The 56,292-nt window shown below is 67.4% G+C and carries 52 protein-coding genes, 1 tRNA gene and 1 rRNA gene (1 of these 54 only partly in view); 29 read left to right on the top strand and 25 right to left on the bottom strand.

The features are described 5' to 3' along the window. Nucleotides 1-706, bottom strand: the 5' portion of a protein-coding gene (locus FBX97_RS18435; protein ID WP_185748653.1) for a sensor histidine kinase. The gene continues 1,181 nt to the left of window position 1, outside the view; only the first 706 of its 1,887 coding nucleotides appear in the window; it begins with the start codon at nt 704-706; the stop codon falls past the left edge of the window. Nucleotides 707-1,015: 309 nt separating this feature from the next. Here FBX97_RS18435 and FBX97_RS18430 point away from each other — a divergent pair, with 309 nt between their 5' ends. Further along, nucleotides 1,016-1,297 carry a hypothetical protein gene (locus FBX97_RS18430; RefSeq protein ID WP_141834826.1) on the top strand — a complete coding sequence of 94 codons (282 nt, stop codon included), beginning with the start codon at nt 1,016-1,018 and terminating at the stop codon, nt 1,295-1,297. Between the two features lie 40 nt (nt 1,298-1,337). Here the strand turns inward: FBX97_RS18430 and FBX97_RS18425 are convergent, their stop codons facing one another. Both FBX97_RS18425 and FBX97_RS18420 read right to left on the bottom strand, forming a co-directional pair. After that, on the bottom strand, nt 1,338-4,373 hold the full coding sequence (locus tag FBX97_RS18425) for a sensor histidine kinase (RefSeq protein WP_141834823.1): 3,036 nt from the start codon (nt 4,371-4,373) through the stop codon (nt 1,338-1,340). An 83-nt stretch (nt 4,374-4,456) separates the two neighbouring features. Further along, nucleotides 4,457-5,086, bottom strand: coding sequence for a response regulator transcription factor (locus FBX97_RS18420; protein WP_255517544.1), 630 nt, complete (start codon nt 5,084-5,086; stop codon nt 4,457-4,459). 146 nt (nt 5,087-5,232) lie between these two features. Here FBX97_RS18420 and FBX97_RS18415 point away from each other — a divergent pair, with 146 nt between their 5' ends. Continuing rightward, nucleotides 5,233-6,189 carry an MBL fold metallo-hydrolase gene (locus tag FBX97_RS18415; protein WP_141834817.1) on the top strand — a complete coding sequence of 319 codons (957 nt, stop codon included), beginning with the start codon at nt 5,233-5,235 and terminating at the stop codon, nt 6,187-6,189. 66 nt (nt 6,190-6,255) lie between these two features. On the opposite strand, the gene FBX97_RS18410 is transcribed toward FBX97_RS18415, so the two are convergent. From FBX97_RS18410 to FBX97_RS18400, 3 genes are read right to left on the bottom strand one after another with little or no spacing between them, the layout of a single operon-like run. Beyond that, the gene (locus tag FBX97_RS18410) at nt 6,256-7,095 is read right to left on the bottom strand and encodes an alpha/beta fold hydrolase (protein ID WP_141834814.1); all 840 of its coding nucleotides are present in this window, start codon (nt 7,093-7,095) and stop codon (nt 6,256-6,258) included. Nucleotides 7,096-7,125: 30 nt separating this feature from the next. Beyond that, nucleotides 7,126-8,979 (bottom strand): amidohydrolase, encoded by a 1,854-nt coding sequence (locus tag FBX97_RS18405; RefSeq protein WP_141834812.1) that lies wholly within the window; start codon nt 8,977-8,979, stop codon nt 7,126-7,128. Nucleotides 8,980-9,004: 25 nt separating this feature from the next. Next, nucleotides 9,005-9,631: a response regulator transcription factor gene (locus FBX97_RS18400; protein ID WP_141834804.1), complete on the bottom strand. Its 627-nt coding sequence runs from the start codon at nt 9,629-9,631 to the stop codon at nt 9,005-9,007. A gap of 156 nt (nt 9,632-9,787) precedes the next feature. Here FBX97_RS18400 and FBX97_RS18395 point away from each other — a divergent pair, with 156 nt between their 5' ends. The 7 genes from FBX97_RS18395 to FBX97_RS18365 all read left to right on the top strand — a co-directional run bounded on the left by FBX97_RS18395 (nt 9,788) and on the right by FBX97_RS18365 (nt 19,969). Then, nucleotides 9,788-10,492 (top strand): YoaK family protein, encoded by a 705-nt coding sequence (locus tag FBX97_RS18395; RefSeq protein ID WP_141834802.1) that lies wholly within the window; start codon nt 9,788-9,790, stop codon nt 10,490-10,492. 97 nt (nt 10,493-10,589) lie between these two features. After that, nucleotides 10,590-11,276 (top strand): hydrolase, encoded by a 687-nt coding sequence (locus FBX97_RS18390; RefSeq protein ID WP_141834799.1) that lies wholly within the window; start codon nt 10,590-10,592, stop codon nt 11,274-11,276. Between the two features lie 80 nt (nt 11,277-11,356). Then, entirely contained in the window at nt 11,357-11,644 is a 288-nt protein-coding gene (locus FBX97_RS18385) for a XapX domain-containing protein (RefSeq protein WP_141834796.1), read from the top strand. 26 nt (nt 11,645-11,670) lie between these two features. Further along, complete coding sequence (locus tag FBX97_RS18380; protein ID WP_141834794.1) at nt 11,671-12,087, top strand: response regulator transcription factor; 417 nt, start codon at nt 11,671-11,673, stop codon at nt 12,085-12,087. Then, the gene (locus FBX97_RS18375; protein ID WP_141834791.1) at nt 12,084-17,627 is read left to right on the top strand and encodes an AAA family ATPase; all 5,544 of its coding nucleotides are present in this window, start codon (nt 12,084-12,086) and stop codon (nt 17,625-17,627) included. The genes FBX97_RS18380 and FBX97_RS18375 overlap by 4 nt, the downstream gene beginning before the upstream one ends. 111 nt (nt 17,628-17,738) lie before the next feature. After that, nucleotides 17,739-18,746 (top strand): MBL fold metallo-hydrolase, encoded by a 1,008-nt coding sequence (locus FBX97_RS18370; protein ID WP_141834788.1) that lies wholly within the window; start codon nt 17,739-17,741, stop codon nt 18,744-18,746. Continuing rightward, nucleotides 18,743-19,969 carry a YbfB/YjiJ family MFS transporter gene (locus tag FBX97_RS18365; RefSeq protein WP_255517543.1) on the top strand — a complete coding sequence of 409 codons (1,227 nt, stop codon included), beginning with the start codon at nt 18,743-18,745 and terminating at the stop codon, nt 19,967-19,969. Before FBX97_RS18370 ends, FBX97_RS18365 begins: the two co-directional genes overlap by 4 nt. A gap of 3 nt (nt 19,970-19,972) precedes the next feature. Here FBX97_RS18365 and FBX97_RS18360 read toward each other — a convergent pair whose 3' ends face one another. Next, complete coding sequence (locus FBX97_RS18360) at nt 19,973-21,430, bottom strand: catalase (protein ID WP_304599197.1); 1,458 nt, start codon at nt 21,428-21,430, stop codon at nt 19,973-19,975. A gap of 207 nt (nt 21,431-21,637) precedes the next feature. Here FBX97_RS18360 and FBX97_RS18355 point away from each other — a divergent pair, with 207 nt between their 5' ends. After that, nucleotides 21,638-23,011: an HD-GYP domain-containing protein gene (locus tag FBX97_RS18355; protein WP_141834782.1), complete on the top strand. Its 1,374-nt coding sequence runs from the start codon at nt 21,638-21,640 to the stop codon at nt 23,009-23,011. Nucleotides 23,012-23,149: 138 nt separating this feature from the next. Beyond that, complete coding sequence (locus FBX97_RS18350) at nt 23,150-24,523, top strand: HD-GYP domain-containing protein (RefSeq protein ID WP_141834779.1); 1,374 nt, start codon at nt 23,150-23,152, stop codon at nt 24,521-24,523. Between the two features lie 137 nt (nt 24,524-24,660). Here the strand turns inward: FBX97_RS18350 and FBX97_RS18345 are convergent, their stop codons facing one another. Beyond that, nucleotides 24,661-25,089: an organic hydroperoxide resistance protein gene (locus tag FBX97_RS18345; protein WP_141834776.1), complete on the bottom strand. Its 429-nt coding sequence runs from the start codon at nt 25,087-25,089 to the stop codon at nt 24,661-24,663. A 177-nt stretch (nt 25,090-25,266) separates the two neighbouring features. Further along, on the bottom strand, nt 25,267-26,139 hold the full coding sequence (locus tag FBX97_RS18340; RefSeq protein ID WP_141834774.1) for a CAP domain-containing protein: 873 nt from the start codon (nt 26,137-26,139) through the stop codon (nt 25,267-25,269). A gap of 100 nt (nt 26,140-26,239) precedes the next feature. Between FBX97_RS18340 and FBX97_RS18335 the strand changes: the two genes are divergently transcribed. The 7 genes from FBX97_RS18335 to FBX97_RS18305 all read left to right on the top strand — a co-directional run bounded on the left by FBX97_RS18335 (nt 26,240) and on the right by FBX97_RS18305 (nt 33,556). After that, on the top strand, nt 26,240-28,312 hold the full coding sequence (locus tag FBX97_RS18335; RefSeq protein ID WP_141834771.1) for a M13 family metallopeptidase: 2,073 nt from the start codon (nt 26,240-26,242) through the stop codon (nt 28,310-28,312). 122 nt (nt 28,313-28,434) lie between these two features. Then, on the top strand, nt 28,435-29,100 hold the full coding sequence (locus FBX97_RS18330; protein WP_141834768.1) for a response regulator transcription factor: 666 nt from the start codon (nt 28,435-28,437) through the stop codon (nt 29,098-29,100). Next, the gene (locus FBX97_RS18325) at nt 29,090-30,448 is read left to right on the top strand and encodes an ATP-binding protein (protein WP_141834765.1); all 1,359 of its coding nucleotides are present in this window, start codon (nt 29,090-29,092) and stop codon (nt 30,446-30,448) included. Before FBX97_RS18330 ends, FBX97_RS18325 begins: the two co-directional genes overlap by 11 nt. A 58-nt stretch (nt 30,449-30,506) precedes the next feature. After that, nucleotides 30,507-30,911: a YgiW/YdeI family stress tolerance OB fold protein gene (locus FBX97_RS18320; RefSeq protein ID WP_141834763.1), complete on the top strand. Its 405-nt coding sequence runs from the start codon at nt 30,507-30,509 to the stop codon at nt 30,909-30,911. Nucleotides 30,912-31,036: 125 nt separating this feature from the next. Further along, on the top strand, nt 31,037-31,366 hold the full coding sequence (locus FBX97_RS18315; protein WP_185748652.1) for a CzcE family metal-binding protein: 330 nt from the start codon (nt 31,037-31,039) through the stop codon (nt 31,364-31,366). Nucleotides 31,367-31,396: 30 nt separating this feature from the next. Next, nucleotides 31,397-32,362: a LysR family transcriptional regulator gene (locus tag FBX97_RS18310; RefSeq protein WP_141834756.1), complete on the top strand. Its 966-nt coding sequence runs from the start codon at nt 31,397-31,399 to the stop codon at nt 32,360-32,362. A 57-nt stretch (nt 32,363-32,419) separates the two neighbouring features. Then, the gene (locus FBX97_RS18305; protein ID WP_141834753.1) at nt 32,420-33,556 is read left to right on the top strand and encodes a branched-chain amino acid ABC transporter substrate-binding protein; all 1,137 of its coding nucleotides are present in this window, start codon (nt 32,420-32,422) and stop codon (nt 33,554-33,556) included. Nucleotides 33,557-33,574: 18 nt separating this feature from the next. On the opposite strand, the gene FBX97_RS18300 is transcribed toward FBX97_RS18305, so the two are convergent. Further along, nucleotides 33,575-34,486, bottom strand: coding sequence for a DUF4886 domain-containing protein (locus FBX97_RS18300; RefSeq protein WP_141834750.1), 912 nt, complete (start codon nt 34,484-34,486; stop codon nt 33,575-33,577). A gap of 61 nt (nt 34,487-34,547) precedes the next feature. Beyond that, nucleotides 34,548-35,525, bottom strand: coding sequence for a PEP-CTERM sorting domain-containing protein (locus FBX97_RS18295; protein ID WP_141834747.1), 978 nt, complete (start codon nt 35,523-35,525; stop codon nt 34,548-34,550). A gap of 286 nt (nt 35,526-35,811) precedes the next feature. On the opposite strand from FBX97_RS18295, the gene FBX97_RS29630 reads away from it, so the two are divergent. Further along, nucleotides 35,812-36,534 (top strand): hypothetical protein, encoded by a 723-nt coding sequence (locus tag FBX97_RS29630; RefSeq protein ID WP_185748651.1) that lies wholly within the window; start codon nt 35,812-35,814, stop codon nt 36,532-36,534. 125 nt (nt 36,535-36,659) lie between these two features. Then, a complete protein-coding gene (locus tag FBX97_RS18285; RefSeq protein WP_221631841.1) occupies nt 36,660-37,184 on the top strand; it encodes a YgjV family protein in 525 nt (174 codons plus the stop codon). A 39-nt stretch (nt 37,185-37,223) separates the two neighbouring features. Here the strand turns inward: FBX97_RS18285 and FBX97_RS18280 are convergent, their stop codons facing one another. The 5 genes from FBX97_RS18280 to FBX97_RS18260 all read right to left on the bottom strand — a co-directional run bounded on the left by FBX97_RS18280 (nt 37,224) and on the right by FBX97_RS18260 (nt 39,349). Then, entirely contained in the window at nt 37,224-37,598 is a 375-nt protein-coding gene (locus tag FBX97_RS18280) for a hypothetical protein (protein WP_141834744.1), read from the bottom strand. Between the two features lie 127 nt (nt 37,599-37,725). Further along, nucleotides 37,726-38,232, bottom strand: coding sequence for a host attachment protein (locus FBX97_RS18275; RefSeq protein WP_141834742.1), 507 nt, complete (start codon nt 38,230-38,232; stop codon nt 37,726-37,728). Nucleotides 38,233-38,445: 213 nt separating this feature from the next. After that, entirely contained in the window at nt 38,446-38,718 is a 273-nt protein-coding gene (locus FBX97_RS18270; protein ID WP_141834739.1) for a DUF4242 domain-containing protein, read from the bottom strand. Between the two features lie 145 nt (nt 38,719-38,863). Further along, nucleotides 38,864-39,202: a zinc ribbon domain-containing protein YjdM gene (locus tag FBX97_RS18265; RefSeq protein ID WP_141834736.1), complete on the bottom strand. Its 339-nt coding sequence runs from the start codon at nt 39,200-39,202 to the stop codon at nt 38,864-38,866. A gap of 71 nt (nt 39,203-39,273) precedes the next feature. Then, a tRNA-Phe gene (locus FBX97_RS18260) sits at nt 39,274-39,349 on the bottom strand. A gap of 131 nt (nt 39,350-39,480) precedes the next feature. Here FBX97_RS18260 and FBX97_RS18255 point away from each other — a divergent pair. From FBX97_RS18255 to FBX97_RS18240, 4 genes are all read left to right on the top strand, one after another. Continuing rightward, nucleotides 39,481-40,734 carry an FAD-dependent monooxygenase gene (locus FBX97_RS18255; protein ID WP_141834733.1) on the top strand — a complete coding sequence of 418 codons (1,254 nt, stop codon included), beginning with the start codon at nt 39,481-39,483 and terminating at the stop codon, nt 40,732-40,734. 30 nt (nt 40,735-40,764) lie between these two features. Further along, nucleotides 40,765-41,487 (top strand): DsbC family protein, encoded by a 723-nt coding sequence (locus tag FBX97_RS18250; RefSeq protein ID WP_141834730.1) that lies wholly within the window; start codon nt 40,765-40,767, stop codon nt 41,485-41,487. A 46-nt stretch (nt 41,488-41,533) separates the two neighbouring features. Next, nucleotides 41,534-42,115, top strand: coding sequence for an NTP transferase domain-containing protein (locus FBX97_RS18245; RefSeq protein ID WP_255517542.1), 582 nt, complete (start codon nt 41,534-41,536; stop codon nt 42,113-42,115). Nucleotides 42,116-42,193: 78 nt separating this feature from the next. After that, nucleotides 42,194-44,014 (top strand): M61 family metallopeptidase, encoded by a 1,821-nt coding sequence (locus FBX97_RS18240; protein ID WP_141834724.1) that lies wholly within the window; start codon nt 42,194-42,196, stop codon nt 44,012-44,014. 34 nt (nt 44,015-44,048) lie between these two features. Here the strand turns inward: FBX97_RS18240 and FBX97_RS18235 are convergent, their stop codons facing one another. The 7 genes from FBX97_RS18235 to rpe form a co-directional block, all read right to left on the bottom strand. Beyond that, nucleotides 44,049-44,573: a TonB C-terminal domain-containing protein gene (locus tag FBX97_RS18235; RefSeq protein WP_185748650.1), complete on the bottom strand. Its 525-nt coding sequence runs from the start codon at nt 44,571-44,573 to the stop codon at nt 44,049-44,051. A gap of 58 nt (nt 44,574-44,631) precedes the next feature. Further along, complete coding sequence (gene trpC / locus FBX97_RS18230; RefSeq protein ID WP_141834718.1) at nt 44,632-45,432, bottom strand: indole-3-glycerol phosphate synthase TrpC; 801 nt, start codon at nt 45,430-45,432, stop codon at nt 44,632-44,634. Nucleotides 45,433-45,441: 9 nt separating this feature from the next. After that, complete coding sequence (gene trpD / locus FBX97_RS18225; RefSeq protein ID WP_141837033.1) at nt 45,442-46,482, bottom strand: anthranilate phosphoribosyltransferase; 1,041 nt, start codon at nt 46,480-46,482, stop codon at nt 45,442-45,444. A gap of 6 nt (nt 46,483-46,488) precedes the next feature. Further along, the gene (locus tag FBX97_RS18220; protein WP_141834715.1) at nt 46,489-47,052 is read right to left on the bottom strand and encodes an aminodeoxychorismate/anthranilate synthase component II; all 564 of its coding nucleotides are present in this window, start codon (nt 47,050-47,052) and stop codon (nt 46,489-46,491) included. A 1-nt stretch (nt 47,053) separates the two neighbouring features. Beyond that, nucleotides 47,054-48,550: an anthranilate synthase component I gene (gene trpE, locus FBX97_RS18215; protein ID WP_141834712.1), complete on the bottom strand. Its 1,497-nt coding sequence runs from the start codon at nt 48,548-48,550 to the stop codon at nt 47,054-47,056. Between the two features lie 201 nt (nt 48,551-48,751). Beyond that, nucleotides 48,752-49,450 carry a phosphoglycolate phosphatase gene (locus FBX97_RS18210; RefSeq protein ID WP_141834709.1) on the bottom strand — a complete coding sequence of 233 codons (699 nt, stop codon included), beginning with the start codon at nt 49,448-49,450 and terminating at the stop codon, nt 48,752-48,754. Next, nucleotides 49,450-50,133 (bottom strand): ribulose-phosphate 3-epimerase, encoded by a 684-nt coding sequence (gene rpe / locus FBX97_RS18205; RefSeq protein ID WP_141834706.1) that lies wholly within the window; start codon nt 50,131-50,133, stop codon nt 49,450-49,452. The genes FBX97_RS18210 and rpe overlap by 1 nt, the downstream gene beginning before the upstream one ends. A gap of 152 nt (nt 50,134-50,285) precedes the next feature. On the opposite strand from rpe, the gene apaG reads away from it, so the two are divergent. After that, nucleotides 50,286-50,660 (top strand): Co2+/Mg2+ efflux protein ApaG, encoded by a 375-nt coding sequence (apaG, locus tag FBX97_RS18200; protein ID WP_141834703.1) that lies wholly within the window; start codon nt 50,286-50,288, stop codon nt 50,658-50,660. A gap of 1 nt (nt 50,661) precedes the next feature. Here the strand turns inward: apaG and FBX97_RS29625 are convergent, their stop codons facing one another. Beyond that, a complete protein-coding gene (locus FBX97_RS29625; protein WP_185748649.1) occupies nt 50,662-50,814 on the bottom strand; it encodes a hypothetical protein in 153 nt (50 codons plus the stop codon). A 12-nt stretch (nt 50,815-50,826) separates the two neighbouring features. Here FBX97_RS29625 and FBX97_RS18195 point away from each other — a divergent pair, with 12 nt between their 5' ends. Further along, complete coding sequence (locus tag FBX97_RS18195) at nt 50,827-52,047, top strand: murein transglycosylase A (RefSeq protein ID WP_141834700.1); 1,221 nt, start codon at nt 50,827-50,829, stop codon at nt 52,045-52,047. A gap of 7 nt (nt 52,048-52,054) precedes the next feature. Here FBX97_RS18195 and FBX97_RS18190 read toward each other — a convergent pair whose 3' ends face one another. Further along, on the bottom strand, nt 52,055-53,272 hold the full coding sequence (locus tag FBX97_RS18190; protein WP_255517541.1) for an MFS transporter: 1,218 nt from the start codon (nt 53,270-53,272) through the stop codon (nt 52,055-52,057). Between the two features lie 167 nt (nt 53,273-53,439). Here FBX97_RS18190 and FBX97_RS18185 point away from each other — a divergent pair, with 167 nt between their 5' ends. From FBX97_RS18185 to FBX97_RS18175, 3 genes are all read left to right on the top strand, one after another. After that, the gene (locus tag FBX97_RS18185) at nt 53,440-54,216 is read left to right on the top strand and encodes an enoyl-CoA hydratase (protein ID WP_141834697.1); all 777 of its coding nucleotides are present in this window, start codon (nt 53,440-53,442) and stop codon (nt 54,214-54,216) included. Nucleotides 54,217-54,221: 5 nt separating this feature from the next. After that, the gene (locus FBX97_RS18180) at nt 54,222-55,781 is read left to right on the top strand and encodes a phospholipase D family protein (RefSeq protein WP_141834694.1); all 1,560 of its coding nucleotides are present in this window, start codon (nt 54,222-54,224) and stop codon (nt 55,779-55,781) included. Between the two features lie 431 nt (nt 55,782-56,212). Next, nucleotides 56,213-56,292, top strand: a 16S ribosomal RNA gene (locus FBX97_RS18175); the annotation flags it as partial.

The following is a 56,292-nucleotide window of genomic DNA, read 5'->3' as shown; positions in this document are numbered from 1 at the left end:
CCTGCAGGGCCGCGGCATGCTCGCCGCGATACATGGTGGCCTGCAGGCGGGTAATCCAGACGCCGAACCGTGCGCGCTGCGCGGCCGGCACCGGCATCTCGACGGCGGGCAGGGGCTGCTCCTGCGCCAGGCCGCGCAGCAGCAGCGCGCGGGCCGCCAGTTCGGCGTGCAGTGCGGCGACATGGGCGTCCGCCGGCGGCAAGCCGGCCGCCCGTTCCACATGGCGCGTCATCTTGGGCAAGGCCATGCCCGCGATGAGACCGTTGCCGGCCAGGTACAGATGGGCGCAGGCGGGCCCGGTCTCGGCTTCGCACAGCGCGGCAAGGTCGGCGGCAGCCTGCTCCGGCGCGCCGCCGAACGGGCCGATCAGCGCCGCGTGCAGGGTCTGCACCGTGTGCCGGGTACGTTCGCCGAGCCTGGCCGCGATCTCGCGTGCCGTCCCGGCCAGCGCCCGCGCACCGGTGCCTTCGCGGCCGAGCGCCAGGGCGGCCAGCAGGAGCAGGGCCACCGGCGTCGCGCCGCGCAGGCCGCGGCCGAGCGCACGCTCGGCTTCGGCCGCGATGGCAGCATAGGGGAAGGCATCGGTGGGTGCGGACAGCGCCGCCTCGAGCACGGCATCGAAGCCCTGCATGGTATCCGCGCCGCAGACCGGCAGGGTCTGCCAGAAGCCGGGCGCGAGCACCCGCAGACGTTCGAAGGCCTGCATGCAGGCCGCATCGCCGACGCTGTGCGGGCATGTGGCGCCGGAGGCGGGCCGACCCGGTTGAAACGCGAGAGTCGGCTGCGAGAGATCATTATGGGCCAGGCTCATATACGTGCTTCCATCGATGCGATGTTGATTCAGCGCAGGGTTTAGGCGCTAACAGTCGCATTATGGCGGCGAAGCTGCGGCGGGCTTTCATACGATAGTTGTATCGAAACGCAATTTTGTCGCGCAGCTACTGATCGAACGATACGGGATCGACGCCAGGGCGCCCGCTACCATTTCCGGGACCGTCAACCACCAGGGGACAACATGGACGCCGATGACGCACCGACCGAGATTCTCCGCATCCGCTTGTGGAACCGGGCGCATGCGACCGCCTTGCTGGCCGAATGCGAAGCGGCCGACCGCGTGCTGGCGCGCTGGGCCGACCGGGCGGCGTGCGAACCGGTCGGCTTCGAAGTCACCTTCATCGATGGAAATATCGTGCGCGGCATTCACGAGTTCTTTCATCAAGGCAAGCGCAAATGCCTCTTCAGCACGCATGTGCGCAGGCTCTTGCGCCGCGCGGCAGTGGCCAGCGGTGCCGCCTGATGGCGCCGGGCCCGGCCGGCCTGCGGGGGCGGGGACACCCTCAGGCGCCGTATGCCCGTCCCCCGGGGATACTCAGCTTGACGACGGTGCCGCCTTCGCTGCCCTCGGCGATGCTCAACAGCGCGCCGATGCGCTGGGCCCGCTCGCGCATGCCGACCAGGCCCCAGCGGCCCCTGGCGGCGCCCGTGCGCAGCACCTCGGCATCGATGCCGCGGCCATCGTCGGCCACGGTCAAGGCCAGAACGCCGGGGCCGTAGTCGAGCAGGGCGCGGACCTGGCCGGCCTGGGCGTGGATGCAGGCATTGTGCAGGGCTTCGCGCGCGATGGCGGCGGCTTCCACCGCGACCTCCGGCTCGATCGGGCGGCGCTGCCCGTCGATGCGCAAGCCGATGACGATGCCGGCATGGACCGCCCGCAGCTGCCCGACGATGTCGTGCAGCAGGTCTTCGAGTTCATTGTTGCCGCCGGAACGCAGTTCCTGGAGCTGGGCTCGGCCTTCGCCGAGGGCGCTGCCGGCCTGGCCGATGACTTCTTCGAGCGCGCCCCGCACCCCGCTGTCCTGCGGCAGCCTGGCGGCGATCGCATCCACGCGCAGCAGCAGGCTTTGCACGGTCTGCAGGAACGTATCGTGCAGGGTGCGCGCGATGCGTTCGCGCTCGGCCATCCTGACGTTCAGGCGTTCGGCCAGGCGCCGGGTCAGGTAGCGCACCCGCAAGCGGTAGGCCAGGGCCAGCGCGCCCGCCAGCAGCAGGGCGGCGAGCAGCTTGAACCAGCCGGTCTGCCACGCCATCGGCTCGACGCTCAGCTTCAGGACCGCATCCGCGCTGCTGCGCACGCCGTCTTCGTTGACGGCGCGCAGGCGGAACACATAGTCGCCCGGCTTCACGCTGGTGTACGAGGTCATACGCTGGGTGCCGGCATCCTGCCACCGGGCGTCCACGCCTTCGAGCATGTATTCGAAACGCACGCGCTCCGGCATGCGCAGCGAGGGCGTGGTGAAGTCGACGCGGAAGCGCTCGGTGCCGGGCGCCAGGCGCAGTGGGGCGCGGTCCGGGGTGTCGGCGCGGTAGGCCGCCGTGTCGGTCGCCAGCGACAGGATGACCGGTACGGGCGCGACGCGGTTGCGGTCCAGGTGCGCGGTATCGACCCGCACCACGCCGCCGGTCGCGATCAGCCACAGGGTGCGGCCGTCGGCGCTCCAGGCGCTGTAGCGGCGGCTCTCGAACACGGCACGGCCGGGATAGCCGTCCAGGCCGTCGAACACCTCGTAGCGCAGCGCCAGCGCGGGATCCGCGATGCTGCGCTGCCAGTCGGCGGCGCGCACGTGCACCAGGCCGGCGGCGCCGTTCAGCCAGCGGTCGCCGTCGGCGGTGGTGACCAGGCCGGAGACGTTGCGCAGGGCGTCCGGATCGGCGGCGCGCAGCATGGCCAGGTGGCCGCCGCGCACCACGCCGGTGCCGTTGTCGCCGCTGAGCACCAGCTCGGCGCCGGGAAAGATGGCCGCGGTCATGCCGAGGGCGCGGATGTCGAGCGGGGGGCGGCTGGTCTTCGAGGCGACGTCGTAGTGAAACAGTTCGCCGTCGCCGGTGGCCAGCCACAGCCGGCCGGGGCCCGCCAAGGCCGACTGGTAGATCTTCTTGGACGGCATGTTGAAACCCTGCGACAGATGCCAGCGTCCGTCCTGCCAGGCCAGCAGCCCGGTCTCGACCGTAGCCGTCCACAGGACCTTGCCGTCGTCCAGGATGCCCAGCATGCGCCTCGGTACCGGCCGGCCGTCCGGGCCGGGCGGCAGCGGCATCTCCTGCGGCGCGCCGCCGTTCTCGCGCCAGATGCCGTGCCTGCCGCCAAACAGCAATCGGCCGGCGGGATCGCGCGCCAGCAAGGTCAGCGGGTGCCTGGGCTGTACTTCCGTCACGCGCTCCGGCTGCAGCTGCCACAGCTTGCCGCTTTCGGCATGCGCTGCCCAGACCCGGCCGCCGGCATCGGACGCCAGGCTGTAGCCGATGCCATCCCCGGCCAGCCCGGTGGGGAGGATGCGTTTGCGGCGGAACCGGTCGAGTCCGTTTTCGGAGGCGATCCAGGTATTGCCCTCGCGATCCACGATCAGCATGCTGGGACTCTTGCCCGACATCTGGACCGTGTCCTGCGTGGCGGCGCCTGGCGCCGGGCCGACCCGGTAGGCGGTTTCCCGGCGGCGCGCGGCGTCCGGCAGGACACAGGGACGCTCCGGGCATTGCAGCAGCCAGAGCGTGCCGTCGGGCGCAAACTGGCCGGTGCCGAACGACTCGGCGGCGCGGGCGGGCGCGGGATCGCCGACGCCGCCGCCCCCGGCCATCAGCCGCAGCACGCCGTCCGGGGAGATCAGCCACAGGCGCCCGTCGGGGGCGGGCAGCAGTTCGCCGCCCTGCGCCAGGACCTGCTCGAAATGGCCGCTGCGCCGGTTCAGACGCCAGGTACTGCCGTTCCGGCTGATCCACAACTGGCCCTGCGCGTCGAGCATGAAACTGCGCATGTCCTGCGCCGACCACGCGGGGCCTGTCTCGACGGTGTGCCAGCTTCCCGCGTGCAGGCGATAGATGCCCTTGGCGACGACCCAGACGCTGCCGTCGGTGTCGACCGCCACGGCGTCGACCATGCTGCCCCGGGCCGGCCCCGGGGGCAATTCCTGCATACGGCCATCGGGCTGCAGGACGGCGATGCCTTCGCCGGCCTGGCTGATGTACAGCTCGCCGCGCGGGCCGGCATGCAGGTAGCGGATCAGGTTGCGGTTCAGGCCCAGGCCGGGCGGCAGCGGGTGGCGGTAAAAGCGCACGCCATCGAAACGGTAGAGGCCGTCCAGGGTGCCCAGCCAGAGCCAGCCGTCGGTGGTCTGGGCCATGGCCAGGATCGCCGGCGGGGCGCCGTCGTCCAGCGTCCAGCGCGTGTGGTGGTAGTCGCCGAGCGTCGGCCGCGCGGTGGCCTGAACGAGGTCGGCGGCCGCCGGGCGGGCGGGCAGGTGCAGCGCAGCGGCCAGCAGCGCGGGCAGGAGCAGGACGCGCCGCCGGACGCCGGTGAAACGGAGTACGCGTGCGGCCACGTGGTCTCCCTGGAGAACGTTGTCTGAGATGTATCGAATTTTATCTTACCGACTAGTGCAAGGAGGAACTAAATCGCGGTGATCTACAGGCTGATGTAGCCGCGCTTGGCGGCCATGGTGACGGCATGGGTGCGGTCGTTGGCGCCGAGCTTCACGAGGATCGTGCTCATGTGCGACTTCACGGTCGGCTCGCTGATGCCGAGCATGTCGCCGATCGTGCGGTTGGTGTGGCCGCCGGCGACTAGCTGCAGCACGTCCAGTTCGCGCGGCGACAGCCGGTCGGCGGCGTAATGGCCGTGCATGTCCGCGCGCGCCTGCGGCCCGAACACGTGCGCGCCGGCGTGGACGCGGCGGACCGCGTTCGCCAGTTCCTCGCCGAGCGCATCCTTGAGCAGGTAGGCCGCGGCGCCGGCATCGAGCGCGGCCTGGATCCGGGCGTCGCCGCCGTAGGTGGTCAGGACGATCAGGCGTGCGTCCGGCTGAAGGGCGCGGATGCCGCGCAGCGCTTCGAAGCCATCGTGGTCCGGCATCTGCAGGTCGAGCAGGCAGACATCGGGCCGCTGGCGCGCGAACAGCGCGATCGCCTCCTTGCCGTCGCGCGCCAGGGCGGCGACCTCGATGCCACCCTGCGCCAGCAACGATCTGGCGATCCCGTCCAGCATCAGGGGGTGGTCGTCGGCGATCAGGACGCGGATAGGCAGGGGCGACGGCATGGCAGTGTGCATCGGTGGTCGAGCGCCGATTATATGCGTGGATGGCGCGCCCCGCGCCATAACTTGAGACCAGTGACGCACCGTGCCCGAGGCCGGATCATCGCCATCGTACCCCCGGTACGACGACTTTCCATTTCGAGGACACCATGACCACCAAACGCAAGCACATGCTCCTGGCCGCCGCCTTTGCCACGGCCGCCTTCATTCCATGCGCCCGGGCCGCCGCGCCGCTGGCGAAGACCCCTGCGCCCGGCTACGCTCGCATCACACTCGGCGACTTCGAAATCACGCCGCTGAGCGACGGCACCGCCGACCTGCCGATGGACCAGCTGTTGCAACAGAAGGCCGAGGCCACGCGCGCGGCGCTGCAGAAGAATTTCCTGGCGCTGCCTCTGGAAACCTCGACCAACGCCTTCCTGATCAATACCGGGGCCAGGCTGGTGCTGGTCGATACCGGCTCGGGCGCCTACTTCGGGCCGACCCTCGGCAAGCTGGCCGCCAACCTGAAAGCCGCCGGCTACCAGCCGGAACAGGTCGACGAGGTCTACATCACGCACCTGCACCCCGACCACGTGGGCGGCCTGGCCAGCAACGGCCGGCGCGTGTTCCCGAACGCCATCGTGCGCGCCGCCAGGGCGGACAGCGAGTACTGGCTGAGCCAGGCCAATGCCGGCCAGGCCGCGGCCGACAAGAAAGGCTTCTTCCAGCCGGCCATGCAGTCGCTGGCGCCGTACGTCCAGGCCGGCAAGTTCAAGGCGATCGAGCGCGACGGCGAACTGGTGCCGGGCATCCGCGCCATGGCGGCCGCCGGGCACACGCCCGGCCACACGGTCTACCTGGTCCAGAGCCGAGGCAAGAAGCTGCTCCTGATCGGCGACCTGGTCCACGTCGCGCAAGTCCAGATTGACAATCCCGAAGTGACGATCGGCTTCGACAGCGATGCCAGGGCGGCCTTTGCTTCGCGCAAGCAGTTCTTCGATGGCGCTGCCAGGGAGGGCGAACTGGTGGCCGGCGCGCACCTGCAGTTCCCGGGGCTGGGCCATCTGGTGGAGCAGGGCAAGGGATACCGCTGGGTGCCGGTGAACTACACCCAGCCTCGTTGAGAAGAAGAGGGATGCGCCGGATACCGCTCCCGTCCGGGGCGCGGTATCGAAGGCGCGGGTTTTGATTTAGCTGCGCAGGAAGGCCAGCAGTTCGGCGTTGAGCTTGTCCTTGTGGGTCGACGGCAGGCCGTGCGGGGCGCCTTCGAACACCGACAGGCGGCCCTGCGGCAGCAGCTCGACCGCGCGGCGGCCGGTGCTGGCGATCGGCACGATCTGGTCGTCGTCGCCGTGGATGACCAGGGTCGGGATCGTCATTTTCTTCAGGTCGTCGGTGAAGTCGGTTTCGGAGAACTGCTTGACGCAGGCGTAGGCGCTTTTCAGGCTGCACTGCATGCCCAGGTTCATGAAGTTCTGGACCAGGCCCTGCGAGGTCTTGGCATCCGGTCGGTTGAAGCCGTAGAAGGGCACGGCCAGGTCGAGGAAGTACTGGGCGCGGTCGAGGCGCACGCCTTCGCGGATGCCGTCGAACACCGACAGCGGCACGCCGTCCGGATTGGCGGGCGAGACCACCATCTGCGGGGTCACGGCGCCGACCAGCACCGCCTTGGCGACGCGGCCGGTGCCGTGGCGCCCGATGTAGCGCGCCACTTCGCCGCCGCCGGTGGAGTGGCCGACCAGGGTGGCGCCGGTGATGTCCAGCGCTTCCAGCACGGCGCCCAGGTCGTCGGCGTAGGTGTTCATGTCGTTGCCGTGCCAGGCCTTGCCCGAGCGGCCGTGGCCGCGGCGATCGTGGGCGATCACGCGGTAGCCGTGGTCGGCCAGGAACATCATCTGGTCTTCCCAGGCGTCGCCCGACAGCGGCCAGCCGTGGCTGAACACCACCGGGACGCCGTGGCCCCAGTCGGTGACGTGGATGCGGGTGCCGTCGTGGGTGGTGACGGTATTGTCTTTGTACGAGATGGTCATGCTGTTCCTTTCGTTGTTTCGGTGGGTGGGTCAAAAAGCGAAGCAGCTGCAGCCGAAAGCGCCCCAGAAGCTCGAGAAATCGGACACCGGCACGCCCGACTTGCGGGCGCGGTCGTGGGCGTGTCCGTGCACGCCGCAGGCGCCCTGGCACTGGTGCGCCAGGCTGGCCGGCGGGCGCGGCGCTGCGCTGCGGTAGTGGCCGCCGAAGCCGCGCACCGGCGACCATTCGGGCAGCACCGGCAGCGGCGGCGGACCCAGGGTGGAGAACTCGGCCTGGCCGTGGACGATCTTGCCGCCGACGACGGTCAGCACCGATTCGATGCCCTTGATCGCCTCTTCGTCGATGCGGAAGAAGTCGGCGGACAGCACCGCGAGGTCGGCCAGCATGCCTTCGCGGATGCGGCCCTTCTTGCCGCTCTCGCTCGAGAACCAGGCGCTGCCGCTGGTCCAGAGTTCGAGCGCGGTGGCGCGCGGCAGGCGCTGCGCGGCGTCGTACAGGCGCAGGCCGCCGACGGTGCGGCCCGACACCAGCCAGTACAGCGCGGTCCAGGGGTTGTAGCTGGCGACCCGGGTGGCATCGGTGCCGGCGCCGACCGGCACGCCCATTTCCAGCATGCGCGCCACCGGCGGCGTGGCCTTGGCCGCCTCGGCGCCATAGCGCTCGACGAAGAATTCGCCCTGGAAGGCCATGCGGTGCTGGATCGCGATGCCGCCACCCAGGGCCTTCACGCGCTCGATGTTGCGCGGGCTGATGGTCTCGGCATGATCGAAGAACCAGGACAGGCCGGCGAAAGGGATCTCGCGGTCGACCTTCTCGAACACGTCGAGCATGCGCGAAATGGATTCGTCGTAGGTGGCGTGCAGGCGGAACGGCCAGCGGTTCTCGACCAGGTGGCGCACCACCTTTTCCAGCTCGTCTTCCATGCCGGCGGCCAGTTCGGGGCGCGGCTCCAGGAAGTCCTCGAAATCGGCGGCCGAAAATACCAGCATCTCGCCGGCGCCGTTGTGGCGGTAGAAGTCGCTGCCGTCGCCGGGCTTGACCATGCCGGTCCAGCGTTCGAAATCGCCCAGCTCCTTGCCCTTGTTCTGGGTGAACAGGTTGTAGGCGATGCGGATGGTGAGCTGCTCTTCGCGCGCCAGTTCCTCGATCACCGCGTAGTCTTCCGGGTAATTCTGGAAGCCGCCACCGGCATCGATCGCGCTGGTCACGCCCAGGCGGTTCAGTTCGCGCATGAACTGGCGGGTCGAATTCACCTGCAGGTCCTGCGGCAGCGTGGGACCCTTGGCCAGGGTGGCGTACAGGATCATCGCGTTGGGACGCGCGATCAGCATCCCGGTCGGGTTGCCGGCGCTGTCGCGCACGATCTCGCCGCCCGGCGGCGCCGGGGTGTCGCGGTCGTAGCCGACGGCGCGCAGGGCGGCGCGGTTGAGCAGGGCGCGGTCGTACAGGTGCAGCACGAACACCGGGGTGTCCGGCGCCGCCGCATTGATTTCCTCGATGGTCGGCATGCGCCGTTCGGCGAACTGGAATTCGTTCCAGCCGCCCACCACGCGCACCCATTGCGGATGCGGGGTGCGCTGCGCCTGCTCCTTCAGCATGCGCAGTGCATCGCCAAGGGAGGGCACCCCTTCCCAGCGCAGCTCGAGGTTGTAGTTCAGGCCGCCGCGGATCAGGTGCAGGTGCGAATCGTTGAGGCCGGGGATCACGGTACGGCCGTTCAGGTCGATCACCTGGCTGTCGGGCGTGCGGTGGCGCATGACCTCGTCGGTGTCGCCGACGGCGAGGAATCTGCCGTCACGGATGGCGACGGCGCTGGCCTGGGGGTTCTGCCGGTCGACCGTGTGGAAGCAGCCGTTGAACAGGATGAGCGTGGATGCGTTCATGGAGACGTCTCTGTGTGAATGATGGTTAGAAGGGGTGCAGCAGCCCGCGCTGCTGGGCCACGCAGGCCGCCTCGGTCCGGCACGAGACGTTCAGCTTCGACAGGATGTTGTTGACGTGGTATTTGACGGTGCCGACGCCGATGCCGGCGTCGCGCGCGATGACCTTGTTGCTTTTTCCTGCACTCAGGTGGGCCAGGATGTCGAGCTCGCGGCGCGACAGTTCGCTGGCATGGATGCGCTGCGCCAGCTTTTCGGCCAGCTGCGGCGGCAGGTAGCGGCGATGGCTCGCCACTTGCCGTACGCAATGCACGATCTCTTCGAAGCCGGCCTGCTTGAGCAAATAGGCCGAGGCGCCGGCATGCAGCGCACGATGGACGTTCTCGTCGCCTTCGTAGGTGGTCAGGATCACGACTTTGGCCTCGGCATGACGCTTCCTGACCTGGGCGATGGCTTCCAGTCCGCCGCCCGGCATGTTCAGGTCGATCAGCAGCACGTCCGGGCGCAGGCGCTCGTAGAGCTCGACCGCCTGGGCCGCATTGACCGCCTGGCCAAGCAGCTCGAAGCCCGGCTCGGATTCGATCAGGGTCGCGATGCCGGCAAGGATGAGGGGGTGGTCATCGGCGATGACCAGCGAGATTGTGGGCTTGTCCATGGCTGTCCTCCGGCGGAGATTGTCGGCGCGGGTCCCGATCCCGGTCTAGCTATACGAAGGGATATGCCTGCGGAAGGGGGCAACTGGCCAAATGGGATGGGCGCGCGGCGCGGCCCGGCACTAGCATGGCCGGGCTTTCACATACGGAGGACAGGCATGAACGATGCATACCATGGACGGCTGCAGGGCACCGCGCTGGGCTTTTTCGCAGGCTATGTCGATACGCTCGGATTCCTGGCGCTGTTCGGCCTGTTCACGGCCCATGTGACCGGCAACTTCATCCTGATCGGCGCCGCGCTCGCCGACCCGGGCCGCGCCTCGGTCCTGCTGAAATTCCTGGCCTTCCCGGCCTTCATCGCCGGGGTGGCCGCGGCGCGCCTGCTGGTCGTGGTGGTCGAAAGGCGCGGCGCCGCCGCCCTGCGGCCGGCCCTGCTGCTGCAACTGGTGCTGCTGCTGGGCTTCATGGGCTGCGGGCTGGCGGCCGCGCCGGTCGGCGCCGAAGCCGGGCCGCTGGCAATGGCGGCCGGCCTGCTGGGCGCAGCCGCCATGGGCGCGCACAGCGCCGCCAGCCGGTTGCTGCTGGGCCACCTGGCGCCGACCTCCATGATGACCGGCAACGTCACGCAGATCGTGATCGACGCCGTCGACTGCCTGCGCGGCGCCGACGATCCCGGCCTTGGCGCCAGGCTCGCCAAGTTCGCCTGGCCGCTCGCGGCCTTCGCGGCGGGCTGCATCGCCGCCGCATTCGCTTTTCACCGGTTCGGCTTCGCCGCGCTGGTGGTCCCGGTCCTGATTCTGCTCGGCCTGCTGGCGCTCGAGGCGCCGGTGCCGGCGGGGCAGAAGCGGGCCAACGCGTCCTAGCACCAGGTATACCTGTGGATACTATTGCCACAGGGGGCCGGGGGCTAGGATTCCAACGGCATCGCGCCGCCATATCGCTATCCAAATGGGGAAAACCATGAGCAATCCAAAACTTGAAGTGCTGACACCCGCCAACAGCCAGCTGATCTTCATCGACCAGCAGCCGCAGATGGCCTTCGGCGTCCAGTCGATCGACCGCCAGACCCTCAAGAACAACGTGGTCGGCCTGGCCAAGGCCGCGAAGGTCTTCGACATTCCGACCACCATCACCACCGTCGAGACGCAGGGATTTTCGGGCCCGACCTATCCGGAGCTGCTCGACGTATTCCCGGGCAAGCAAATCCTCGAGCGCACCTCGATGAATTCGTGGGACGACCAGAAGGTACGCGACGCCCTGGCCGCCAACGGCCGCAAGAAGGTGGTCGTGGCCGGCCTGTGGACCGAGGTGTGCAACACCACCTTCGCCCTGTGCGCGATGCTGGAGGGCGACTACGAGATCTACATGGTGGCCGACGCCTCGGGCGGCACCACCAAGGAAGCGCACGACTTCGCCATGCAGCGCATGATCCAGGCCGGCGTGGTCCCGGTCACCTGGCAGCAGGTGCTGCTCGAATGGCAGCGCGACTGGGCCCGCAAGGAAACCTACGATGGCGTGGTGGCGGTCGCCAAGGAGCACTCCGGCGCCTATGGCATGGGCATCGACTACGCCTACACGATGGTGCACAAGGCGCCACAGCGCGCCAGCGGCGAGCACGAAGTACTGGCGCCGGTACCGGCCCGCTGAGCAGCGCTACCCAGCACAGCACGAAGCGGGGCAGGGCCGGCGCCGGGTGCGCCCGCCTTGCTCCCTTTTCAGGAGATGCCATGAAGATCTACATCGTGTCGCTGGCCGCCGGGGTGCTGGTCGGCCTGATCTACGCCTTGTTGCAGGTGCGTTCGCCGGCGCCGCCGGCCATCGCGCTGGTCGGCCTGCTCGGGATGCTGATCGGCGAGCAGGCGCTGCCGGTCGCAAAGAAGCTGCTGGGCCGCGAGCCCGTCACGGCGGCCTGGCTGCGCAGCGAATGCGTGGCCCAGATCACCGGCGTGCCGCCGAAGGCCGCGGCGCCCGCCGATCCCGTTCCCGGCAAGGCGCCACCCGAGCGCGGCGCCTGAGGCCCTGCGCTCGAACAGGCAGCCCGATGACCCGGCCACAAGATGACCACGCCGCCTGCGCACGTATCTGCGTGGTCGACGACGACGCCGCGGTGCGCCACGCCCTGTGCAACCTGCTCGAGGCCGGGGGCTACGACGTGCTGGCCTTCGAATCCGGCGAAGCCTTGCTGGCTGCGGGGGAACTGGCGCGGATCGACGTGGCCGTGTTCGACGTCAAGCTGCGCGGCATGAGCGGCTTCACGCTGCTGGAACGCTTTCGCGAACGCACCACGGCCGAAGCGCGCGCGATTCCCGCACTGCTGATCAGCGGGCACAGCGACCGCGCGATGGAGCAGCGCGCCCTCGACGCCGGCGCGCTCGAGCTGCTGCGCAAACCGGTCGACCCGGACCGCCTGCTCGAACTGATCGAGGATGCGCTGCAGCGGCGCACGGCGTCCCAATGACGGGGCCGGGCGGCGACCGCTCGCATGACGCGCTCGACGGCTACCGTTTCGAGCTGGTGCGGCGCGACGCGGTGCTGGCCACCTGGCGCGGTAGCCGTAGCGGCGATTCCGGCACCATCCTGATCGTCGGCGCGGTGTCGGAGGCGGCGGTGCGCACCGCAACCGGCTGGCTGGACAACGAACTGTCCCTGCGCGAGCGCCTCGACCCGGCCTGGGCGCGCGTACCCGCCGCCTCGGCCTGGCACGGCGGCGCCATGGTGCTGGTCTACCCCGACGACGGCGCCGTACCGCTGGCGCCGCCCCCCGGCGCCGGATTCGAACTGGACCGGTTTTTCGGGTACGCGGTGGCAATGGCGCGGACCCTGGCGGCGGCGCACGCGGCCGGCGTCAATCACCGCGCCCTGGCGCCGTCGAGTTACCTGTTCGACCGGGAGGGCAATTGCCGGCTGGCCGGATTCGGCCAGGCCGCACCGATCGAGGCGACCGCGCGGCGGACGCCGCCCACGGCGCCGTCCGTCTTGCCGGTCATGCCGCCGCAGACCATGTCGCCGGAGCACAGCGGCCGTACCGGCTTGCCGGTCGACGCCCGCAGCGACCTGTATTCGCTGGGCGTGATCCTGTTCCAGTGCGCCACCGGCAAGATGCCGTTCAGGATCGCCGAGCCGGCGTCCGCCGCCGGCTGGGTCCACGCCCACCTCGCTTCCGAGCCGGCATCGGCATCGCAGGTGCGCCCCGAGCTGCCGCCCATGCTGTGCCGCATCCTGGCACGGCTGCTGGCGAAAGCGCCCGAGGAGCGCTACCAGGGCGCGCAAGCGCTGGCGGCCGACCTGGCGCGCTGCCAGCGCGCCTGGGCCGCGCACCGTGAAATTCCGGTCTTCACGCTTGGCGCCGACGAGCAGGGCGCCGTGCTGGCGTTCCCGGCCCGCCTGTACGGCCGCGACGGCGCCCTGGCCGACCTCACGGCGGCCTACGCGCGGGTGCGCACCGAAGGTACGCTCGGCGTCTCGGTCGTGCACGGGCCCTCGGGCAGCGGCAAGACCGCGCTGCTGGGCGCCTTCCTGGACGATCCGCGCCTGCGCCGCGCCGTCGTGATCCGGGCCCGTGCCGACCAGTATGGCGGCGAAGCGCCTTACGCCGCGCTGGCCGACGGCCTGCGCCGGCTGGTGACCGGCATCCTCGCGCACAGCGAGTCCGCGGTCGCCCATTGGCGCGCGCGGGTCGCCGCCGCGCTGCGCGACCCGGCGCCGGCGCTGGTCCTGGTGCCCGAGCTGGCGCTGCTGCTGGACGGGGCGCTGCCGGTGGCCGGGTCGCCGGCCGCCGGTTCGCCGGCCGCCGGATCGCCGGCCGCCGCTATCGAAGGCGGCGCGCGCGTGGCCGACACCGTGCTGAGGCTGCTGCGCGCATTCGCCACGCCCGAGCGGCCGCTGGTGCTGGTGGTCGACAACGTCCAATGGCTCGATCCGGCGGCGGTGCTCCTGCTCGAACAGGTCGTGGGCCTGGCGGCCGATCTGCCGGTGATGCTGCTGCTCGCCGTGCGTTCGCACATGGGCGGTGCCCCGGGCAGGCACGCCGCGCTCGGCACACGCCTGGCCGGACGCGCCGCATTTTTCCATGAGGTCGCGCTGGACGGCTTGCCGCTGCCGGTGCTCGAACGCCTGCTGACCGACATCTTCGGCGCCCAGCCCGGCATCGCCGCCCTGGCTGCGCTGGTACGCCACAAGACCGCCGGCCATCCTTATTTCGTGCGCCAGTTCGTGCAGGCGATCGCCGACGACGGACAGGTCAGGCACGCCGCCGGCGCCTGGCGCTTCGACCTGGACCAGATCGCCGCGCGCGGCTTTACCGACAACATGGCCGGCCTGGCGCTGCAGCGGCTGGCGCGCCTGCCGGTCACGCTCAATCCGGTGCTGGGCACGATCGCCATCCTTGGCCAGCCGGCCAGCAGCAGCCTGCTGGTGCGCGTCTTCGAGGTGGACGCGGTGCAGCTGGCGGCAAGCCTGGCGCCGGCGCTGGCGGCGGAAGTGCTGGTGCGCGACGGCGACGCCTACGCCTTTACCCACGACCGCCTGCAGGAAGCGGCCTACCAGCTGCTCGACGCGGCGGCGCGACCCCGGCTGCACTACCTGCTGGGGCGCCTGCTGGCCGGACAGGCGGCGCTGGACGGGCATGACGACACGCTGTTTCGCGCCGCCGGCCACCTGGCCCATGCGCAGGCGCTGGTCGAGCCAGGGGAGGCGCTGGCTTGCGCACAGCTGGCCGCGCGCGCCGGCCAGCACGCGCGCCGCAGCTGCGCCTACACGGCGGCGGTCAACTATCTCGGCCAGGCCCTGCAATTGCTGGCCCGGGCGCCGGACGCGAGCGCCGGGGCGGCGCTGGCCTTCGAATTCGAGTACGAGCTTGCCCAGTGCCTGTTCCTGACGGGGCGCCTGGAAGACTGCGCCGCGCTGGTCGAGCGCCTGCTGGCGGGACCCGCCGGGTACCGGGCGCGTGGCCAGCTGCACAGCCTGGCGGTCGACCTCGAAGTGCGGCGCGGACGCTATCGCGAGGCCAGCCGGATCGCCCTCGGCGCGTTGCGCGAGGCCGGCATCGATATCCCGGCCGACCCCGGTAAAGAGGAAGGCGACCGCGCCTACGCGGCCGTGCGCGCGGGCCTGGGCACCGACCCGCAGGCGTGCCTGCAGGCGTTGCCGCCGCTGGCCGACGCCGATATCGCGGTGGCATTCCAGCTGCTGACCAGCGCCATGGTGGCGGCGGCCCTGACCGCGCCGCGTCTGTTGTTCATGCAGATGTGCGCAACCCTGCAGCTGACCCTGCGCCACGGCATGACGGCCGACTCGGTGGCCGTGCTGGCCTGGTTCGGCGTGCGCGTGTGCGAACACTACCAGGCCTACGAGGACGGGTTCGCGTACGGGCAGGCGGCGCGCAAGCTGGTGAAGCAGCACGGCTATGCCTCGCACGAGGCGCAGGTGCTGCTGGCGCTCGACCAGCTCAGTGTCTGGACCCAGCCGCTCGAGTTTTCCCTCGAGTGCGCGCAGGACGGGTTCGCGGCCGGCCGCGCGCAGGGCGATTTCACGACCGCCTGCTTCGCGGCCTGCCACCGCACCTGCCTGTTGCTGGCGCGCGGCGACCACCTGGACACGGTACGCGAAGCGGTCGAGCAGGCGCACGCTTTCGTCGTCCATGCCGGCTTCGCCGACGTCGAAACGGTCCTGCGCACCCAGCTTTACTATGTCGACCACCTGCGCACCGTCGCCGAGGAGGGCGGCGCACCCGACCTCGAGCGCGACATGCCCGGCGCCGCCAACGCCATGGCGCCGCTGCGCTTCTGGCGCTGGATCTACCTTGCCATCGCACGCTACCTTGAAGGCGACCTGGAGCGCACGCTGGCCTGTCTCGACGAAGCGGCCCTGCTGGCGTGGTCGGCCCCGGCCTATATCCACCTGCTGGACCTTCACCTGTTCAGCGTGCTGGCCCTGTGCGGACAGGACGCGGGGGAAACGGCGGCGCGGCGCGTGCGCGCTGCTGGTCACCTGGCGCAGATCCGCACCTGGGCCGACAGCAACCCCGTCACGTTTGCCGACAAGCTGGCGCTGGCCGAGGGCGCGCTGCGCGAATTCGACGGCGACGATGCGGGTGCGCAGGACTGCTACGAACGTGCGGCCGAACATGCGCGTACCTACGGTGTCGAGCACATCGCCGGTATCGCGCACGAACGCGCGGCAGCGCTAGCGGCGCGCCGGCGCCAGCCGACCGCGGCGGGTGCGCATGCGCAGGCGGCGTCGCGGGCCTACCGCCGCTGGGGCGCACTGGGCAAGGTGGCGCTGCTCGAAGCAGCGTTCCCGCCGCTGGCTGCGCAGGGCGACGGCGCGGTGCTCGCGCTGCACGCGAACACCGCGGCGATCCGCGACATCGACAGCGTCATCCGCTCGGCGCGCGCGTTGTCGGAGGAGATCCATGCGGTGCCGCTGGTGCAGACGCTCATGAAGATCGCATTGCAGACCGCGAATGCCCAGCGCGGCATCCTGATCCGGCGCGAAAACGACGGCATGCTGGTCCAGGCCAGCGCGCGCCTGACCGCGGACGGCATCGAAGTCGACATGGGTCTGGTCGCGCCGACCGCGCAAGACCTCCCGCTCACCATGGTCAACACGGTCATGCGCACGCGCCAGCCGCTCAGCGTCAGCGACAGCCTGCGCCCGGCGCCGTACGCCAGGGATCCCTACCTGGCGGCCTACCCGCGCTGCGCGGCGATCGCGATCCCGATGATGAAGCGGGCGCAACTGGTCGGCATGCTGTACCTGGAAAACCGTTTGTCCTCCTACGGCTTCACCGGCGAGCATACCCAGGTGCTGTCGTTGCTGGCAGCCCAGGCCGCGGTATCGCTCGAGACCGCGCAGCTGTATGCCGAGCTGCTGGAGGAAAACCGCGAACGCCGCCGGGTCGAGAAAGCCTTGCGCGAGAGCCGCGCGATGCTGCTGCTCGGTGAGCGCATCAACCGCAGCGGCAGCTGGATCTGGGACGTGGAACGCGGTACGCTCGACTGTTCAGCGGAATGCTGCCGCATCTTCGGGCTGGACCCGGCGCCGGACCGGATCGCGCTCGGTACCCTGATGGCGCGCATCCATCCGGAAGACCGCGACAACGTGGCACGGGTGATCAACGACGCCGCCGGCGCGCGGCGCCCCATGCGTTTCGAACACCGCGTGGCCGCCGGCGACGGCCGGGTGCGCTACCTGTCCGTCGTCGGCCAGCCGGCGGACGACATCGACGGCGTGTTCGTCGGTACGGTCAGCGACATCACGCGCCACCGTATCGACGAGGAAGCGCTGCGCACGGCCCAGGCCGAGCTGGCGCACGGCGCGCGGGTGGCGACCGTGGGCCAGCTGACGGCGGCGGTCGCCCATGAAGTCAACCAGCCCCTGATGTCGATCTCGGCGAACGCCGGCGCCGCATTGCGCTGGCTGCAGCGCGCGCCGCCTGACCTGGACCGGGTGGACGGCCTGCTGCAGGAGATCGGGGGACAAAGCCAGCGCGCCGGTAAAATCATCCAGACCCTGCAGGAGCTGGGGCACCGCAGTCCGCAGTTCGGCGCGGTCGACCTGCACGTGCTGCTGCGCGAGACGCTGGCGCTGGCGCGCGCCGACCTGCAGCGGCACGCCGTCGCGCTCGAACTCGAGCTGGAGGCGCTTGCCAGCCGCATCGACGGCGACGCCGTCCAGCTGCGGCAAGTCCTGGTCAATCTGGTCAACAATGCCATGGAGGCGATGACGCCGGTCCTGGCACGCCGCCGGGTGCTGCGGATCGTATCGCGCGGCGGGAACGGCCGGATCGGCATGCGCTTCGAGGACAATGGCGTCGGCGTGGAGGCATCCGTCGTCGACACCATGTTCGAACCGTTCGTGAGCACCAAGCCGGACGGCATCGGCATGGGACTGGCGGTGTGCCGTTCCATCATCGAGGCGCACGGCGGCACCATCCGCGCCGAGGCCGGGCAGCCCTGCGGCTGCAGCGTCATCTTCGAGCTGCCGGAAGGCCGCTGACGGCGCGCTGTCCGTGGCCACTGTCCTCTACCCGCGCTTCCTGGCCTTTGGATAGTTGGCGCCGTGCGCGTTGTGCCGAAAGATCGCGGTATCGCAATCCAGGAGAAGCGCATGAACCTCAATGGCAAAGAACACCACTGGCGGACCGGCAGGGATCCGCTGTTCCGGTCCTGGTGCCTGTACTTGTGCGTCACGCTGGCGGCGGCCCTGCTGGGTGCGCCCGCCGCCGATGCCGCCGCGCCCCGGGCGCACGCGCCGAACCCCGGCTACTACCGCATGATGCTGGGCGACTTCGAAGTCGTCGCGCTGTCCGACGGCACCCATCCTTTCCCGGTCGAGAGCGTGATGGCCGGCACCTCGCCCGAGGCGGTGGCGCACGCGCTCGCCGCCGATGACCTGAAGTTGCCGCTGCAGGGTTCGATCAACGCCTTCCTGGTCAATACCGGCACCAGGCTGGTGCTGATCGATACCGGGGCAGGGGCCCTGTACGGCGCCTGCTGCGGCCAGCTGCTGGCGAACCTGCGGGCAGCCGGCTATGCGCCCGGGCAGGTCGACGAGATCCTGTTGACCCACTTGCACAAGGACCATGTGGGCGGGGTGCTGCGCGCCGGGAACATCGCGTTCCCGAACGCGGTGCTGCGCGTGGCCCGCGCGGATGCCGATTACTGGCGCGACCCGGCGAGCCGCGCGCGTGCGCCCGAATTCCTGCGCAGCTTCTTCGACAGCGCCAGCGCGATGCTGGCACCCTATGCCGAGGCCGGGCGCCTGCGGCCTTTCGCGCTTGACACCGAACTGGTGCCCGGCATCCGCACCCTGAGCGCGCCTGGCCATACGCCCGGCCACACCGCCTACCTGGTCGAGAGCCGCGGCCAGCGCCTGCTGGTGTGGGGCGATATCGTGCACGTCGCCCCGGTCCAGTTGCGGGATCCGCAGGTCACGCTCAAGTACGACAGCAGCGCCGGTGCCGCCCAGCGCACACGGCGCGCGCTGCTGGCGCGGGCCGCGCAGGAACATCTATGGGTCGGTGCCGCGCATATCGCCTTCCCGGGCCTGGGACATATCCGCCAGGACGGCGCCGCTTACCGCTGGATCCCGGCCAATTACGAGACCATGCCATGAGCATGCGCGCCGCCCACGCGCCCGTTCCATCCGCCGGGCAGGTCATCTCGCCGGCCTATGCCATCGTGGCCGGCATGTGCGCCAGCCTGGTCGCGATCGGCCTGGCGCGTTTCGCCTATACCCCCCTGATTCCGCTCCTGATCCAGGCGCACTGGTTTGCCGCCAGCGACGTCGTCTACCTTGGCGCGGCCAATTTCGCGGGCTACTTCGTGGGCGCCCTGTGCGGACGGCCGCTCGCGGCGCGCACCGGCCCGCGCGCCGCGCTGCGCGCGATGATGCTGCTGGCGAGCCTGGCCTTCCTCGCCTGCGCCTGGCCGTTGTCGCTGCCGTGGTTCTTCGCGTGGCGCTTCCTGTCCGGCTTTGCCGGGGCGGTGGTGATGGTCCTGGTGGCGCAGACCGTGCTGCCGCTGGTCGCCCTGTCACGGCGAGGGATCGCCAGCGGCGCCATCTTCATGGGCATCGGCGCCGGCATCGTGGTGTCGGGCACGCTGCTGCCGCCGCTCCTGCGCCTGGGCCTGGCGAGCTGCTGGATCGGGCTGGCCGTGTTCAGCGGCCTGTTGACGGCGCTGACCTGGCGCGCCTGGCCTGCCCACATGGCGCCGGCGCAGGCGCATGCCACCGGCTATGCGGCGCCAGCCGCGTCCCGACCGGCACCGCTGGCGGTGCGGGTGCTGTACCTCGAATATGCCGCGGTGGCAGCCGGTCTGGTGCCGGCGGCAGTGTTCCTGGTGGACTTCGTGGCGCGCGGCCTGCACGAGGGTGCGGCGCATGGCGCGCTGTACTGGATACTGTACGGGGCAGGGGCGGCCGCGGGACCGATGGCCTACGGCTTGGTGGCGGATCGCGCCGGCTTCGGCAATGCATTGCGGCTCGGCTTGCTTCTGTCGGGCCTGGCGTCGCTGCTCCTGGCCGAACTGCCGCATACGCCGTCGCTGGTGCTGGCCAGCCTGCTCCTGGGCGCATTCACGCCGGGCGTGGTCACGCTCGTCATCGGCCGGCTGCACGAGCTGATGGCACACGACCACGATGCGCAGCATGCGGCCTGGAGCCGCTCGACCACGATGTTCGCGCTGTCCCAGGCCGTGTCGGGCTATGGCTTTTCCTGGATATTCGCGCACAGCGGCGGCGATTACCGGGCGATCTACCTGGTGGCGGTCGCGGCCTTTGCGCTGGCCCTGCTGGCCGACCTCGCGGTGTCCCGGTCGAGGCGGCCGGCAGGATGAGGCTTAGGCCCGGTTCAGGATGCGGCTGATCGCAGCCGACACGCCCTGACCGTAGGCCGGATCGGCCTTCAGGAAGTGACCGATCTGGCGGTCCTGGATCGTGGCATCTGCCTGGCTCAGGGCGCCGGCGATGTTCTCGATCAGGTTGCGCTTGGCATCAATCGTCAACAGGCGGAACAGGTTGCCGGCCTGGGTGTAGTGGTCGTCGGTGGCGCGGGTGTCGTAGCGGCCCGCCGTGCCTTCCAGCTGCCAGCCTGCGTCGCCGTGGCCGAAGCCGCCGGCCGCCGGCATGGCACCGTTCTGGACGGGATCATAGTTGGCCGCCGAACCGCCGTTGAAGAGCGCCATCGCGCCGTCGCGCTGCTGGTTGTGGATGGGGCAGCGCGGACGGTTCACGGGCAGGTGCTGGTGGTTGGTGCCGACGCGGTACAGCTGGGCGTCGTGGTAGGCGAACAGGCGTGCCTGCAGCATCTTGTCCGGGCTGTAGCCCAGGCCCGGCACGATGTTCGACGGCGACAGCGCGGCCTGCTCGACGTCCTGGTGGTAGTTGTCCGGGTTGCGGTTCAGTTCCAGGATGCCGACCGGGAGGCGCGGGAACTCGCCCTGCGGCCAGACTTTCGTCAGGTCGAACGCGTCCCAGCCGGTCCTGGCTTCCCAGGCGGCGCGCTGGGCGTCGTTCATGACCTGCATCTCGACGCTCCAGCGCGGGAAATCGCCGCGTGCAATCGCGTTGAACAAATCGCGCTGGGCGTAGTCCGGGTCGGTGCCGGCCAGGCGCACTGCTTCGGCAGCGCTCAGGTTCTTGATGCCCTGCTGGGTCTTGAAGTGCCATTTCACCCAGTGGCGCTCGCCGTCGGCATTGATCAGGCTGTAGGTGTGGCTGCCGAAACCGTCCATGTGGCGGTAGCCGTCCGGGGTGCCGCGGTCCGAGAACAGGATCGTCACCTGGTGCAGGCTTTCCGGTGCGCGGCTCCAGAAATCCCACATCATCTGGGCGGACTTGAGGTTGGTCTGCGGATCGCGTTTCTGGGTGTGGATGAAGTCCGGGAACTTGATGCCGTCCTTCAGGAAGAAAGTCGGGGTGTTATTGCCGACCAGGTCCCAGTTGCCGTCTTCGGTATAGAAGCGCAGGGCGAAGCCGCGCGGATCGCGCTCGGTATCGGCCGAACCTTTTTCGCCGCCCACGGTCGAGAAACGCAGGAAGGTCTCGGTCTGCTTGGCAACGGTGTCGAACACTTTGGCGCTGGTGTAGCGGCTGATGTCGTGCGTCACGATGAAGGTGCCGTAGGCGCCCGAACCTTTTGCATGGACCACGCGCTCGGGGATGCGCTCGCGATTGAAGTGCTGCAGCTTTTCGATCAGGTGGAAATCCTGCAGCAGGACCGGGCCGCGCGGGCCGGCGGTGATCGAGTTCTGGTTGTCGACGACGGGGATGCCGGAAGCGGTAGTGAGGTTGCGCATGTTCGTCTCTTTCATTGGCTAGGTTATTGACTATCGATTTACATATTTCGATAGCTGCGATCTATATATGCCATGGTAGAGTGTCTGACTCATCTAAGCAAACTATCAATTTGTATGGATGAGATAGGTAAAATTAATTTACCTACAGAATCACATATGTGTAATGTATTTCTCAAATTCATCATTTATTATTGTAGAGAAATCGTCATGTATGCCGTTCCCACTCCCTCCAGCGCCCTGAAACTATCGGAACTGATTGCTGCACTCAGCTACGCCCTCGACATTACCGAGGGCCAGCCGCCCGGCCATTGCGTGCGCTGCTGCTGGATCGGCATGCACATCGGGCGCCGGATCGGCTTGCCGGAAGCGCAGTTGTGGGAGCTTTACTACACCTTGCTGCTGAAAGACCTGGGCTGCAGCAGCAATGCGGCGCGCATCTGCGAGCTCTACCTCACTGACGACCTCGACTTCAAGCGCGACTACAAGACGGTCGGCGACAGCCTGCCGCAGGTGCTCGGCTTCGTGCTCAAGCACACCGGTTTGAAAGCCGGCCTGGCCGAGCGCTTCCGCAGCGTGATGACCATCCTGCGCGACGGTCCGGAAATCGCGCGCGACCTGGTGGCCACGCGCTGCCAGCGTGGCGCCGAGATCGCCAGCCTGCTGCGCTTTCCGCAAGGCGTTTCCGACGGCATCTATTCGCTGGACGAACATTTCAATGGCAACGGCAAGCCGGCGCGCCTGGCCGGCGAGGCGATCCCCGTGTATTCGCGCATCGCGCTGCTGGCCCAGGTGATCGACGTCTTCCATACCGAAGGCGGACGCGCGGCGGCGCTGGAAGAAGTCCAGGCGCGCAGCGGCCAGTGGTTCGATCCAGCGCTAGTGGATGCCTTCGGCCAGGTGGCGCAGTCGGCCGATTTCTGGGAGGTGCTGGCCGGATCAGGCATCGACGCCGCCGTGGCCGCCATCCAGCCGGACGGGCAGGGCCGCGAGCATGCGCTTGACGAGGATTACCTGGACGATATCGCCGCCGCCTTCGGCCAGGTGGTCGATGCCAAGAGCCCGTACACCAGCGGCCACAGCGCGCGGGTGGCGCTGTACACCGACATGATCGGCGAAGCGCTGGGCCTGTCGAGCCAGCGCCGCCGCTGGCTCAAGCGTGGGGCGCTGCTGCACGACGTGGGCAAGCTGGGCGTCAGCAACAGCGTGCTGGACAAGGCCGGCGCCCTCGACCGCGCCGAGTGGGACGCGGTCAAGCTGCACGCGGAATTCACCGAGACCATCCTCGGCCGTATCGAACCCTTCCGCGAACTGGCGGCGATTGCCGCGGCCCACCACGAGCGCCTCGACGGCAACGGCTACCCGCGCGGCCTGACGGCGGAAGACATCCGCATCGAGACCCGCATCATCACCACCGCCGACATCTTCGACGCGATCACGGCCGAGCGCCCGTACCGCGGCGCGATCCCGATCCCGCAGGCGCTCGAGATGATGCGCAAGACGGTCGGCAGCGTGCTCGACCCGGAATGCTTCGAGGCGCTGGTGCGCGCAGTGGAGCAGGTACCGTTTGCAGAGGCCGCCTGAGGCCAGGGCGCCACAATTGTCAATTTATTGACGTCACGTATCAATATTTTGCAATTTTTGATGCCATGCTGCATCTATTGATGGGTATCATATTGCTTTAATTCATCAAATTTTGCTTTTTCGGCAGTTTGTCGCGCCATGAATCCATCCCCTTCGTCGTCTTGCACGCTCAAATTATCGGAGCTGATCGCCTCGCTCAGTTACGCCCTCGACATTACCGAAGGGCAGTCGCCGGGCCACTGCCTGCGCTGCTGCTGGGTCGCCATGCACATCGGCCGCCAGGCCGGACTCAGCGACAGGGAACTGTGGGAGCTCTACTACGTGGTGCTGCTCAAGGACCTGGGCTGCAGCAGCAATGCCGCGCGCATCTGCGAGATGTATCTCACCGACGACCGCAATTTCAAGCGCGACTGGATGCTGGTCGACGACAGCCTGCACAAGGTGCTCGGCTTCGTGCTCAAGCACACCGGCCTGAAGGCGGGCCTGGCCGAGCGCTTCCGCAACGTGATGCGCATCGTGCGCGACGGCCGCACGCTGCAGGACGAATTCGTCGCCACCCGCTGCCAGCGCGGCGCCGAGATCGCGCGCCTGCTGCGCTTCCCGGAATCGGTATCGAAGGGCATCTACAGCCTGGACGAGCATTTCAACGGCAACGGCAAGCCGGAGCGCCTGCAGGGCGACGACATCCCGCTGTATTCGCGCATCGCGCTGATGGCGCAGGTGGTCGACGTGTTCCACACCGAAAGCGGGCGTGAGGCCGCGCTGAAGGAAGTGCGCAGCCGCGCCGGCCAGTGGTTCGACCCGCGCCTGGTGGCGGCCTTCGAGCAGGTCGCCGCCGCGGACACGTTCTGGCACACGCTGGGCGCGCCCGACATCGAACGCGCCGTGACCGGCCTGCCGGCGGCCGCCCTCGACCGCCAGTACGTCCTCGACGACGACTACCTGGACGACATCGCCACCGCCTTCGGCCAGGTGGTCGATGCCAAGAGCCCGTACACCAGCGGCCACAGCGCACGCGTCGCGCTGTACACCGACATGATCGCGGAATCGCTGGGCCTGTCGGAAGAACGGCGCCGCTGGCTCAAGCGCGGCGCGCTGCTGCACGACGTCGGCAAGCTGGGCGTCAGCAACAGCGTGCTGGACAAGGCCGGCAAGCTCGATCCGGACGAGTGGGAAGCGGTCAAGGAACACGCGCGCTACACGGAAACCATCCTCGGCAGCATCGGCGCCTTCCGCGAGCTGGCGGCCATCGCCGGCGCCCACCACGAAAAACTGGACGGCACCGGCTACCCGCGCGGCCTCAGCGCGGACCAGATTTCGATCGAGACGCGCATCATCACCACCGCCGACATCTTCGACGCGATCACGGCCGAGCGTCCCTACCGCGGCGCGATCCCGATCCCGCAGGCGCTCGAGATCATGCGCAAGACGGTCGGCACGGCGCTCGATGCCGACTGCTTCGAGGCGCTGGTGCGGGCGGTGGAAGCGGTGCCGTTTCCGCAAGCGGCCTGAGACCATGTGCGCGCCCGGCAGCGCGCACATGCGCCGGAAACACGCAGGCCACCGACAAGACAAAAGGCGCCGTCCCCGCAGGGACAGCGCCTTTTTTGTATTCGACATCCTCGCGGGTTGCGGGGTGATCGCAAGACTTATACGACGGTCAGGGTCACGTCGATGTTGCCGCGGGTCGCGTTCGAGTACGGGCAGACGACGTGGGCGGCCTCGACCAGTTCCTGCGCAGCGGCACGGTCCATGCCCGGCAGGCTGACGGCCAGTTCCACGGCCAGGCCGAAACCGTTGGGGATCGGGCCGATCGCCACGCTGGCGTCGACGGCGGTATCGGCCGGCACCGCGATTTTCTTCTGGCCTGCCACGAACTTCAGGGCGCCGATGAAGCAGGCCGAGTAGCCGGCTGCGAACAGCTGTTCCGGGTTGGTCGCGCCACCCTTGCCGCCCATTTCCTTCGGCGGCTGCAGGGTCACGTCCAGCAGGCCGTCGTCGGTGGTCGAACGGCCTTCGCGGCCGCCGGTGGTGTGGGCTTTGGCGGTGTACAGGACTTTGTCGAGCTTGGTGGTCATGGCGTTACCCTTTCAATGGTTTGAGAATAGTTCGTGATTCCGGTGGGGTGCCAGCAGTGTGGCGCTTCCATGGGTAAAACTATAGCGCACAATTAAATAGCGCGCTATTTATTATTTTCGATGAAAGCGATAGCCGGGATCGATGCAATTTATCGGCCGGGGTGAATGCGGCCTGGTTCAGCGCGGGCGGGCGAACACCTGGGTCCAGTAGGGCGTGCGGTTCTCGTTCTCCGGGTTGATCGCATACGCCGCCCCCATCTCGGTGAAATTCGGGTTCATGATGTTGGCGCAGTGGCCCGGGCTGTCGAGCCAGGCGGCGACCGCTTCCTGCGGCGTGCGGTTACCGGACGCGATGTTCTCGCCCACCGTGCGCCAGGTGTAGCCGGCGCGGGTGGCGCGGTCGGCCGCCTCGCTGCCGTCTTTTTCCTTGTGACTGAAATAATGGCCCTCGGCCATATTGGTGCTGTGGGCCAGCGCGGCCAGGCCCAAGCGCCCGTTCCACACGACCGGCGGCGCCGCCGCGAACGACTGCGTGCCGCAGCTGCGCGGCTGCGCCCGCGCGCGGTTGACCCCGTCGAGGATCTCGGCCCCGGCGGCTTCCCAGCCAGGCAGCTCGGGCAGGATCAGCGGATGCGCCAGCACCACCTGCCAGGCATCGCCGCGGCGTGCGGTGCCGATCGCGGCCAGGCCCGGGTCGAGCAGCGTGACGCAGTATTTCTGGCGCAGCACTGCCATGGCCGCCGGCGCATCCCTGGGGCCGGTCAGCGAGATCGCTTCGGCGCGGTCGGCGCGGTAGCCTAGGCGCTGCAGCGCCGATTCGAGGAAGGTGCCGGTGCCGACCTCCACGCGTGCCAGCGCGGCTTCCGGCACCAGCGGCGGCGCCGCGGGACGGCCATCGCAGCCGGCGGGCGCGGCGCGGTAGGCGTTCACCAGGTCGGCCAGTTCGTCGGCATGCGCCGGGGCAGGACTCAGCAGCACGGCGGCGGCGGCCAGGGCGAGGCCGGCGGCGGCAGGGTGCAGGGAAGCGGGGAGAGCGAAAGCACGCGACATGCGTCGGCAGATGGGGGCGCCCGCCTTACCCACAATGAATCCTTGGCAAGGGGTAAGGATTAATTTAGCATTCCTTGCTTCATTGATGAGGAGACATTGTATGAAGCCTACCCTGGGCAGCGCCCTGATTGCCGGCCTGTTCGCCGGCGCGGCCTTTGCCGCCCCGATGGCCGCCGTGTCTGCCGCCACCACCCCTGGCGCGACTGCTGCCGCGCCGGTGTCCGGCGTCGACAAGAGCGCGTTCGACGCGGCGGTGCGTCCGCAGGACGACTTTTTCCGTTACTCCCAAGGGAAGTGGCTGAAGGACGTCGAGATCCCGAACGACCGCTCGAGCTGGGGTGCCTTCAACGTGGCCCAGGAAAACGTCGAAGGCCAGATCCGCACGCTGATCGAGGGGGCGGCGCAGGACAAGGCGGCAAAGACCGGTTCCGACAACCAGAAGATGGGCGATTACTACGCCAGCTACGTCGACCAGGCGCAGCGCAATGCGCTCGGCGTCACGCCCCTGACGGTCGAGCTGGCACGCATCGCCGCGCTGGAAGACAAGCGGGGCCTGGGCGCCCTGGCCGCGCATGCCGGCCGCATCGGCGCCGGCAGCCCGGTCGCCATGAGCGTGGGCCAGGACAGCAAGCAGTCGACGCGCTACCTGGTCGATATTGCGCAGTCGGGCCTGGGCATGCCGAACCGCGATTTCTATATCCAGACCGGCGACGCCAAGCTGATGGACACCCGCGCCAAATACCAGGCGCACGTCGAAAAACTGCTGGCGCTGGCCGGCCAGCCCGACCCGGCCGGACAGGCTGCGCGCATCGTGGCGCTGGAGACCCGGATCGCCACGGCCCAGTGGAGCGCAGTGCAGAACCGCGATCCGGTCAAGACCTACAACAAGATGACGATCGCCCAGCTGAAGGCGCTGGCACCGGGCTTCGACTGGGATGGCTGGATGAAGGAACAAGGCATTGCCGGCAAGGTAACGGAAGTGAACGTCAGCCAGCCGAGCTACCTGCAGGCGCTGGACGGGATCATCGCCGCCACCCCGGTCGACACCTGGAAATCCTACTTCACGTTCCGTCTGCTGAGCAGCTACGCGCCTTACCTGTCGCAGCCCTTCGTCGACGAGAGCTTCGCCTTCCGCGGCAGCGTGCTGTCGGGCGCCAAGGTCAACCGTCCGGTCGAGAAGCTGGCGATCGCCCAGATCAACCGCGACCTCGGCGAGGTCGTCGGCAAGGTCTACGTGAAAAACTACTTCCCGGCCGAGCGCAAGGCGCAGGTCCAGGACATGGTGAACAACTTCCTGCTGGCCTACAAGGAACGCATCGACACGCTGGACTGGATGAGTCCCGAGACCAAGAAGCAGGCACAGGCCAAGCTGGCCAAGATCTCGGTCAAGGTGGGTTATCCGGACCAGTGGCGCGATTATTCGGCGCTGCTCATCAAGCGCGGCGACCTGGCCGGCAACGTGATGCGCGCGCGCGAGTTCGCCCACCAGTACGGCGTCAACAAGCTGGGCCAGCCGGTCAACCGCGGCGAATGGCACATGACGCCGCAGACCGTGAACGCCTACTACAGCCCGGAGATGAACGAAGTCGTGTTCCCGGCCGCGCGCCTGCAGTCGCCGCTCTACGATGCGAATGCCGAGCCGGCCATCAACTACGGTGCCGTCGGCATCTCGATCGGCCACGAGATCAGCCACGCCTTCGACGACCAGGGCGCCCAGTACGACGGCGACGGCAATTTGCGCAACTGGTGGACGAAACAGGACGGGGAAAAATTCGCCGCCAAGGGCAAGGTGCTGGTGTCGCAGTACGCCGCCTACAGCCCGGTCGAAGGCTACCACCTGAACGGCGAACTGACGCTGGGCGAGAACATCGCCGACAACGCCGGCGCCATCATGGCCAGCCGCGCCTACCGGATCTCGCTGAAGGGCAAGCCGGCGCCGGTGATCGACGGCTACACCGCCGAACAGCGCATCTTCATGGGCATGGCCCAAGCGCGCCGCGGCAAGGCGCGCGACGCCGCCCTGATCGCGCAGGTCAAATCGGACCCGCATTCGCCGTCCGAATTCCGCGTCAACGGCAGCCTGCGCAACCACCCCGGCTATTACGAAGCCTTCGACGTCAAGCCGGGCGACAGGATGTACCTGGCGCCGGAACAGCGCGTGATCTTCTGGTAACCGGCAGGGCCGGGGCGACCGACGCCAGCCCGGGGGCTGGCGTTTTTCATTCGGCGCTTCCTGTTGGCGCATCTCGTTCGCTTTAAGATTGGCTTCATCCATTCAACGTAAGGTCGGCCGGCATGCGCATCCTGCTCGTAGAAGACGACATTTCCCTCGGCGGCACCATCCAGGCCTGGCTGCGCCTGGACGGCCACGCCGTCGACTGGGTCGAGCGCGGCGACTCGGCCGACACCGCCATCAGGACCCACCATTACGACTGCGTGCTGCTCGACCGCGGCTTGCCCGGCCTGAGCGGCGACGCCCTGCTGGCCAGCCTGCGCGCGGCCGGCAACGCCGTGCCGGTGATCCTGATCACCGCCTTCAATGCGCTGGCCGACCGCGTCGAAGGACTCGACCTGGGCGCCGACGATTACCTGGTCAAGCCCTTCGAGCTGGAAGAGATGTCGGCACGCATCCGGGCCGCGGCGCGGCGCGGCGTCAACCGCGCCAGCAATGCGCTGGCACATGGCGCCATCGCGCTCGACCCCGATACCAGGCAGGTCACCCTGGCCGGCCAGCCGGTGGCGCTGACCGCGCGCGAATACCATGTGCTGTACGCGCTGCTGCTGCGCAGGAACGCGATCGTGACCCGCGCCCAGATCGAGGAAACGCTGTACGGCTGGGGCGACGAGGTCGAGAGCAATGCGATCGAGGTGTATATCCACAACCTGCGCAAGAAGCTGGGCGGCGACAGCATCGTCACCGTGCGCGGCCTCGGCTACCGCATGAAGCACGATGAAGCCTGAATCCGCATCCTGGTCGCTGCGGCGGCGCCTGCTGGGGGCGATCCTGGCCGCCAGCGCCGTGCTGTGGCTGGCCAGCCTCGGCATCGCTACCGCGGTCGCCTGGCATGAAACCAGCGAGGTGTTCGACGACGCGCTGGAAGAGGCGGGCTACATGATCATGGCCGCCACCACCGACTGGAACGAGCGCGGCCTGGCCATCCCGCCGCGTCCGGGCGCCGCGGCGCGCAAGGCCGACATGCAGTATCAGGTCGTGGTGCAGGGCAGGGTACTGCAGCGCACCGGCGGCGCGCCGTCCGCGCCTTTTGTCGTCGATGGCGAGGACAGCGACGACAGCCACGGCTTCGCCGACACCGATGCCGGGGGCCACCGCTGGCGCGTGTTCGTGGTGCGCGACCAGGACCGCCACGTCGAGGTGCAGGTGGGCCAGCGCGCGTCGGACCGCTACGAGATCCTGGAAGAACTGGCCGAACACCTGTGGCCGCCGGTCCTCGGCATGCTGGCGCTGCTGGCCCTGGTGTGCTGGTTCCTGATCGGGCACGTGCTGCAGCCGCTGCGCCGCACCGCCGCGGCCATCGCCGCCAAGACCCCGAGCGACCTGGCGCTGGTGCCGGCCACCGGCCAGCCGCACGAGGTGCTGCCGATCGTGCAGGCGCTGAACGGCGTGCTGGGGCGGCTCGACGCGGCACTGCAGGCCGAGCGCCGCTTCACCGCCGATGCCGCCCACGAACTGCGCACGCCGCTGGCCGGCCTGCACATGCACGTGCAGCTGCTGCAGCGCCAGCATCCGCAGCCCGCGCTGGCGGCGCCGTTCCGGAAGCTGCGCCAGGACATCGCGCGCATCACGGCGCTGGTCGACAGCCTGCTGCTGCTGGCGCGCCTGGATCCGCTGGCTAACACCCAGCTGGTGCGCCAGCCGGTGGCGCTGGCGCCCTTGCTGGAGCGCCTGCTGGCAATCCACGCGCCGGAGGCGGCGCGGCGCAACATCCGGCTGAGGGTACGCTGCGAACTGGACACGGTGCAGGCCGATCCGGCGATGCTCGAGATCGTGCTGCGCAACCTGCTCGACAATGCGCTGCGCTATTGCCCGGACGGCAGCCGGATCGAGATCGAAGCGGGCATTGAAGGCGGCAGCGCCCGCATCGCCGTGCGCGACGACGGCACCGGCGTCGACGAGGCCAGCCGTGCACGCCTGACCGAGCGTTTCTTCCGCGTGCTGGGGCAGGGCCAGGCCGGCAGCGGGCTCGGGCTGTCGATCGTCAAGCGCATCGCCGACCTGCACGGCATCGCGCTCGGCTTCGGCAGCGGCCTGGATGGGCGCGGGCTAGGGGTGTTCCTGGACTTTCCTTAAGATACATTTAATGTCGGCTGTGTGTAATGGGGCCATTCCCACACGACAGGAGCCGACCATGACCACCATCACCCGCATCGCCTGCATCGTCACCCTGCTGGCCGCCTCGGCCGCCGCCGGCGCCCAGTCCGGCGCCTACAGCGGCCCATCGACCCAGGCCGCACCAAGCGGCTATGCCGGCCCGTCGAGCGTGCCGCTGGTGACCGCCAAGGCCTTGCTCGACAGCGGCAAGGACGACCAGTACGCGCGCCTGCGCGGCAAGCTGACCGGCCACAAGGGGGGCGAAGACTACGAGTTCAGCGACGCCAGCGGCAAGATGACGGTCGAGATCGACGCCAAGCACTTTCCAGCGGGCGTGAAGATCGACCAGAACACTCAGGTCGAACTGGTCGGCGAGTTCGACAAGGAAACCTTCGGCGAATCGACGCTCGAGGTCAAGCAGATCAAGGTCGTCGGCCAATGACGGCAGGGGGACGCGGGCGGATCGATTGTTACGTCATGCGTAACGAATAATCTTTCCAGCCGCTATTTTTCGATCCGGTTGCGGTGATTACCATGTCTTGGTCAACACTTACCGGATCGACCATCATGAAATCCCCATTGCTCCTCACTGCATTGCTCGTCACCACCCTGGCCGCCGGCGCGGCCGAACAACCGGTCAGCTTCCTCGGCAACGCCGCACCGGCCCAGGCCAGGGCCGACGAGGTCATCGTCCTGTCCGACGCCACCCGCTACATCAACGTCACCGGCGGCGAGACCGTGCGCTTCATCGCCGGCGACCGCAGTTTCGCCTGGACCTTCGAGAACGGCAGCGCCCACCTGGCACCGTTCGACCTCGAACGGATCCTTCCGAAGGACGTGCTGCATCACCGCGTGACCGCCTACGTGGCCGACAACCCGCTGTACGCGAATAACTGATCCTGCCGGGCCGGGTAGAATACTGGCTCTATGCGCAAGGATCTCGATTACGGCCTGCTGCATGCCATGAGCGCCTTCGTGCACGTCATGGACGGCGGCAGCTTCACCGCTGCGGCGCAGCACATGGGCATCACCAAGGCTCAGGTGTCGCGCCTGGTGACCCTGCTGGAAAACCGCCTGCAGACCAAGCTGCTGCAGCGGACCACCCGCCGCATCGCCGCCACCAGCGTCGGCGAACGCTATGCCGAACAATGCAAGGCCATCCTCGACCTGGTGGCCGAGGCCGAAGGCGAGGCCGGCGGCGCCGCGCACCAGTCGAGCGGCCGCCTGCGGGTGATGAGCATGACCGGCTTCGGCAACCGCTACATCACGCCGCTGGTCGCCACCTATTGCGCGGCCAATCCGCGCGTCACCGTCGAATACCATTCCTCGCAAAACCCGCCCGACCTGCTGGCCGAAGGCATCGACGTCAGCATCTACCTGGCGCAGGCGCTGCCCGATTCGGCCCTGGTCGCGCTCAGGCTCGGCCGCATGTTCTCGGTGCTGTGCGCGGCACCCGGCTACCTGGCGCGCCAGGGCGTGCCGGCGTCGCCGCAGGCGCTCGCGGGCCACACCTGCCTGCGCCTGGTGAATGCCTCGTTCAGCTCGACCTGGGAACTGGAACAGGGCCGGCAGCGCTTCACGCTCGAGCCCGAAGGCCCGCTGGTCGGGAACACCGTCGAAGTGCTGCTGGACGGCGCACTGAGCGGACTCGGCATCGTCATGCTGCCGGCCTACAGCGTGGTCGACGACCTGCAGCGCGGCCGCCTGGTGCAGGTGCTGCCGGGCTGGCGCTCGCCCGAGATCGGCATCTTCGCGCTGCTGCCCTCGGGCCGCTTCGTGGATGCCAAGACGCGCGCCTGGATCGACCTGCTCAAGCAGCACCTGCCGCCGGCGGTCGCGCGCGATACGGCGTATTTCGAGGCATCCGGGGGAGTGCGCCAGGCGAACGACTGATCTTGCCAACATGGCATTACAATCAGGCATCCAACCGAAAGCAAAGGGAAGCCTGTCATGCGTCGCTCCATTCTCCTGCCCTGCCTGTTCGTCCTCGCCGCCGCGCCCGCCGTACAGGCCCAGACGACCGTAAAGATCGGCACGGTGTCGCCGCTGTCCGGCTCCGGCGCCCACCAGGGCAAGGACATCGAAAACGGCGCGCGCATGGCGATCGACGAACTCAACGCCAAGGGCACGCCGGTCGGCGGCAAGAAGGTCAAGTGGGTGCTGCAGCCCGAGGACGACGGCGCCGACCCGAAGATGGGCACCGCGGCCGCGCAGAAGCTGGTCGACGCCGGCGCCGTGGCCGTGGTCGGACACCTGAATTCCGGCACCACGGTGCCGGCCTCGAAGATCTATAACAGCGCCGGCATTCCGCAGATCTCGCCGGCGGCCACCACCCCGCTGTACACCCGCCAGGGTTATAAAACCGCCTTCCGCGTGGTCGCCAACGACGGCCTGGTCGGACGCACGCTGGCCACCTATTCGATCAAGACCCTGCATGCGACGAAGATTGCCGTGATCGACGACCGCACCGCCTTCGGCCAGGGCCTGGCCGACGAATTCGTGAAGGGCGTCAAGGCGGCCGGCGGGGCCGAGGTGGTCAGCCGCCAGTTCACCAACGACAAGGCGACCGACTTCAATGCGATCCTGACCCAGATCCGCGCGCGCAAGCCGGACGTGGTGTTCTACGGCGGCATGGACGCGGTGGCGGGCCCGCTGCTGAAGCAGATGAAGGCGCTCGGCATGGGGGCGAAGCTGGTGTCGGGCGACGGCATCTGCTCGGAAAAGCTGCCGCAGCTGGCGGGCGACGCGCTCGGCAACGACCACGTGCTGTGCGTGGTGGCGGGCGGCGTCACCGGTCCCGAGGAGGCGGCGGCCAAGGCCTTCAGCGACCGTTACCGCCAGCGCTACAAGATGGAACTGCAGACCTATGCGCCTTACGCCTACGACGCCGTGATGGTGTTTGCGCAGGCGATGCAGCAGGCCGGCTCCAGCGACCCTGCGAAATTCCTGCCTGCGCTGGCGAAGGTCAGGCACCAGGGCGTCACCGGCACCATCGCCTTCGACCCCCACGGCGACCTGCTGAATGCCGCGCTGACCCTGTACACCTACCGCGACGGCAAGAAGGTCAAGCTGCAAGTCATGCGCTGATACGGCGCGCGGCGTCTTTCAGTGCGCGTTCGGCTGTGCCAGTTGCGCGGCGGCGATGCGCTGCAGCGCCGTGGCGGTGGCCGGATCGATGCCGAGCTCGTGCGCCGCGCGCTCGCTGGCGCCCAGCGAGCGCGGGTCCTTGCCGGTGACGGCCCCGAAGACGGTCAGCGCTTCCAGGTAATAGCCGTGGATGCTGCCGTGGTAGTTGTCCGGCGCCCACAGGTTGATCTGGCCGGCGGTGATGCCGTCGTAGGGGTTCGGGTCGGCCAGGCCGCCGGCAATCGCACGGTTCCAGGCTTCGCCGACCGGAATCACGCCGTCGATCAGGGGCGAGGCAGCGTCGGCGGCATCGTAGCCGTGGCGCACGTCCACTGCCATCTGGGCGATCGGCTTGCCGTACCAGGCGCCTTCCGGCTTCCAGGTCTGGTCCGCGCGCGACCAGGTCGCGGTCAGCATCACGCGCACCTTGGGATTCTTGTCGTGGAAGGCTTCGGCCAGCAGGCCCGAATATTTGACCAGCATGTCCGGATTGCCGGGATGTTTGGCGTCGAGCGTGCTGTAGCTCTGCAGCAGCACCAGGTCCCAGGCTTTCGCGATGGTGCCCAGCTTCTTGTGGTAATGGTCGTGCAGGCCGGCGCCGGGAATGGTTTCCAGGCTGACGTCGTAGTGCAGGCCGGCTTCCTCGGTGAAGGTCTTGAACAGGGCCGGCACGCCGCCGATGCCGGCGCCGTTGAGGTCGGTGACCGTGTCCGGCCGGTAGGCCTTGACCGACGGCGCCGGGGCGCCGGCCGGCTCGCCGAAGGTGAAACTGTTGCCGACGAACAGGACGGTGGTGGCCGGCGCCGCGCCGGCGCCGGCGGCGAGGGCGGCGAGGGTGGCGCCGCCGAGCAGGCGGCGCACGGAAGGCAGGGCAGTAAGCTGGGCCGGCATGATGGTCCTTGTAAAATTTCCAAACAAGTATTCCGCCTGCCGGCCGTTTTGTCCAGCCGGATCAGCCGCGCGGCGACTTGCGGCGGCGCGCCACGCACATCAGGCCGCCCAGCGTCAGGAACATCGCCACCGTACCCGGCTCCGGCACTTCGGCGGCCAGCTGCTCGGATGCAAAGCGCTGCAGCGCGGCGGCATTCGCGGCGCTGATGCCGAGGTCGCGTGCGACGGTGTCGCCGGCGCCGAGCGAGGTCGGATCGAGACCGGTGATGCTGCCGAACATGGTCAGCGCTTCCAGGTAGTAGCCGTAGGGGCTGGCATGGTAGTTCTCCGGCGCCCACAGGTCGATCTGGCCGTCGCCGATGCCGTCGTACGGGTTGGCGTCGGCCAGGCCGCCGGCGATGGCGCGGTTCCAGGCCTGGCCGACCGGGATCACGCCGTCGATCAGGTCGGACGCGGCGTCGGCGGCGTCGTAGCCCTTGCGGATGTCGAGTGCCATCTGGAAGATCGACTGGCCCAGCCACGGGCTGTTGGTCCGGTAGGTGAGGTCGGCGCGCGACCAGGTCGCGTCCAGCAGGATGTTCACGTCCGGGTTGAGGCCGTGGAAGGCTTGGGCCAGCAGCCCGGAATACTGGATCAGCTTGGCCGGATCGCCGGGCTTGGCGGCATCCAGCGTGCTGTAGCTCTGCATGACCACCTTGTCGTAGGGGGCCAGGATGGTGGCCAGCTTGGTGTTGTAGTGGGTGTCGAGGCCGACGCCGGGAATGGTTTCCAGACTGACCTTGTAATCCAGGCCGGCCTGGACCGTCATGGCCTTGAACAGGGCCGGCACGCCGCCGATGCCCGAGCCGTTGAGGTCGGTGACAGTGTTCGGCTGGTAATACTGGACGATCGGCGCGGCGCCGGCTGGTTCGCCATAAGTAAAGCTGTTGCCGATGAACAGGATGGTTGTAGTGGCCGAGGCCGGTACAGCAACGGCGCCGAAAGCGAGGCTGGCGAACAGGGAGGTGCCGAGGCGGCGCAGGGTACGAGAGGTGTGCATGTTGTCTCCTGATAATTCAGATTGCCCCGCTCTCAAGATGAGGCGAAGTCCTCTTTGACGTGCAAATTCCATGCCTCTAGAGCATTTCTCCTGAATAGAAGGGCTTTGTTCAAGATGTCGACGATCGGCTGGAATGGATTTGTAAAAATTGCCGACAGCGTAAAGACAAGATGTATCGTAAATATTTCAATACGAAAAGTTACATTCGGGACAGACGTTCGTGTGCTAACGTTGCCGCTGCCGGGCGGCCGCTACACTACAGCTTCCATGACGACTTGGAGTGAATGTGCGCTACCTGGATTTCAGTTCCTGGCAGGCGGTCCTGACGACCTTCCTCAGCCTTGCCGTCTTTACCCTGCTCGGCGTCGGCATCCGCGTGCTGATGATGCAGACGGTGCAGCAGCGCCGCGAGCGCATGAACCGCCAGATCAACGAGCGCCTGCGCACGCTGATCTCGGCCTACCGCACGCTGGGCGGCTCGTTCACCGGCCAGCTGACGGTGGACCCGAGCCACCTGCGCGAGCTGCGCATGGCGCCACCTGCGGAGGCCGACGAAGGCCGGCCTGACGCGGCCCGGCCTGACGCAGCCCCCACCAACTCCGACCGTGCGCGGCGCATCCGCGATGCGGTCGAAGCGGCCCTGGCCGACATCCTGCTGCTCGGCACCGAAGAGCACTGCCGCCTGGCGGCGCAAGCCGCGCGCGACATGGCGGCCGGGCGCCCGATCCACACCGCCGACCTGGTGATCTCGCTGCGCAGCTTCATCCGCGAAGCGCTCGACCTGGGGCCGCTGCCGGACGATGCGCGCGTGCCGCTGCAGGGGCCGACGCGGACCCAGGGCAGCGGCGGCGGACGCGGCAAGGGCGATGGCGACAAGGGCGGCGGTGGTAAAGGCGGTGGAGGCGGTGGAGGGGGTAACGGCGGCGGCGGCATGGAAGGTGGCGGTGGCGGTGCAGGCATCAGCCTCGATCCCGGACACCGCGCCATCGACCACGACCCTGCCACCTGAGCAGCGGCAAGCGCGCCGCCATTTTTCATGTCGACGGACTAACCGGCTTGCCCTCATCCAGGCAGAGAACGCGGGCGCTATAATGCCTGCCCCAGGCCGCTTCCTGTCTTTTTCCGACGCTTTCGATGACGATCGATTGGTTCTCGCCGGCGCAATGCGTCGGTTATGTTGCGTTCGTGCTCGGCGTGACGTCTTTCCTGCAAAGGGATGACCGCCGCCTCAAGCAATTCATGGCGGCGCAATGCTTCGCCTACATCGTCCACTTTGCGCTGCTCGGCATCCCGACCGCTGTCGCCAGCTCGACCATGTCGCTGCTGCGTTCGGTGCTGGCGCTGCGTACGCGCGCGCTGTGGATAGCACTGGTCATCGTCGCCGCCAACATCGCCCTCGGCCTGTATCTGGCCACCAGCGCCGCCGCCTGGCTGCCGCTGGCAGCGTCCTGCATCGGCACGCTGGCCTTGTTCCTGCTGCGCGGCGTGCGGATGCGCCTGGTCATGCTGTGCGGGACCTTCCTGTGGATCGGCAACAACCTGATTGCGGGTTCGGTCGGCGGCACAGCGCTGGAGACCGTGATCGCGATCGTCAACATGCGCACGATCTGGCTGATGGCGCGCGAAGAGAAGCGCTTGCGGGCGGCGCAGGCGACCTGAACGCCAACGCCGGCGAACGGCGACGCGGCCTGCCAGCGCTCAGTCGGTCACGGCGTGCCAGGCATTCATGGCCTTGTCGCCGCTCTTGTCGCCCGGTTTCTTGTCCTTGACGAAGGTGTACAGCGGCTTGCCCTTGTAGGCCAGCTGCTTGCTGCCGTCCTCGCGCGTGACGGTGGCGTAGGGCGCTGCCGGTTGGGCTTCGGTTGCCGGCACCGGCGGCCAGTTTTCGGCCCAGCGGCCGGTACAGGCGCTCTTGCCGCTGTTGGCGCTGTCCTTGTCGAAGGTGTAGACCGTCATGCCCTTGGCATCGACGAGGACGCCATCCGCTTTCTTGAGCGGCGCCTGGGCGGCGGCGAGGAGGGGAAGGGTGAGGAAGCCAAGGAAGCAGGCGAGCGCGGGAAGGACTGGTTTCATGGAGACTCCGTTCAGAGTTCGATGCACACAGCGTTTGGACTGCTCTGCCATACCGAGGTTCCCATCGACATGCCAGCCCCCGGGTGGCATGTTGATGGGGCTCAGGTTGATCAGCCTGGCATTTGACTCAATGCGACTTGGCCTGCTGTTCGCGCAGCTGCTCGCGCAATTGCTGCGGGTTGGAGTGCGTGTAATCCTTGTTGACTTCAAACTTGATCAGCGGTTTCAGCTGCGGATCGAGATTGGAACGCAGGGTACCCAGGAATTCGGGTGATGCCGCCACCACCAGCTGCTTGTAGCGGCCGTCGCGGTGCGCCTCCAGCAGATACTGCGAAATATCTTTTGCGAATTTCTCGGCTGCATGCTGGGCCGGGGTCTGGGCCGGCTGGTATTGCTTGTTGGGTGCGCCCGCCTGGCCGTTGTGCGCGCCGCCCGTGCCCTGGGGGTTGCCGATATTGTGGCTGCTGCCACTGGCCGAGGTCGGACCGAGCCTGTCGGTTTCGGTGTCCGCCGTACGCAGGTGCGCGACGGAATTGACCATGTCTTCGAGTTCTTGCAATGGTTCTGCGGAATCGGCTTCGGAAAAGAACCTTGCCCGGCCAGCATTGGCCGCAATAATCCAGGTTGTTTGCATATTACCCCCTGTCAAAAACGTGAACGTGGTTGGCCACGCTGCAAACGAGCGCAGCCGCTATGGGACCGGCAATCGCCTGTGGCAACATCATCGCCGTGGCGAAATGGTTACAACTCAGTATAGCCCGGGTTCACGATTGGCCGGCGCACTGGCGTGCACCGGCGTGCCCGGCCGTGCGCCGGCGCGGCAGCAGAGGGACGGCTCAGTGGTAGCTCAGTGATAGAAATAGGGCGCCAGCACCGATACTTCGGTGATGCTGTTGACGGGCAGGCCATTGCGCTCGGCAACCTGGCGGATGGCCTCGGGCGTGGGCGCATCGTAGATGCAGAAGGTACGCGTCTTGTCGCCGCTGACATAGGAATGGACCCAGGTGACGCCCTGTTCGCTGTTGGCCTGGACAATCCTGCTCAGGGCTTCTGCCCCGGTCGCGTCGACCGGGACGTTGAGGCCATCCGGAAAAGTGCGTTCAACCATATAGCGTGGCATATTTGTCTCCTTGTAATGGGAAGTGAGGTTCGCCCAGGACGCAGCGTACCGAATCGTTCCGGCCGGGCGCGCTTCGGGCATGACCGGAATTACAAGTTAGACCATAAATATGCGGGGTGCAATGCTGAGTTGCAGCAAACGCCGGTTACGCCTTGCGCACGAATTCCGTCTTGAGGCTCATCGCGCCGAAGCCGTCGATCTTGCAGTCGATATCGTGGTCGGCGTCGACCAGGCGGATGTTCTTGACCTTGGTGCCCTGCTTGATGACGCCGCCGGAACCCTTGGGTTTCAGGTCCTTGATGACGGTGACCGTATCGCCATCCTGCAGGATGTTGCCGGACGCATCGCGCCAGACCCGGGCGGTTTCGGGCGCGGCGGCCTGCACCGGCCACTCGTGCGCGCATTCGGGACAGGCATATTGGCCGCTGCCGTCCTCATAGGTGTAAACGGACTGGCATGCGGGGCAGGGCGGCAGGATCGACATGAGGAACCTTGAAAACAAAAACGCCACCCGGAGGTGGCGTCTTGCAGGCAGCGCAGGTGCTGCGGAATTCTTGGTGGCCCGGGGCGGAATCGAACCACCGACACAAGGATTTTCAATCCTCTGCTCTACCAACTGAGCTACCAGGCCAAGAGAGGCATGATTATAGCCAGCGCTTCGCGCCCCTGCAAGTCCTGTCAGGCAATTTTTTCAGGAAAGCGTCCGGTCAGGCCGTCCAGCCCGGTGAAAAGTGCGCGCAATGAAGGGGCTATAATGGTGTCATGACCACACAAATCACTTCCACCGCACAAGTGCGCAACAGCCGTAGCGACCGCCGCAGAAGCGACGTCTGCATCGTCGGCGACGGCGCGATTGCCAAGACCGCTGCCCTGGGCTTGTCGCAGGCCGGGCACAGCGTCACGCTCCTGACGCCACCGCGCCGCCCCGCAGTCGCGGCCGTGGCCGGCGAGGCCCCCTGGGACGTGCGCGTGTACGCGCTCAACCATACGGCGCACGAACTGCTGTCCTCGCTCAAGGTGTGGGGCGCGCTCGACCTGGCGCGCGTGGCACCGGTCGATGCGATGGACGTGCATGGCGACGGCGAGAACGGTGGCCAGCTCGGCTTCGATGCCTTCGGCGCCCACACCGGCACGCTGGCCTGGATCGTCGAGGACAGCAACCTGAACGGGGCGCTGGATGCCGCGCTGCGCTTCGCCCAGAACGTCGAGGTGGTCGGTGGCAGCGCCACCCGGCTGGCCTGCAGCCCGGACGGCGCCCGCATCGAGCTGGAAGACGGCAGCCACATCGACGCCCAGCTGGTGGTCGGCGCCGACGGGCGCGAATCCTGGGTGCGCGGCCAGTGCGACATCGGCATCGATTACCGCCCCTATCACCAGCGCGCGATCGTCGCCAATTTTTCCTGCGACAAGCCGCACCACAACGTCGCCCACCAGTGGTTCACCTGCAAGGAAGGCATCATCGCCTTGCTACCGCTGCCGGGCAACCAGGTGTCGCTGGTGTGGTCGGCGCCGGATACCCTGGCCGACACCATCATGAACGAATCGCTGGGCGAGCTCGCGATCCGCCTCGGCGAACACGCCGACGAGAAGCTCGGCCTGCTGAAGCCGCTGCAGCCGGAAGCGGTGAAGGCGCTGCCGCTGGCGCTGGTGCGTCCGCATGCGGTGACGGCGCCGCACGTGGTGCTGATCGGCGATGCCGCCCACGTGGTGCATCCGCTGGCCGGCCATGGCATGAACCTGGGCTTCGGCGACATCGTCGACTTGCTGGAGGTGCTTGGCGCACGCGAAGCGCACCACGGCATCGGCGACGAGCGCGTGCTGGCGCGCTACGCCCGCGCACGCAAGGAAGATGTGTTGCTGATGCAACTTGCTACCGACGGTCTGGAGCGCTTGTTCAGTACTAACCTGGAACCGCTGCGCGTGGTGCGCAATTTGGGCTTAAACTTGCTGGATAAATTGCCTCTGGTCAAGCGTCGTTTGATTGCCCATGCGCTCGGCAGCCCGGCCGGCAAATAATTTCCACATACCGTCATTAGGAATTCAGTCATGTTCAAAACCAAGCTCGCCCTCTTGCTGGCGACCGGCCTGATCACGTCCTGCGTCGAGGCGCAGAACTCGGTCGAGGCGACCATCAAGAAGAACATCGAGCCGCGCCTGGGCGGCGCCAAGATCGAATCGATCAAGGAAACCCCGTATTCCGGCCTGTACGAGCTGCGCGTTGCCGGCGACATCATGTACACCGACAAGAAGGGCGAATACCTGGTCATCGGCCACGTCTACGATGCCAAGACCACGCGCGACCTGACCAGCGAACGCATCCAGGATATCAACAAGATCAAGTTCTCCGACCTGCCGCTGAGCTCGGCGATCAAGCAGGTCAAGGGCGACGGCAAGCGCGTGATCGCCGTGTTCGAGGATCCGAACTGCGGCTACTGCAAGCGCCTGCGCCAGACCACGCTCAAGAACCTGGACAACGTGACGGTCTACACCTTCATGTACAACATCCTGTCGGACGACTCGTTCGTGAAATCGAAGAACATCTGGTGTTCGCCGGACCGCGCCAAGGCCTGGGACGACTGGATGATCAGCGGCAAGGCAGCGCCGGCGGCCCCCGCCAGCTGCGAGACCCCGAACGACAAGATCGTGGCGCTCGGCCAGCAACTGCGGATCACCGGCACCCCGGCGATCTTCTTTACCGACGGCAGCCGCATCCCGGGCGCGGTCGACCTGCCGACGCTCGAGAAGAAACTGCAGTCGATCAAGCAGTAATCCCGCGAGCATGGGCGCCCTCGGCTTTGCGCCGGTTGGAATCCTGATGGCCGCGGGCAGGGGGCGGCGCTTCGATCCTGCCGGCGCCCGCAACAAGCTGCTGCAAGTACTGCCGTCGGGCGACCCGGTGGTGGTGGCCAGCGCGCGCAAGCTGCTGGCCGTCATGCCGCGCGTGGTCGCGGTGGTGCCGCCTCTTGACGGCGGCGTGGCCGCGCTGCTGGCGGGGCTGGGCTGCGACGTCACCGTCTGCGCGGATGCGGACAGCGGCATGGCGGCGTCGCTGGTGCATGCACTACGCTATTCATTGCGCGATTCACTGTCCGCTGCGGGCGAGGCGCCGGATGCCTGGCTGGTGGCGCTGGGCGACATGCCGCATGTGGCACCGTCTACCCTGGCCGCATTGCGCGACGCGCTGGCCGCCGGCGCCCCGATCGTGGCCCCGGTCCACGCTGGCCGGCGCGGCAATCCGGTCGGCTTCGGCCGCGTGCACCTGGACGCGCTGCTTGCGCTGCAGGGCGACCAGGGCGCGCGCCGCCTGCTGCAAACCTGCCCGGTGACGGAAGTGGCGGTGCAGGACCGCGGCATCTTCCTCGATATCGACACGCCGGCCGATTTATCCACGGTGTGAACGATCCATGGCGTGAACTCGCTCCGGCTGAAGAATCCGATTACACTTGGGCGTATCGGAGAGAGTTTGTTCACAAACATGAAAAAAGCCAAACAAAAGAACCCACCGGCAGTCCAGTACACCATCGTGCCCAAAGATCTTGCCGGGCACCTGTTCAATGTCACCGTCACGGTTGCCGCCCCGGCCAGCGAGGGCCAGGTCTTCGCGCTGCCGGCCTGGATCCCGGGCAGCTACATGATCCGCGAATTCGCCCGCAACATCGTGCGCATCCGCGCCGAGTCGGGCGGGCAGGCGGTGGCGCTGACCAAGCTCGACAAGCATGCCTGGCAGGCGGCCCCCGTCGACGGTCCGCTCAGCCTCCACTATGAAGTGTATGCCTGGGACCTGTCGGTGCGCGCCGCCCACCTCGACCAGACCCACGGCTTCTTCAACGGCACCAGCGTGTTCCTGCGCGTGCTGGGCCAGGAAAACACGCCGCACCAGGTCGACATCCAGCGTCCGGGCGACCCGGCGGCCAGCGACTGGCGCGTCGCCACCTCGCTGCCGGAACTGGGCGCCAAGCGCTACGGCTTCGGCACCTACATCGCGGCCGACTACGACGAACTGATCGACCACCCGGTCGAGATGGCCGATTTCGCGCTCGGCACCTTCAAGGCCCATGGCATCCAGCACGACATCGTGATCACCGGACGCGTGCCGAATCTCGACATGGCGCGCCTGCAGCAAGACCTGAAAGCCATCTGCGAAGCGCAGATCGCCTTCTTCGAGCCGAAGACGAAAAAGGCGCCGATGGACCGCTACGTGTTCCTGACGATGGCGGTCGGCGACGGCTATGGCGGCCTCGAACACCGCGCCTCGACCGCGCTGATCTGCGCACGCGCCGACCTGCCGACCACGGCCGCACCGAAGACCGCCGAACCGAATGAGGGCTACACCAAATTCCTTGGCCTGTGCAGCCACGAATACTTCCATACCTGGAACGTCAAACGTATCAAGCCGGCCGTGTTCGCGCCTTACGACCTCCAGGTCGAGAACTACACGCCGCTGCTGTGGCTGTTCGAAGGGTTCACCAGCTACTACGACGACCTGATGCTGGTGCGCAGCGGCATCATCAGCGAAGCGACGTATTTCAAGTTGCTGGGTAAAACCGTGGGCAGCGTCCTGCGCGGCAGCGGCCGCACCAAGCAGAGCGTGGCCGAGTCCAGCTTCGATGCCTGGAGCAAGTACTACCGCCAGGACGAGAACGCGCCGAACGCCATCATCAGCTATTACACCAAGGGTTCGCTGATCGGCCTGGCCTTCGACCTGACGATCCGCGCCAAGACCGGCGGCGCCAGGTCGCTGGACGACGTGATGCGCGCGCTGTGGGAACGCTACGGCCGCGACTTCTATGACGGCGGCGCCCGTGGCGTGACCGAGAAGGAAGTCGAAGCCCTGTTCGACGAAGTCAGCGGCGTGCGCCTGAAAAGCATTTTCGAACGCTACATCCGCGGTACCGAAGACGTCCCGCTGGCCAAGCTGTACGCGCCCTTCGGCGTCAAGGTCAGCGACGAGCGCAAGAACAGCAAGCCTTCGCTCGATGCCGGCATCGGCCGCGACGCCGGCGGCGCCAAGCTGACGCAAGTCCACGAGGGCGGCGCCGCGCACCAGGCCGGCCTGTCGGCCGGCGACATCGTGATCGCCGTCGACGGCCTGCGCGTCAACGGCAACCCGTCCAACCTGGATGGCCTGTTCGCGCGCTACCGCGTCGGCGACACGGTGACCGTGCATGCCTTCCGGCGCGACGAGCTGATGACTTTCGAGGTGACGCTGCAGGGCGACCGCGTGCCGGGCATCACGATCGCGCCGCTGCCGGGGACGCGCAAGACGCAGGGCTTCGTGCGGCCTAGCGCGGGCTGAACATCGCGGTCGAAGGCCGGCCTGGCGCGCGGCGTCACTCCGAGGCTTGCGGCCCGGCCAGGCTGCGCAGCTGGTAGCGCTCGCGGTCGGCGAACAGGAAGGTCTCGGAAAACGTGAGTTTGCCGGTCGCCTGCGCCAGCTGCTGCGGCTTGGGCAGGGGCGTACTGCGGCGCATGGCGGCCAGCGCGACCTCGGCAGCATCGGGATTGCGCGAGCGCTGTACGGCGACCCTGGCCAGCTGGCCGTCGCGGTCGACCGTGATTTCGAGCACGACGATGGCCGGCAGCAGCGGCGGCAACTGGCCGCTGAAATTGTGCTCGGGATTGTGCCGCACCACGTGCTGGGCGACTTCGGTCTTGTAACTGTCGAGACCGGCGGAGGAGGCAAGGTAGGGCGAGGTGGCCGGCTCGGGATGGGCGAGGCGTTCGACGACGCTGCCGATCGAGGCCGTGACGCTGGAGGCGGCTGTCTGGACGGTCGCGCATCCGCTCAGGCCCGCCGACAGCAGCAGGCAACCCGCAACGCATCCGGTAACCCCGGCGCCGACGATCGTCTTCATGACAGGATCCCTCGAAAAACCTGCGACGCCGGTTTTTCGAGGGCCTGCCGCTACAGGCTCAGTCGAACAGGCGCCGCAATTCCGTGCCAGGATCGGGCGCGCGCATGAAGGCCTCGCCCACCAGGAAGGCATGCACGTTGGCGTCGCGCATGCGCTTGACGTCGGCCTGCCCGAGGATGCCGGACTCGGTAACGACCAGGCGCTCCGCCGGAATGCGCGGCAGCAGGCCGATGGTGGTGTCGAGCGTGACTTCGAAGGTGCGCAGGTTGCGGTTGTTGATGCCGAGCAGGCGCGTTTTCAGGCGCAGTGCCGCGGTCAACTCATCGCCGTCATGCACTTCGACCAGCACGTCCATACCGAGTTCCTGCGCACATGCCTCAAGGTCCGCCATCAAGCCATGATCCAGCGCAGAGACGATCAAGAGGATCGCGTCGGCGCCCATCGCGCGCGCTTCGTACACCTGGTACGGGTCGACGATGAAGTCCTTGCGGATCACCGGCAGCGCGCAGGCGGCGCGCGCCTGCTGCAGGTAGGCGGGCGCGCCCTGGAAGAACTGGCGGTCGGTCAGCACCGACAGGCAGGACGCGCCGCCCTGTTCGTAGCTTTCGGCGATGGCCGCCGGCTGGAAATCCGCGCGCAGCACGCCCTTCGACGGCGACGCCTTCTTGACTTCGGCGATCACGCCGGCACGGCCCGCCTCGATGCTGCGGCGCAGGCCGGCTTCGAAGCCGCGTACGCCGGCGCGCAGTTCGGCATTGCTTTCGACGTCGCGGCGCAGGCTGTGGAAGTCCTGGTATTTCTTGGCAGCGGCGACCTCGTCGGCCTTGACCGCGAGGATCTTGTTGAGGATGTCGGACATGGTGGAATCTTATGGATTGTTCGCGCCCAGCTGGCGCGTGACGCTGACGAACTGGTCCAGCTTGGCCAGCGCCGCACCGGAGTCGATGGCGGCGCGCGCTTTCTGCAGGCCGTCTTCGATCGAGCCGGCGACGCCCGCCGCGTACAGCGCGGTGCCGGCGTTCAGGGCCACGATGTCGGTCGCCGGACCCGGTTCGCCGCGCAGCGCTTCCAGCACACGCAGCTTGGATTCGGCGGCGTCCGCCACCTTCAGGTTGCGGCTGGCGATCATCGAGAGGCCGAAGTCTTCCGGATGGATCTCGTACTCGCGGATCTCGCCGTTCACCAGCTCGCCGACCAGGGTGCCGGCGCCGAGCGAGACTTCGTCCATGTTGTCGCGGCCCCAGACCACCATCGCATGCTGGGCGCCGAGGCGCTGCAGCACGCGCACCTGGATGCCGACCAGGTCGGGGTGGAACACGCCCATCAGGATATTCGGGGCGCCGGCCGGATTGGTCAGCGGGCCCAGGATATTGAAGATGCTGCGCACGCCGAGTTCCTTGCGCACCGGCGCCACGTGGCGCATGGCGGCATGGTGGTTCGGCGCGAACATGAAGCCGATCCCGGTCTGGGCGATCGATTGCGCGATCTGCTCGGGTTTCAGGTCGATCTGCGCGCCCAGCGATTCGATCAGGTCGGCGCTGCCGCTCGACGACGACACGCTGCGACCGCCGTGCTTGGCCACGCGCGCGCCGGCGGCGGCGGCCACGAACATCGAGGCGGTCGAGATGTTGAAGGTGTGGGCGCCGTCGCCACCGGTGCCGACGATGTCGAGCAGGTTCGTGGTGTCGGCCATCGGCACCTTGGTCGAAAACTCGCGCATCACCTGCGCCGCGGCGGTGATCTCGCCGATGGTTTCCTTTTTTACGCGCAGGCCCATGGTGAGGGCGGCGACCATGGTCGGGGACATCTCGCCCGACATGATCTGGCGGAACAGGTGCAGCATCTCGTCGTGGAAGATTTCACGGTGTTCGATGCAGCGCAGCAGGGCTTCTTGGGGGGTAATCATGATCACGGCTCAGCGCTCGAGGAAATTCTTCAGCATCGCGTGTCCGTGCTCGGACAGGATCGACTCCGGGTGGAACTGCACGCCCTCGATGTCGAACTCCTTGTGGCGCACGCCCATGATCTCGCCGTCGTCGGTCCATGCCGTCACTTCCAGGCAGGCCGGCAGCGACGCGCGTTCGATCGCCAGCGAGTGGTAGCGGATCACGGTAAAGGGGCTGGGCAAGCCCTTGAATACGCCTTCGCCTGTGTGGGCAATCTTGGAGGTCTTGCCGTGCATGACCTGCTTGGCGCGGATGATCTTGCCGCCAAAGGCTTCGCCGATGGCCTGGTGGCCGAGGCACACGCCGAGGATCGGCTTCTTGCCCGCGAACTCCTTCAGCACGTCGACCGAGACGCCGGCATCCTTGGGCGACTTCGGACCCGGCGACACGCAGATGCGGTCTGGATTGAGGTCGGCGATCTGCTCCAGCGAGATTTCGTCGTTGCGCACGGTGTGCACGTTTTCACCCAGCTCGCCGAAGTACTGGACGATGTTGTAGGTGAAGGAATCGTAGTTGTCGATCATGAGAAGCATGTCAGATCTCCCCGTCCAGGCCGTCCTGGACTTGCTCGGCGGCGCGCAGCACGGCGCGCGCTTTGTTTTCGGTTTCCAGCCATTCCATCTCGGGGATGGAATCGGCCACGATGCCTGCCGCCGCCTGCACGTACAGGTTGCCGTCCTTGATCACGCCGGTACGGATCGCGATGGCGACGTCCATCTCGCCACCGAAGGAGAGATAACCGCAGGCGCCGCCGTAGATGCCGCGCTTGACCGGCTCGAGCTCGTCGATGATTTCCATTGCCCGCACCTTGGGCGCACCGGTCAGGGTGCCGGCCGGGAAGGTGGCGCGCAGCACGTCCAGGTTCGACAGCTTGTCCTGCAGCGTGCCTTCGACGTTGGAGACGATGTGCTGCACGTGCGAGTACTTCTCGATCACCATCTTGTCGGTGACCTTGACGCTGCCGGTGGTGGCGATGCGGCCGATGTCGTTGCGCGCCAGGTCGATCAGCATCACGTGCTCGGCCACTTCCTTGGGGTCGTTCAGCAGTTCGTGCGCCAGTTCGGCATCGCGTTCCGGTGTCGAACCGCGCGGGCGGGTGCCGGCGATCGGGCGCAGCGTGACCTTGCGCTGGCCGTCGGCTTCCTGTTCGTTCCTGACCAGGATCTCGGGCGACGAGCCCACGATCTGCATGTCGCCGAAGTTGTAGTAATACATATACGGCGACGGGTTCAGGGAACGCAGCGAGCGGTACAGCGACAGCGGCGAATCCACGTAGGGCTTGCGGATGCGCTGGCCGATTTGCACCTGCATCAGGTCGCCGGCCATCACGTATTCCTTGGCCACTGCCACCGCCTTCAGGTAATCCTCCTTGCTGAAGTCGCGGATCGCTTCGGTGCGCACCGACGCCGAGGTAACCGGCGCATCCACGCTCCGGCGCAGCATCATGCGCAGGTCCTTCAGGCGCTGCTTGGCCTTCGAATAGGCTTCGGGCTGGGCCGGGTCGGCATAGACGATCAGGTACAGCTTGCCCGACAGGTTGTCGATCACCGCCAGCTCTTCGGTCAGCATCAGCTGGATTTCCGGCAGGCCGAGATCGTCCTTGGGTGCGGAATTCGCCAGCTTCTTCTCGATGTGGCGCACGGTGTCGTAGCCGAAATAGCCGGCCAGGCCGCCGCAGAAGCGCGGCATGCCGGGACGCAGCGCGACCTTGAAGCGCGACTGGTAGCTTTCGATGAAGTCGAGCGGATTGCCCTCATGCGTCTCGATGACGCGGCCGTCCTTTTCGATCGTGGTCACGTTGCCGTGCGTGCGCAGCAGCGTCTTCGCCGGCAGGCCGATGAAGGAGTAGCGGCCAAAGCGTTCGCCGCCGACGACGGACTCCAGCAGGAAGGTGTGCTTGCCGGCGCCCTGGCTCTGGGCCAGCTTCAGGTACAGCGTGAGCGGCGTTTCCAGGTCGGCGAATGCTTCCGCGATCAGGGGAATACGGTTGTAGCCTTGCGTGGCAAGCGATTTGAATTCGAGTTCGGTCATGCTTTTCTCCGGGCCGGCCGAAAAGGGGAGGTCGGGCGGCGTTTTCTACAAAAAACCTGCCGGTGATGCACATCGGGTGCGCACCGGCAGCAATCAGCGTGGGTCAGTTAGCCCAGGATTGCCAGCGTCGCCACAGCCAGGCCTCGAGGGCGCCGGTTTGGTTGACGGTGTGTTTTTTGGTGAAAAACATGTATAGATAAGTTAGTTTGAAGTGCTGTTGTGAACAGATATCAGCTTCGCCGCGTCGAGCAGCGAATCAACTATACCATCGGAATTAATTGTTTGCACAGGCCTTCCGTGGTTATAACCATATGGTACCGTCAGCACGAAGCAACCGGCCGCACGCGCCGCTTCGGCATCGTTGCTGGAGTCGCCGATCGCCACCACCTTCGATGGCGCCAGGTCGAAGTCGCGGCAGACCTGCAGCAGCGGCAGCGGATCGGGTTTCTTTTTCGGCAGCGAATCGCCGCCGTAGACCAGCTCGAAATACGGCGCCAGGCCTTTTTGCGCCAGCAGCGGGGTGGTGAAGGCGATCGGCTTGTTGGTCACGCAGGCCAAGCGCAGGCCCAGCGCCTTGAGGGCCTGCAAGCCTTCGACCACGTCCGGATACAGCGTGCTGCGCTCGCCGTTGATGGCCAGGTAGTGCCGCTGGTAGGCCGCCATCGCGTCGTCGAAGACGGCGTCGATGCGCGTCGCGTCATAGTCGAGCGCCAGCACGTCGCGGATCAGCTTTTCTGATCCCTTGCCGACCATCGGTTCGATGATCTCTGCCGTGATCGGCGCCAGGCCGAAGTCGGCGCGCATGCCGTTCAGGGCCAGTTCGAAATCCGGCACGGTGTCCAGCATGGTGCCGTCCAGGTCGACGATGGCGGCCTTGATGGCCTTGGCGCCCGCCCGCATTACAGCGACGCCTGGACGTTGGTGCCGGCCAGCTCGGCGCGCATGGCGTCGATCACCGCCTTGTAGTCCGGCTTGCCGAAGATGGCGGAGCCGGCCACGAAGGTGTCGGCGCCGGCGGCTGCCGCGGCGGCGATATTGTCGGCCTTGATGCCGCCGTCGACTTCCAGCATGATGTCACGGCCGGATTCGTCGATCATGCGGCGCGCGATCGCGATCTTCTTCAGCGCTTCCGGAATGAAGGACTGGCCCCCGAAGCCGGGATTCACCGACATGATCAGGATGATGTCGATCTTGTCCATCACGTGTTCCAGGTAGTGCATCGGCGTGCCCGGGTTGAATACCAGGCCGGCCTTGCAGCCGTTGTCGCGGATCAGCTGCAGGGTACGGTCGATGTGTTCCGAGGCTTCCGGGTGGAAGGTGATGATGTCGGCGCCGGCCTTGGCGAAATCCGGGATGATGCGGTCGACCGGCTTGACCATCAGGTGGACGTCGATCGGCACCTGCACGTGCGGACGGATGGCCTGGCACACCAGCGGGCCGATGGTCAGGTTCGGGACATAGTGGTTGTCCATCACGTCGAAGTGGATGATGTCGGCGCCGGCGGCGACGACATTGCGCACTTCCTCGCCCAGGCGGGCGAAGTCTGCGGACAGGATGCTGGGAGCGATGCGGTAGGTGGTCATGGTGGCTGCCGGGTTTGCTTGTGAATTCTGAGACCGCCATTGTACTTCGCTCCGCATGGACGCGGCCGCGCCGCCGCGCTTTTTGCCGGCGTTGTATGATGTCGGGTGCCGTTTTGTTATCGCTTGTTTTGATACCGCTTATAAGGAAAACCATGCCCGCCTACGATTTCGCGATCACCGTCAGGACCCAATACCTGCCGGAACAGTCCAGCCCGGATCGGATGCAGCACGTGTTTTCCTACACGATCACGATCAAGAATACCGGCACGGTCGCAGCCCAGCTGATCTCGCGCCACTGGGTGATCACCGACGCCAACAACAAGGTGCAGGAAGTGAAGGGCCTGGGCGTGGTCGGCCACCAGCCGCTGCTGCAGCCGGGCGAACAGTTCGAATACTCGAGCGGCACCCAGTTCGAGACCAATTACGGCTCGATGACCGGCGAATACTTCTTCGTGGCCGAGGATGGGCACCGTTTCGAGGTGACGATTCCCGAATTCGTGCTGTCGCTGCCGCGCAGCCTGCACTGATTCAAGAAGCCGGCGGCTCCTCGCCGTCGTGCTTGCGCACCTGCGGCGGTGCCGGCGGCCGCGCTTCCGGCTTGCGGCCGGCAAACATGGTCCACCATACGATGAACACGAGCAGGAACAGCGCCACGCCTGCTTCCAGCATCAGTATCCACATCACGGGTTCCTTATGATTTCGACACGTCGCAGTGTACCTGCTTTATTGACGCTGGCGGCTTTGCTGACCGCCTGTACGACCACGCCGCAGCAGCCACAACCTCAACCCCAGCCGAAGCCGCCGGTGCAGATGCCGCCGCCGGTCGGGCCGGTGACCGTGCCGCCGACCACGCCGCCTGCGCAGCCGCCCGCGCCGCTGTTCACGCCGGTCAGCTTCGAGGTGCTGCCGGGCTGGCAGCAGGACGACCTGCGCCAGGCCTGGCCGGCCTTCCAGGCATCCTGCCGCGCGCTGGGCGCCAAGGCCGACTGGAAGAGCGTGTGCGCAGCGTCCAGAACGGTCGACGCCGGCGACGGCAGTGCCATCCGGCGCTACTTCGAGACGAATTTCGTGCCCAACCTGGTGCGCGCCGCCGACGGCGCCGACAGCGGCCTGATCACCGGCTACTACGAACCCTTCCTGCGCGGGGCGCGCAAGCGCGGCGGCGCCAACCAGACGCCCTTGTACAAAGTGCCGGACGACCTGATCACGGTCGACCTGGCCAGCGTCTACCCGGCGCTGAAGGGCATGCGCCTGCGCGGCCGCCTGTCCGGCAAGACCGTGGTGCCCTACAACAGCCGCGCCGAGATCGAACGTGCGCGCCTGCCGGGCAAGGAACTGGTCTGGGTCGACGACCCGGTCGAAGCCTTCTTCCTCGAGGTGCAGGGCTCGGGCCGGGTCCAGCTCGACGACGGCGAGACCGTGCGCATCGCCTACGCCGACCAGAACGGCCATCCCTATAAAGCCATCGGGCGCTGGCTGGTCGAGCAGGGCGAACTCACGTCGGCAGAGGCGACGGCCCAGGGCATCAAGGCCTGGATCGCGGCGCACCCGGAACGGCGCCAGGAACTCTTCAACGTCAACCCGAGCTATATCTTCTTCCGCGAAGAGCGCTTGCCAGACCCGAGCGTCGGCCCGAAAGGCGCGCTCGGCGTGCCGCTGACGCCGACCCGCTCGGTGGCGGTCGATCCGGCCTTTTTGCCGCTGGGTGCGCCGATCTTCCTGGCGACCACCGAGCCGGCCAGCACGACGCCCTTGCAGCGCCTGGTGATGGGACAGGACACCGGCGGCGCGATCCGCGGCGCGGTGCGGGCCGACTTTTTCTTCGGCTTCGGCGGCCAGGCGCCCGACAATGCCGGCCGCATGAAGCAGCGCGGGCAGTTATGGGTGCTGCTGCCGCGCGCGGATCTGCGTTAATCTGGCGTTAATCCTTCACGTGGCGCAGCCGGGTGCCCAACAGGGTGCCCAGCGTGAGCAGGATGGCGCCGGCCGCCACGAAACCGAGGCCGCCGCGTACGCCGAAATGCTCGCCCAGCAGGCCGGCGCCGGCCGCGCCCAGCGGCGCCGTCGCCACCGTCAGGAAGCGCATGGTCGAGGTCATGCGGCCGAGGAAGGCGTCCGGCGTGACGCGCTGGCGCAGCGCCAGGTAGGGCAGGAAGAACAGCAGGGCGCCGCAATCGAGCCAGAACACGACCACGGCGTAGGCCATCGCGCTGGCGCCGGGGCTGCCGAACAGGTCCTGTGGAATCAGCGGCATCAGCGCGAAGCCGATGCCGGATGCGCACAGACCGATCACGGTCGTGCCGCCCGAGCCGAAACGCTTCGTCAGCGGCTTGAGCAGCATCGAGGCGACGAACACGCCGACGCCGCCCAGCATCTGCGCCGTGCCCATCATCCCGGGCGACATGCCGAGCACGCGGGTGGCAAACAGCACGTACAGCGCGGTGTAACCGTAGAACAGCAGGTGCCAGCAGGCCGAGACCCAGGCCAGCAGGCGCAGCGTCGGATGGCCCCAGACGAAGGACAAACCGTCCAGCATGTCGCGCAGTGCGTGCGATTGCGGCGGGTGCGGCGCCGGTTCCTGCTTGCGGATCTGGCGCAGGTTCCAGATCGACACCGCGAAGCCTCCCACATTGCACAGGATCGCGAACGGTGCTCCCAGCGCCTGCACCAGCAGCCCGGCCAGGCCGGGGCCGAGCAGGCGCGAGGCCGATTCGGTGGCGCCGAACTTGGCCTGGGCATCGATCAGGCCTTCGCGGCCGACCAGGAAGGTGAGGAACACCTGCTCGGCGCCGCCGCCCACTACGTAGCCGGTGCCGATCACGAACTGCACCGCGTACACCCAGTGCACCGACAGCCAGCCCTGCCACCAGGCCAGCGGGATGCTGGCCAGGCTGAGGGCGACCATCGCATCGCTGCACAGCATCACCGGCAGGCGCCGGCTGCGCTCGAGCAGCACGCCGGTCGGTAGACCAAATAACAGGAACGGCAGCGAGCCCACCGCGGCCAGGCCGCCCATCTCGGCCGGCGTCGCATGCAGCAGCAGCGCGGCGCAGATCGGCAGGGCCAGCAGCGTGATCTGGGCACCGAAGTTGGTGAGGATGCTGCTGAACCAGAAGCGGCGGAAGTCGGGGTCGCGCAACTGCCTGTCGTGACGCAGCTGGCGTAAAAAGGCGAGGGGCGACAAAGTGGGAATGCCTGGGCTGGTGTATTTTGATCGGTTCCGGATGATAGCAAAGCGAACTTGCAATTTACGCTACGGCAGGCGCTACAATCGGACGGTCATCTTATATTTAACAGGAGTGTCCCGTGGAATATGCCGACCTGCTCATCGAAAACCATGGCAAGGTGGCCGTGGTCCGCCTGAACCGTCCCAAGGCGATGAATGCCCTGAACGACAACATGATGAACGAGCTGGGCCAGGCGCTGCGCGGCTTCGACGCCGACCCGGCGGTCAACGTCATCATCCTGACCGGCAGCGAAAAAGTGTTCGCGGCGGGCGCCGACATTGCCGCCATGGCCAACTACACCTACGCCGACACCTATCCGGGCAACTACATCGGCCGCAATTGGGAACACATCCTCGAGATCCGCAAGCCGGTAATCGGCGTCGTGTCCGGCTATGCGCTGGGCGGCGGCTGCGAACTGGCGATGATGTGCGACTTCCTGATCGCGGCCGACAATGCGAAATTCGGCCAGCCGGAAATCAAGGTCGGCGTCACCCCGGGCGCCGGCGGCACCCAGCGCCTGCCGCGCGCGATCGGCAAATCCAAGGCCATGGACATGCTGCTGACCACGCGCATGATCGATGCGGCGGAAGCCGAGCGCACCGGGCTGGTGTCGCGCGTGTTTCCGGCCGACAAAGTGATGGACGAAGCACTGGCGGTGGCCCAGACCATCGCCCAGATGCCGGTATCGGTCGCCATGCAGATCAAGGACGCGGTCAACCGCGCGTTCGAAACCACGCTGACCGAAGGCGTGCGCTACGAGCGCCGCTTCTTCCATGCCGGCTTCGGCACGCCGGCCCAGAAAGAGGGCATGGCGGCCTTCCTCGAAAAGCGCAAGCCGGATTTCGAAGGCATGTAGTCGCCATGCGGACGGGCGCATTCCTCAAGGGAAGTGCGGCGCTCGTCCTGGTCGCGGCGGCGGTATTCGGCTGCGCTTCGTTGTCGCCCCCGCTGCCGCCACTCGACCCGCGCGTCGCATCGAGCGCTTTCACCGATACCGGCGCGACGCGGTTAGGCGGCGCCATCGCCCCGCTGGTGCAAGCCCACCCGGCGCTGTCCGGCATCTATCCGCTGGCCGAGGGACGCGATGCCTTCGCGGCGCGGATCTTGCTGGCGCAGCGCGCCGAACGCAGTCTCGACCTCCAATACTATATATGGCGCAACGACCTCACCGGCGTGCTGATGCTGGATGCCTTGCGTGCCGCGGCCGCACGCGGCGTCCGGGTGCGCCTGCTGCTGGACGATAACAACACGGCCGGCCTGGATGGGCTGCTGCTGGCGCTGGACCGCGATCCGAACATCGAGGTGCGGCTGTTCAATCCTTTTACGACGCGCGCGTGGCGCGGACTCGGCTATCTCACCGATTTCGCGCGTCTGAACCGGCGCATGCACAATAAGTCGTTCACGGTGGACAACCAGGTGACCTTCGTCGGCGGGCGCAATATCGGCGACGAATACTTCGGCGCGGCGAACGACGTGCTGTTTGCCGATCTCGACGTGATGGCAATCGGACCGGCGGTGCAGGCGGTGTCGCAGGATTTCGACCGCTACTGGAACAGTGCGTCGGCCTATCCGGTCGGCGCACTGGTCGACGCCGGCGCAGGGCAGCCCGTGCAGGGGCTGGCCGAGCGCGCCGCCGCCGTGCGCAAGGCGCCCGCGGCACAGGCTTATCTGCAGGCCTTGCGCGCGCTGCCGTTTGTCGAGCAACTGGCGCAGCGTCGCCTGCCGCTCGAATGGGGCGAGGCGCGCCTGGTCAGCGACGACCCGGCCAAGGCACGGGGCGAAGGCGCGGCGCAGGCACGGGTCGGCGTCCGCCTGCGTACCCTGCTGGGCGAGCCGCAACGCCAGCTCGACCTGGTCTCGCCGTATTTCGTGCCGGGCAAGGCGACAACGGCAGAGCTGGCCGCGATCGCCTCCAGGGGCACCGCGGTCAGGGTCCTGACCAATTCGCTGGAAGCCACCGATGTCCCGGCGGTGCATGCGGGGTACGCGAAAAGGCGGCGCGAGTTGCTGCAGGCCGGCGTCGCACTGTACGAATTGCGCCGCGAAGGCATGACCGAGCCGGCGGAGCGCGGCAGCGGCTTCGGCAGCTCATCGTCGAGCCTGCATGCCAAGACCTTTGCCGTGGACCGGCAGCGCATCTTCGTCGGGTCCTTCAATTTCGATCCGCGTTCGCTCGACCTGAATACCGAAATGGGCCTGGTCATCGACAGCCCGGCGTTGGCGGCCGCGCTGGATGCTCGCTTGACCCAGTCCATGCCTCGGCACGCCTACCGCGTCCAGATCGAGCCTGATGGCAGAATGGTCTGGCTCGAGCAGACAGGGCAGGGCCTGCGCAGGCATGAGGAAGAGCCGGGTACCGGCTTCTGGAAACGTGCCGGCGTGCGCATCCTGGGCTGGCTGCCGATAGACTGGCTCCTCTAAAACTTTCCACGCGAAGGGCTTGCGCGGCCCTGCCGCGTTTTGCTATAGTTCGCCTCCTGCTTCTGTAGCGTAGTAAAAGCTGAACGAAATCAAGTAGTTGAGTTGGGTGTTTTGATAACACCGCTGGCGCTGAAGAAAAAGACGGGGTTGACGAGTTAAGCGATGTAGTGCATAATCTTCTTCCTCTGCTGCTGACGAACAAAACGATTCGCAGAACGCAGCAAGGCAGTACCGAACAAAGTTCTTTAAAAATTAACAGTCGATAAGTGTGGGCGTTTGATGAAGGTGCCGGCTGACTAGTTCAGCTGATTACTTAAATTATCAAATGTTCACAAAAAGTATAACGTTGCTCAGCAATGAGTGACGGTCAGTATTTTGAGTGAGCGACTCGGCAGTAATGCCGATGGCAGAAATGCCAACAAACAGAGATTAAACTGAAGAGTTTGATCCTGGCTCAGATTGAACGCTGGCGGCATGCTTTACACATGCAAGTCGAACGGCAGCGCGGGGC

Origin of the sequence: Herbaspirillum sp. SJZ107 (genome assembly GCF_006715485.1) — a bacterium.
Lineage (GTDB): Bacteria > Pseudomonadota > Gammaproteobacteria > Burkholderiales > Burkholderiaceae_D > Telluria.
Note: the sequence above shows the minus strand (reverse complement) of the source record. Positions and strands in the feature narration are given on the sequence as shown.

Bases quoted from the DNA above. Each gene is read 5' to 3' on its own strand.
- FBX97_RS18430 (WP_141834826.1), top strand. From the start codon at position 1,016: ATGGACGCCGATGACGCACCGACCGAGATTCTCCGCATCCGCTTGTGG.
- FBX97_RS18420 (WP_255517544.1), bottom strand. From the start codon at position 5,086: ATGCCGTCGCCCCTGCCTATCCGCGTCCTGATCGCCGACGACCACCCC.
- FBX97_RS18415 (WP_141834817.1), top strand. From the start codon at position 5,233: ATGACCACCAAACGCAAGCACATGCTCCTGGCCGCCGCCTTTGCCACG.
- FBX97_RS18410 (WP_141834814.1), bottom strand. From the start codon at position 7,095: ATGACCATCTCGTACAAAGACAATACCGTCACCACCCACGACGGCACC.
- FBX97_RS18405 (WP_141834812.1), bottom strand. From the start codon at position 8,979: ATGAACGCATCCACGCTCATCCTGTTCAACGGCTGCTTCCACACGGTC.
- FBX97_RS18400 (WP_141834804.1), bottom strand. From the start codon at position 9,631: ATGGACAAGCCCACAATCTCGCTGGTCATCGCCGATGACCACCCCCTC.
- FBX97_RS18395 (WP_141834802.1), top strand. From the start codon at position 9,788: ATGAACGATGCATACCATGGACGGCTGCAGGGCACCGCGCTGGGCTTT.
- FBX97_RS18390 (WP_141834799.1), top strand. From the start codon at position 10,590: ATGAGCAATCCAAAACTTGAAGTGCTGACACCCGCCAACAGCCAGCTG.
- FBX97_RS18385 (WP_141834796.1), top strand. From the start codon at position 11,357: ATGAAGATCTACATCGTGTCGCTGGCCGCCGGGGTGCTGGTCGGCCTG.
- FBX97_RS18380 (WP_141834794.1), top strand. From the start codon at position 11,671: ATGACCCGGCCACAAGATGACCACGCCGCCTGCGCACGTATCTGCGTG.
- FBX97_RS18375 (WP_141834791.1), top strand. From the start codon at position 12,084: ATGACGGGGCCGGGCGGCGACCGCTCGCATGACGCGCTCGACGGCTAC.
- FBX97_RS18370 (WP_141834788.1), top strand. From the start codon at position 17,739: ATGAACCTCAATGGCAAAGAACACCACTGGCGGACCGGCAGGGATCCG.
- FBX97_RS18365 (WP_255517543.1), top strand. From the start codon at position 18,743: ATGAGCATGCGCGCCGCCCACGCGCCCGTTCCATCCGCCGGGCAGGTC.
- FBX97_RS18360 (WP_304599197.1), bottom strand. From the start codon at position 21,430: ATGCGCAACCTCACTACCGCTTCCGGCATCCCCGTCGTCGACAACCAG.
- FBX97_RS18355 (WP_141834782.1), top strand. From the start codon at position 21,638: ATGTATGCCGTTCCCACTCCCTCCAGCGCCCTGAAACTATCGGAACTG.
- FBX97_RS18350 (WP_141834779.1), top strand. From the start codon at position 23,150: ATGAATCCATCCCCTTCGTCGTCTTGCACGCTCAAATTATCGGAGCTG.
- FBX97_RS18345 (WP_141834776.1), bottom strand. From the start codon at position 25,089: ATGACCACCAAGCTCGACAAAGTCCTGTACACCGCCAAAGCCCACACC.
- FBX97_RS18340 (WP_141834774.1), bottom strand. From the start codon at position 26,139: ATGTCGCGTGCTTTCGCTCTCCCCGCTTCCCTGCACCCTGCCGCCGCC.
- FBX97_RS18335 (WP_141834771.1), top strand. From the start codon at position 26,240: ATGAAGCCTACCCTGGGCAGCGCCCTGATTGCCGGCCTGTTCGCCGGC.
- FBX97_RS18330 (WP_141834768.1), top strand. From the start codon at position 28,435: ATGCGCATCCTGCTCGTAGAAGACGACATTTCCCTCGGCGGCACCATC.
- FBX97_RS18325 (WP_141834765.1), top strand. From the start codon at position 29,090: ATGAAGCCTGAATCCGCATCCTGGTCGCTGCGGCGGCGCCTGCTGGGG.
- FBX97_RS18320 (WP_141834763.1), top strand. From the start codon at position 30,507: ATGACCACCATCACCCGCATCGCCTGCATCGTCACCCTGCTGGCCGCC.
- FBX97_RS18315 (WP_185748652.1), top strand. From the start codon at position 31,037: ATGAAATCCCCATTGCTCCTCACTGCATTGCTCGTCACCACCCTGGCC.
- FBX97_RS18310 (WP_141834756.1), top strand. From the start codon at position 31,397: ATGCGCAAGGATCTCGATTACGGCCTGCTGCATGCCATGAGCGCCTTC.
- FBX97_RS18305 (WP_141834753.1), top strand. From the start codon at position 32,420: ATGCGTCGCTCCATTCTCCTGCCCTGCCTGTTCGTCCTCGCCGCCGCG.
- FBX97_RS18300 (WP_141834750.1), bottom strand. From the start codon at position 34,486: ATGCCGGCCCAGCTTACTGCCCTGCCTTCCGTGCGCCGCCTGCTCGGC.
- FBX97_RS18295 (WP_141834747.1), bottom strand. From the start codon at position 35,525: ATGCACACCTCTCGTACCCTGCGCCGCCTCGGCACCTCCCTGTTCGCC.
- FBX97_RS18285 (WP_221631841.1), top strand. From the start codon at position 36,660: ATGACGATCGATTGGTTCTCGCCGGCGCAATGCGTCGGTTATGTTGCG.
- FBX97_RS18280 (WP_141834744.1), bottom strand. From the start codon at position 37,598: ATGAAACCAGTCCTTCCCGCGCTCGCCTGCTTCCTTGGCTTCCTCACC.
- FBX97_RS18275 (WP_141834742.1), bottom strand. From the start codon at position 38,232: ATGCAAACAACCTGGATTATTGCGGCCAATGCTGGCCGGGCAAGGTTC.
- FBX97_RS18270 (WP_141834739.1), bottom strand. From the start codon at position 38,718: ATGCCACGCTATATGGTTGAACGCACTTTTCCGGATGGCCTCAACGTC.
- FBX97_RS18265 (WP_141834736.1), bottom strand. From the start codon at position 39,202: ATGTCGATCCTGCCGCCCTGCCCCGCATGCCAGTCCGTTTACACCTAT.
- FBX97_RS18255 (WP_141834733.1), top strand. From the start codon at position 39,481: ATGACCACACAAATCACTTCCACCGCACAAGTGCGCAACAGCCGTAGC.
- FBX97_RS18250 (WP_141834730.1), top strand. From the start codon at position 40,765: ATGTTCAAAACCAAGCTCGCCCTCTTGCTGGCGACCGGCCTGATCACG.
- FBX97_RS18245 (WP_255517542.1), top strand. From the start codon at position 41,534: ATGGCCGCGGGCAGGGGGCGGCGCTTCGATCCTGCCGGCGCCCGCAAC.
- FBX97_RS18240 (WP_141834724.1), top strand. From the start codon at position 42,194: ATGAAAAAAGCCAAACAAAAGAACCCACCGGCAGTCCAGTACACCATC.
- FBX97_RS18235 (WP_185748650.1), bottom strand. From the start codon at position 44,573: ATGAAGACGATCGTCGGCGCCGGGGTTACCGGATGCGTTGCGGGTTGC.
- trpC (WP_141834718.1), bottom strand. From the start codon at position 45,432: ATGTCCGACATCCTCAACAAGATCCTCGCGGTCAAGGCCGACGAGGTC.
- FBX97_RS18220 (WP_141834715.1), bottom strand. From the start codon at position 47,052: ATGCTTCTCATGATCGACAACTACGATTCCTTCACCTACAACATCGTC.
- trpE (WP_141834712.1), bottom strand. From the start codon at position 48,550: ATGACCGAACTCGAATTCAAATCGCTTGCCACGCAAGGCTACAACCGT.
- FBX97_RS18210 (WP_141834709.1), bottom strand. From the start codon at position 49,450: ATGCGGGCGGGCGCCAAGGCCATCAAGGCCGCCATCGTCGACCTGGAC.
- rpe (WP_141834706.1), bottom strand. From the start codon at position 50,133: ATGACCACCTACCGCATCGCTCCCAGCATCCTGTCCGCAGACTTCGCC.
- apaG (WP_141834703.1), top strand. From the start codon at position 50,286: ATGCCCGCCTACGATTTCGCGATCACCGTCAGGACCCAATACCTGCCG.
- FBX97_RS29625 (WP_185748649.1), bottom strand. From the start codon at position 50,814: ATGTGGATACTGATGCTGGAAGCAGGCGTGGCGCTGTTCCTGCTCGTG.
- FBX97_RS18195 (WP_141834700.1), top strand. From the start codon at position 50,827: ATGATTTCGACACGTCGCAGTGTACCTGCTTTATTGACGCTGGCGGCT.
- FBX97_RS18180 (WP_141834694.1), top strand. From the start codon at position 54,222: ATGCGGACGGGCGCATTCCTCAAGGGAAGTGCGGCGCTCGTCCTGGTC.